The following is a 54,835-nucleotide window of genomic DNA, read 5'->3' on the forward strand; positions in this document are numbered from 1 at the left end:
GCTGGTGCGCTCCGGGGTCGACGCCGAGCCGGGCGTCGACGGGGCCGAGGTGCGGGCCACCGGCGAGCTGGTGCTGCGCGGAGCCGGCCGACCGGTCGGCGCCGTCCGTGCTGTCATCTGACAGCGACAGGGCTCTTCTGCTAGCCCTGCTAGCAGTCAAGATCGCGCTGCTGGCGGGAGATATCGCCGACTGTGGGCCAGTTCACGTGCTGTCTCCTTGCAAGCGCTAGCCGTTGCTAGCACACTGGAGGCATGGCGAAGGGAAAGGTAGGCAAGACCGTCGAGAACCTCGGCGACTACCTCAAGGAGCAGCGGGTCTCGGCCGAGCTGTCCCTGCGTCAGCTGGCTGACCAGGCCGGGGTGTCCAACCCCTACCTGAGCCAGATCGAGCGGGGCCTGCGCCGTCCGTCGGCGGAGGTCCTGCAGCAGCTGGCGAAGGCCTTGAGGATCAGCGCCGAGCAGCTCTACGTCCGGGCCGGGATCGTCAGGCCCGCCGACGGCGTGGGCGGCTCCGTGGAGCTCGCCATCCTCGGCGACACGGCCCTCACCGAGCGGCAGAAGCAGTCGCTGCTGGACGTGTACGCCTCGTTCGTGGCGACCAACCAGCCGACCCACGTCGGCCACGGCGACTCCCACACGACCGCGTCCTGACCCTCCCCTCGCGACCATCGACCACCTGAATGAAGGAGTGAGCAGCATGGCCACCAAGACCAAGCTCGAGAACACCCACCGCATCGTCCTCACCCGTCCGCTCTACGTGGGCGTCGGCGTGACCGACTTCGCCGTCGAGGCCGTGCGCGGGCTCGTCAGCGACGCGCAGGCCCGAGCCAACCGCGCGCAGAAGCGTCTCGAGGACCTCGACGCCGCCGAGCTGCGCGAGCAGGCGACCCGTCGCGTCAACGAGCGCGTCGAGGCCTTCGGCAAGGCCGCCGAGGAGACCCAGGAGGCCGCGGAGAAGCGGATCTCCGAGCTGCAGGACGAGGTCCGCTCGATCCCCACCCGCATCAGCGACTTCGTGGTCGGCAACGTCGAGGCCGCCACCGACGTGTACGTCGACCTCGCCAAGCGCGGCGAGTCCCTCGTCACCCGCGTGCGCCGCCAGGAGTCCACGCAGGACACGGTCCGCAACGCCAGGACGACCAAGGCCAAGGCCAAGACCACCCGCACGCAGGCCAAGAAGACCGCGGACAAGGTCGAGAAGGTCGCCGAGCAGGGGGCTGAGGAGACCGCGAAGACCGCCAAGACCGCGGCCAAGTCGACCCGGACCACCGCCAAGAGGGCGGCCACCTCCACCAAGTCGACCGCCAAGGGCGGCGCCACGAAGACCGCCAACACCGCGAAGACCGCGGCCAAGAAGACGGCCGACACGGCGACCAAGTCGCCTGCCACCAGCAGCGCCAAGGCCACGCAGACCTCGGCCCGCAAGACGGTCGAGAGCGCGACCAAGGCCGCCTCCGAGGCTGCCGCCAAGGTCGGCGACTGACCCTCGCCATCCTGCGGCCCCGGTCGTAGACGCACCACGACACCGGCCCGTCGTCCACCCGGACGGCGGGCCGGCGTCGTGCGTACGGCCCCCTACGCTGGGGGGCGTGGACCTCAACGTGTTCGTCGTGCAGGGCGGCATCATGCTCGCCGTCACCGTCGTGCTGCTGGCCGTCAAGGCGTTCGCCTTCGTGACCGCGCTGACGTTCCCCGCCGACGCCTTCACGGCGGCCGACAAGCTCACGAAGCCGGCCTGGCTCGCGATCCTCGGCATCGGGCTGGTCTTCCAGCTGCTCGGCCTGCTCGGCGGGGGCGTGATCGGCATCTTCAACCTGATCTTCACCGTTGCGGCGTTCGTCTACCTCGTCGACGTGCGTCCGGCCCTGCGGAGCGTCACGCGCCGCTGACGAGGCTCCTCAGGCGCGTGTGTCGGTGTACGTCGCCGGGGCCTCGGCCCGTTCGGGCTCCCCGGGTGCGTTCCCCGCGCCCTTGCCGCGGGTGTGCTTGGCGGCGCCGCCCTTGGCGCGCCTCGCCTTGGAGCGCTTCGACCGCGTGGACCGCGGCGGAGGTGCCTGCTCCTTCGGCGCGTAGCCGTACCCGTAGCCGTACCCGTAGCCGTACCCCTTGGCGGCGCGTCGGGCGGGCATCAGGTTGACGACCACCCCGGCCACGGACGCCTCCACCGCCTCGAGGCGGTCGATGGCGTGGTCGAGCTGGTCACGCGAGGTCTTGCCGTGACGGACGACCACGACCGCGCCGTCGGTCTGGGGCGCGAGCAGTGCGGCGTCGGTCACGGGGAGCAGCGGCGGGGCGTCGATGATGACGACGTCGAAGCGCGCCCGCAGGTCGGTGAGCAGGTCCGACATCGCCTGGGACTGCAGCAGCTCGGACGGGTTCGGTGGGATCGGGCCGCTGGTCAGCACCTGGAGGCCGGAGGAGCCGTAGCGCTGGAGCGCGTCCCCGAGCGGCACGCGGCCGATCAGGACCGTGGTCGTCCCCACGGCGTCGTCGAGCCCGAGGCGCGTGGCGACCTGCGGCCGGCGCAGGTCGCAGTCGACCAGCACGACCCGCTGGCCGGCGAGGGCCAGGGTGACCGCCTGGTTGACCGCGATCGTCGACTTGCCCTCGGCCGGCACCGAGCTGGTGACCACGAAGGTCTTGGTGTCGCTGTCGACCTGGACGTACTGCATGTTGGTGCGCAGCACCCGGAAGGCCTCGGCCCAGGGGGTGATGTCGTCCAGCACCTCGGCCGCGTCCCGATCGGCGGCGGAGGTGTCCACCTGGATCGAGGCCAGCAGCGGGGCGTCGGTGACCGCGGCGACGTCGGCCGGGGTCTTCACCGAGGTGTCCAGCAGCTCCCGCGCCACCGCCAGGGCGACGCCGATCAGCAGACCCAGCACCACGGCCAGACCGAGGTTGCGCACAGGCTGGGGGGAGACCGGGGTGTCGGAGACCTGGGCGTCGTCGGACACGCTGGCGCTGATCAGTGGGTCGGCGGTCCCGACCGTCTCGACGTCCTCGACGTAGTCGCTGAGGCCCTCGGCGTACGCCTGCGCGATGTCGCGGGCCAGGAGCGGGTCGGGGTCGGTGGCCGTGATCTCGAGGATCACCGTCTCGGGCACCACGGTCGCCTGCACCTTGCCGATGAGGTCGTCGGCCGTGAGGCCCTCGCCCATGGCGTCGGCGACCCGCTCGGCCAGGGTGCGGCCGGTGACCACCTCGGCGTACGACGTCACCCGCTGGGACGCGAAGAGCTCGCCCTGATAGGCCGCCGAGGTGTCGGACGGTGCCGTGGTCACGAAGAGACGCGCTGAGGACGCGTACTGGGGCGTCGCCTGCCAGGTGAGCGCGCCGGCCACGGCCACGGCCACGACCAGCACGGCCACGATCGTCTTCCAACGTCGGCGGATCGTGAGCCAGTAGTCCTTGAGTTCCACGCCTGTCGTCCGTCCCATGAGCGTCGAATGCCGCGGTCACCCTAACCCGCTCAAGCGGAGGACGGCCCTTCTCGCCGTACGGCGCTCACGGAGTCGACGGTTGAAACCACAAGGTTCGGACAACGTCTGTTCTCCCGACTGGCAAGGGAGAGGGGATGTTGATCTAATCGAGCGTCGTGGGCGCTGGATAGGGCCCGCAGCCGACGATCATGGGGGTCATCAGCATGCAGCAACGACAGGCGGCACTCGTCCGGACACTCCGGACGCACCGCACCGTACTGATGGCGTTGGTCGACGTCGCCGCGTGGCTCCTGGCCTTCGCGTTCGTCGCTCTGCTCCGCTACGCCGACACCCAGTCCGTCCCCTGGGCGAACGTCGCGGTGGCTGCGCTGGCCGCGGGCGGCCTCCACCTCGCCCTGGGGTCCGGCCTCCGGATGCACCAGGGCCGCACCCGCAACGCGAGCGTCGAGGACATGCTCCTGCTGTCGGGGGTGACTCTCGGCGTGGGCTTCGTGCTCTTCGTGGTCAACCTGGTGCCGATCTACGTCCCGCGCTCGCTGCCTGCGCTGGGCGCCGTGAGCGCGCTCCTCGTCATGGCCGGCGCTCGGGTCGCCTGGCGGCAGGCCTCGCAGGCCTCCGAGCGGCCCCGACCCGACGACGTCGTGACGACGGTCGTGGTCGGCGCCGGTGAGGCCGCCACCGAGCTCCTGCGCTCCATGCAGCGCGACCCCGACTCCACGTGGGCACCGGTGGCGCTCCTCGACGACGACCCCCGCAAGCGCTACCTGCGACTGCGGGGCGTGCCGGTCCGCGGCACGACGGACGACCTCGGCCGGGTCCTGCGCGAGACGGGGGCCTCGGCCGTGGTCATCGCGATCCCGAGCGCGCCCTCGGAGCTGATCGACCGGCTGCGGCTCGAGGCGCGTCGCGTCGACGCCGGGCTCGAGATCAAGGTCGTCCCGTCGACCTCGCAGCTGCTGAGCGAGAAGGTCGACATCCGCGACATCCGCGACATCGACCTCACCGACTATTTGGGCCGCAGCCAGCTCGACACCGACCTCGGCGCCATCGCCGGCTACCTGACGGGTCGCCGGGTGCTGGTCACCGGGGCCGGCGGCTCCATCGGCTCCGAGCTCTGCCGCCGGATCCAGCAGTACGACCCGGCCGAGCTGATGATGCTCGACCGCGACGAGTCCGCGCTGCACGCCGTGCAGCTCAGCCTGCACGACCGGGCGCTGCTCGACTCGGGCGACGTGATCCTCTGCGACATCCGCGACACCGTCGCGCTGCACCGCATCATGAACGAGCGCCGACCCGAGGTCGTCTTCCACGCGGCCGCGCTCAAGCACCTGCCGATGCTCGAGCAGTACCCGGCCGAGGCGGTCAAGACCAACGTCTGGGGCACCCGCAACGTGCTGGACGCGTGCGAGGCCGTCGGCGTCGACAAGTTCGTCAACATCTCCACCGACAAGGCCGCCGACCCGTGCAGCGTGCTCGGCTGGTCGAAGCGGCTCGGCGAGCGGCTCACGGCCGAGCGCGGTCGGACGGCGTCCGGCACCTACCTGTCGGTGCGGTTCGGCAACGTGCTCGGCAGCCGTGGCTCCGTGCTCACCGCCTTCGCCCGCCAGATCGCCGTCGGCGGGCCGGTGACGGTGACCGACCCCGACGTGACCCGCTTCTTCATGACGGTGGAGGAGGCCTGCGAGCTGGTCGTGCAGGCCGCGGCGATCGGGTCGCCGGGCGAGGCGCTGGTGCTCGACATGGGCGAGCCGATCAAGATCGTCGACGTGGCCCGCCAGATGATCGCGTCGTCGGGGAGCAAGGTCATCGAGATCGAGTTCACCGGGCTGCGCCCGGGCGAGAAGATGCACGAGGACCTGTTCGGCTCCGACGAGCCGATCGACCACCGCCCGGCCCACCCGCTGGTGTCGCACGTGCCGGTCCCGCCGATCACGGTGCGCGAGGCCGAGGGACTTCCCTCCTCCGGACCTGCACCGCTCGTGCGCGAGGCGATCGCCGCGCTCAGCGAGCGCGGGGTGACCACGCACCTCTGAGTCCACGATGCGCGGACCGGTGACGGCTGAGGCCGTCACCGGTCCGTCGCACGTCGGGGTCCCGTACGCTCCAAGCCGAAACCGCTGAGAAGGAGCCTGGATGCCGAACGACTCCGCCGAGCGCCCCTGGGGCTCCTGGCACGTGATCGACGACGGTCACGGCTACAAGGTCAAGCGCATCCACGTGCACCCCGGCTCCCGGCTGTCGTACCAGACCCACAAGCACCGCTCGGAGCACTGGGTCGTCATCTTCGGGATGGCCACGTGCACGATCGACGGCGAGACCGTCGTCGCCGGGCCGGGGGAGTCCGTCGACGTCGAGTGCGGCGCCGCCCACCGCATCGCCAACCTCCACAGCCAGGAGCTCGTGATCATCGAGGTCCAGCACGGCGGTTACACCGGGGAGGACGACATCGTCCGGCTCGACGACGACTTCGGTCGTCACGAGGAGCAGCCCGCCTCGTCCTGAGCGTCGCGGGGTCTCGTGGCTCCTCGCTGGCGCTCGTCGCGCCTCGACCTCCGGCGGTCGCGGGGTCTCGTGGCTCCTCGCTGGCGCTCGTCGCGCCTCGACCTCCGGTGTCGCAGCTCGACCCCCGGTGGTCGAGCAGCTCGCGAGCCCTGGCGAGCGCGCGGCGTCGAGACCGCCGTCGGGGCTGGGTTGGCGGACTGAGCGCCGCGGGCCGGTCGTGCATCGACCCACGTGTCCCGGGTACGGCGGCGTCACCGTGACATCAGCCGAGGAGACCCCATGACCACCCGCCCCACCCCGTCGGGCGACCCCGCCGACGCCACCACGGGCGAGCTGCTCTCGCGCCTGGCGCAGCAGACCTCCGACCTCGTGCGCAGCGAGATGCAGCTCGCCAAGGTCGAGATGACCGCCAAGGCCAAGCACGCCGGGATCGGCGCGGGCCTGTTCGGAGCCGCCGGCGTCCTGGCCCTGTACGGCGGGGGCGCGCTCGTCGCGACCGCCATCGCCGCCCTGGCGCTCGTGCTCGACCTGTGGCTGGCCGCGCTGATCGTGACCGTCGTGCTGTTCGCGGTCGCCGGTGCGGTCGCGCTCGTCGGAAGGAAGCAGGTCACCGAGGCCACCCCGGCCGCGCCCCAGACCACGATCGACAACGTGAAGGCCGACGTCGCGGCCGTCCAGGAGGCACGCAGCCATGAGCGGTGACCAGAACCAGCCCCAGCCCACCCCCGAGCAGCTCGAGGCCGAGCTGGCCGAGCAGCGCCGGCGGCTGGGGGAGACCGTCGACGCCCTGAGCCACAAGCTCGACGTCAAGGGGCAGGCCCGCGAGCGGGTCACCGACGCCCGCAGCCAGGTCGTCGACCTCGCCACCGACGACGACGGCCGCCCCTCGGTCGCGGTCGCGGCCGCCGCCGGTCTCGCCGCTGCGGCCCTGGTCGGCTGGGTCCTGCTCGCCTGGAGCCGGCGGTCGGCGTGAGCCCCCGCGCGCGCCGCAGCCACGCCGAGCTCGAGGCGGCGTACCACCGGCGCCGCGCGGAGGCAGACCCCTCGACCGCCACCCGCGGACGCGACACCGGCCGGGCCGGCGGCACGCGCACCGAGGCCGGCAGCGGGACCCGCGGCGGGACCCGCACCGCCGGTGACGCACCGCCGGCGGCCGAGGACGACGCCAAGCCCGACTCGCCCACCGACCTGACGAGGCCCGGCTGGACCAACGTCGTCCGCCGGGTGGCGCGGGAGTTCTCGAAGGACCAGTGCACCGACCTCGCCGCGGCGCTCACCTACTACGCGGTGCTGGCGCTGTTCCCCGCGATGATCGCGCTGCTGAGCCTGGTCAGCCTCGCCGGGCAGGGCCAGCAGACGGTGGACACGATCACCCAGATCCTGCGCCAGGTCGGCGCGGGATCGGTCGCCGACACCCTCGAGCCCACCCTGCTCGAGCTGAGCAGCAGCCAGGGCGGCGGCATCGCGCTCGTCGTCGGCCTCGCGACCGCGCTGTTCTCGGCGTCCGGCTACGTCGGCTCCTTCGGGCGCGCCATGAACCGCGTCTACGAGGTCCGCGAGGGCCGGCCGGTCTGGAAGCTGCGGCCCGCGATGATCCTGGTGACCCTGGTCGCCGTCGTGCTCGCCGCGCTGGTGCTGCTCGCGCTCGTCCTCACCGGACCGGCCGCCGAGGCCGTCGGCGACGCCGTCGGGCTGGGCTCGACCGCGGTGACGGTGTGGAGCATCGCGAAGTGGCCGGTGCTGCTGGTCGTGGTGATGGTGATCGTCGCGATCCTCTACTGGGCCACGCCCAACGTGCAGCAGCCGGCGTTCCGCTGGATCAGCGTCGGCGCCGGATTCGCGATCGTCGTGTGGGTCCTCGCGTCCGCGGCGTTCGGCTTCTACGTCGCCAACTTCGGCTCCTACAACGCCACGTACGGTGCCCTGGCCGGCGTCATCGTGTTCCTGCTCTGGCTGTGGATCACCAACCTCGCGCTGCTCTTCGGCGCCGAGCTGGACGCCGAGCTCGAGCGGGGCCGCGAGCTGCAGGCCGGGATCGCGGCGGAGCGGACGCTGCAGCTGCCCGCCCGCGACACCCGCGCCTCCGACAAGGCGGACGCCAAGGAGGAGAAGGACGTCGAGCGGGGCCGCGCGCTGCGGCGCAGCCGCGGGGCGCACGACGCGTCTTCGCCCCAGTGAGAGGATCGCCACCATGCCAGTCGAGGAGACCGCCAGCACGTCCGCCAAGGTGCTGTACCGCCCCTGGGGGACCATCACGTCCATGGCCGGCGGCCTGCTCGCCGGCAAGATCTTCCAGCTCGTGTGGGGCCGGATCCGCGCCGGCTCCGAGGGCGACCCGCCGGGACCGCTGGAGTCGGAGTACTCGACCAAGGAGGTCCTCGCCGCCGCCGTCGTGCAGGGGGCGATCTACTTCCTCGTGAAGGCCGCCATCCAGCGCGGGGGCGCCCGCCTCTTCCAGCGGTGGACCGGCGAGTGGCCCGGCGACTGAGGTCGTCCCTCTCCTAGGGTGGCGGCCATGAAGGTCCTCGTCACCGGCGGCGCCGGCTACATCGGTTCGACCACCTGCAAGGCGCTCGAGGAGGCCGGGCACGTCCCGGTCGTCCTCGACTCCCTGCTCACCGGCCCGCGTGTCTTCGTGAAGGACCGTGCCTTCTACGAGGGCGACGTCGCCGACCGTGCGCTGCTGCGCCGGATCGCCGAGGAGCACCCCGACCTCGAGGCCACGATCCACATGGCCGCGCGGATCGTGGTCCCGGAGTCGGTGCAGCAGCCCTACGAGTACTACCGCGACAACGTCGCGAAGTCGCTCGAGCTGTTCGACGAGCTGACCGCGCTCGGGCTGCCCCGGGTGCTGTTCAGCTCCTCGGCGTCGCTGTACGCCCTCAAGGACGCCTTCGAGGTCACCGAGGCGGACCCGCTGGCGCCCGGCTCGCCGTACGCGAGGACCAAGCTGATGATGGAGATGGCGCTGCAGGACATGGCCGCGGCCACCGACCTGCGCGCGGTCATCCTGCGCTACTTCAACCCCATCGGCTCCGACCCCGACCTGGAGTCCGGGATCTACGCCAGGGAGCCCTCCCACGTGCTCGGGCAGCTCGTCATGGCCGCGCGCGGGCAGAAGGACTCCTTCACGATCACCGGGACCGAGCACCCGACCCGGGACGGCACCGGCATCCGCGACTACGTCCACGTCTGGGACCTCGCCCGCGCGCACGTGCGGGCCGTCGAGCGCTTCGACGACGTGCTCGCCGCCGTTGACGCCCCGAGCACCGTGATCAACGTCGGCACCGGCGACGGTGTCACCGTCCGCGAGCTCGTCGCGGCGTTCGAGCGGGTCTTCGGCGCGACCGTGCCCGTCACCGAGGCGCCCCCGCGGCCCGGCGACGCGGTCGGCGCCTTCGCCAACGTCGACGCGTCCGCGCGCCTGCTCGACTGGCGCACCGAGCTCAGCCTCGACGACGCGATCGCCTCCGCCCTGGCGTGGGGCGAGAGGCGCGAGGAGGTCCTCGGCTACCCGTGAGCCCCCGGCCGGGGGACCGGGTCGCGCGTCAGCGCTCTGGACCCCAGCCGAGCAGGCCGCGCACGTTGCCGGCCAGCTGCATCGGGTCGTACGGCTTGCCCAGGACGCCCGAGATGTCGGCGCCCTCCCAGGGGGCGTCGTCGCCGACGGAGGCCTTCGCGGTGAACAGGATGACCGGCACGTCGACCAGGGTCGGCTCGGCGCGCATCCGCTCCACGGTCGCGAGCCCGTCCATCTCCGGCATCATTAGGTCGAGCAGCACCACGTCGGGGGTGCGGGCCAGCGCCTCGCTGAGGGCCTCCGCGCCCGACGCGGCCGTGACGACCTCCCAGCCGGCGGTCGCCTCGAGGCTGACCCCGGTCAGGTAGCGGATGTCGTCGTCGTCGTCGACGACCAGCGCGAAGACCGTCATGGTGTGCCTCCCGGCGTGGTCCTGTCGAAGTCTGCGGCGAAGTAGTGCTGGGTGTCCACCACCGTAGGGGCCACGACGGCCCGGTCGCCCACGAAGCGGGAGATGGCGTCGGCGAAACCGGCCTCCACGTTGGCCGCGCACATGTCCCACACGCAGACCGCGTCCTCCGCGATCAGCCGCGCCTTGACGGCCTCCTGCACGGCCTCGAAGGCCCCCGTACGACGGTGCGCGGGGTCGGTGAGGGTGATGCCGAGGTAGTAGACCGCGCCGCGGGCGGCGGGGCCGGGGTAGCGGTGGGCGTAGTACTCGGGGCTGATCCACGGCACGGTCGAGAGGTCGTTGGTGAAGGTGCTCAGCCCGGCGACCGTGCCGTCCGCGGTCAGCGCGACGTACTTGTCGACCGTCGGGGCGGTCATCTCCTCGTCGAACTCGGCGCGGGTGAGCACGTGACGGGCCGCGGCCAGCGTGCGCAGCGGGCCGAACGCACGCTCGTAGAGCGCGTGCAGCTCGTCGCGCACGTCGGCGTCGAGGCTGCGGCGGATCTCCACGCGCCAGCCGCGGTAGGTGCCGGCGAGCTCGCCCTCGACGGGTCCGGTGACGGGGACGTCGGTGCGGGGGTCGGTGCTCATGCGCGCTCCCAGGGCTGGACGGCGTACGTCGCGACGACGAGCGCGCAGGCGGGCAGGTCGTCGCAGTGCACGCCGACGACGGCCTGCTGGACCGCACCGAAGTCGCGGCCGCGGCGGCGGCACATGTCGTCGAGGGTGAGGTCGATCAGCTCGCGGACGGACTCCTCGGCGCCGCTGTGGTGCTCGACGAACAGTCCGCCCACGTCGGGGTCGTTGACCCAGCCCAGGCCGGCCCAGGCGGACTGGCCGCGCAGCTCGGCGTGCGCGACCGACAGCACGGCGTACAGACGGTCGCCGTGCACGGAGCCCAGCGGAGGGGCGTCGTCGACGACCTCCACCCGGACGCCCGGGGGGACGACCGACGACAGGGTGATCAGGTTGTGGTCGGCGACGCCGGCGGCGTGCAGGGCGGCGTCGAACGCGGAGAGCGGCGTACGGCCGGTCCCGCGGGCGGCGCGCACGTGGATGAGGCCGGCGGCGACACCGGTCGCGGCGGGAGGCACGCGGTCAGCTCCTCGTGGTGCTGTCGGGGGTGGGGGAGGTCGTGCTGGGGGTCGTGCTGGGGGTGGGGCTGGTGCTGGACGTGCCGGGGGACCCGGCAGCGGACCCGGCAGTGGTGGAGGTGCGGCCGGCAGGGAGGGTGAAGAAGAAGCTGGTGCCCCGGCCGACCACGCTCTCGGCCCAGATGCGACCCCCCATCCTCTCCACCAGCTCGCGGCTGATGGCCAGGCCCAGCCCCGTGCCGCCCTTCTGGCGGCTGTCGGAGGAGTCGACCTGGTGGAACCGCTCGAAGATCCGGTCGAGCTGGGCGGTGGGGATGCCGCGCCCGGTGTCGCGGACCTCGAAGCGGATCTCGTCGCGCTCGGGCCGGTGACGCGCCGCGACGACGACGCGGTCGCCGGGGGCCGAGAACTTCATGGCGTTGCCGATCAGGTTGGTCATCACCTGCACGAACCGGTCGCCGTCGACGACCGCGACGCCCTCGGCGGCCTCGATCACGAGGCCGATGCCGTGCATCCGCGACAGCCCGGACAGCTCGGCGACGACGGTGGTGACCAGCTCGTCGCTGGCGACCTCCTCGAGCTCGAGGACGACCTGGCCGGTGCCGAGCCGCTCGAGGTCGAGCATGTCGTTGATCATCCGTGCGAGCCGCTGGGAGCTCTCCTCGGCGAGTCGGGCGATCTTGGCCGCCGCCGGCGGCAGCTCGCCGAGCGCGCCACCGGACAGCAGCCCGAGGCTGCCGCGGATCGAGGTGAGCGGGGTGCGGAGCTCGTGGCTGACCACCGAGAGGAACTCCTCCTTGATGCGCTCCATCTCGCGGCGTGCGGTGGCGTCGCGGAAGACCACGACCGCGCCACGGTCGTCGTCCCCCTGCCCGTCGGCCTCCTGCCCGTCGACCGACAGGGGACTGGCGGTGATCTCGACGGCCAGCAAGGAGCCGTCGACGCGCACGTAGGAGTCCTCCTCGCCGACCGCGAGGCCGCCGTGCTCGATGGCCTCGGTGACGTAGCAGCCCGCGCGAGGGTAGGGCACGCCGTCGGGCCGGGGGGCGTGGAAGGCGTCGTGGGCGTGACGGCCCTCGATCGAGCCGAGGTCCTCGAGACCCAGGAGGGCCTGGCCCGAGCGGTTCATGAAGGTGACCCGCCCCTGGTGGTCGACGCCGTAGATGCCGTCGCCGACGCTGTCGACGAGCACCCGGGTCTGGTGGACCAGACGGCGCAGGTCCGCGGTCTGCTCGGCCACCCGGCGCTCGAGGCCGACACGGAGGGCCTCGTTCTCCCGGCTGAGCGCGACCTGGCGGACCGCCGCGACGGCGATCAGCACCGACCACAGCACCGCCTGCGCCGTGCGGACGCTGCTGTCGACGGGCACCAGCACCTGCACCAGGCCCGCGAGGAGCAGGGTGGAGAAGATCGCGACCGAGCCGGCGGCGTCGGACCCGGGGGCGCGGGGGACCGGTCCGGGGTCCGGGGTGCGGCCCGGCTCGAGGACGGCGGCCGCGCTGATCGCGGCGTACCCGGCGATCCACCCGAGGTCGGGCCAGGTGCCGAGCGTGTAGGTGCCCTGCGACAGCGTCAGGGCGTAGTGGAGGTCGGCGAGGGCGTAGAGCGCCGAGCCGCCCGCGATCAGGGCCATGACCCAGCGGTCCGAGCCGCGCGAGCGCAGGTAGAGGACCCCCGCGACCGTCACCAGCAGCACGTCGAGGACGGGGATGACGAGCGTCGTGGTGCGGTCCAGGACGCCCTCGGCGGTGGCGAGCAGGTCGCTGAAGACCAGGGAGGTGGCGATGACGAGGACCGCGGCGACGATCAGCACGCCGTCGAGCAGGAGGGTCACGAGCTCGCGGCCCTGCCAGCGGTGCTGGGGCAGGAACACGGCGCCCAGCAGCACCATCGCCAGCGACGCGGCGACGATCAGGTCGCTGACGAAGCTGTACTCCTGCGGCACCACCGTGCCGCCGGACTGGCCGGCCAGCAGGTTGCCGAGCATCGCGAACGTGCCCGCGGTGGCGATCAGCGCCCAGCCCGTGCGCCGCAGCCCGGTGGAGCGCCGCGAGGCGAGCACCGCCCACACCGCGCCGCTCAGCGCCACCAGCAGCAGCCCCAGCGTCGACGCGGTCGCCCGCGCGTCCGGGCCCAGCGGGGAGAGCATCGCCACCGCCGACACCACGACGCAGCCGCCCAGGAACCCCCAGGCCGCGAGCTGGGGCCCCCGTCGTACCGTCCGTGGCGTCGAGCCCTGGGTCCCCGGGGCTCCTGTCATGGGTCGATCCTAGGGATGCCCGTGGTCCGACCACGCCGATTGTGGACAAACGGTGCTGTGGCGGGCCGCGATGATGCCGTTCGTGGACGATCGGCGCCCCCGGGCGCCGACCTCCGGTCCGCGGTTACCGACGAGTAGCAGACCGGATACGGTCAGGACACCTACGTCGAGGAGGACGCGCGTGAAGATCGGGATGCCGCTGAGCTATGCCGGGGGGTTCCGCGAGACCGCGGACCGGCTGACCGAGTTCGAGGACGTCGGGCTCGACCTCGTGATGCTGCCGGAGGCGTACTCGTACGACTCGGTGAGCCAGCTCGGCTACCTCGCCGCGCGCACCGAGCGGGTCGAGCTGTCGGCGAGCATCCTCAACGTCTACTCGCGCAGCCCCGCCCTGATCGCGATGACCGCCGCCGGGCTCGACCACGTCTCGGACGGGCGGTTCGTCCTCGGTCTCGGCGCGTCCGGCCCGCAGGTCGTCGAGGGCTTCCACGGCGTGCCCTACAAGCAGCCGCTCGGTCGCACCCGCGAGGTCGTCGAGATCTGCCGGCGCGTGTGGCGCCGCGAGGCGCTGGACTTCCACGGCGACCACTTCGACGTCCCCCTGCGCCCCGAGGACGGCGGCAGCGGGCTCGGCAAGCCGCTGAAGCTCATCAACCACCCGGTGCGCGACCGGATCCCGATCGTCCTGGCCGCGCTCGGCCCCAAGAACGTCGCCCTCGCCGCCGAGGTCGCCGAGGGCTGGGAGCCGATCTTCTACCACCCCGAGGGCGCCGCCGAGGCCTTCGGCGAGGCGCTCGCGGAGGGCAACGCCCGCCGCCCGGCCGACATGGACCCGCTGCAGGTCGTCGCCGACACCATGGTCTGCGTGTCCGAGGACCCCGACGAGATCGCCGCCGCCGAGGAGCGCGCCCGCAGCCACATCGCCCTGTACGTCGGGGGCATGGGCGCGCGCGGCAAGAACTTCTACCACGACCTCGCCACCCGGTTCGGCTTCGGCGAGGAGGCCGACACCGTCCAGGACCTCTTCCTCGGCGGTCGGAAGGCCGAGGCCGTCGCCGCCGTGCCCGACGCGCTGCTGCACGGCGTGATGCTGATCGGGTCCCGCAGCCACGTCGCCGAGCGCGTCGCGGCGTTCGCGGCCAGCGGCGTCCACGCCCTCAACGCCACCCCGCTGTCCCGCACCCACGAGGGCAGGGTCGCCGACGTCGCGGCCCTCAAGGAGGTCTCCGCATGAGCACCGACACCGGCTCGACCGGCTCCGGTCCCGACTCCGGGGACGCCCCGGACGTCACCGCCCACACCGTCGCCGTCCTGGGGGGCACCGGACCGCAGGGTCGTGGCCTCGCGGGCCGCTTCGCCGCCGCCGGCATCCCCGTCGTCCTCGGCAGCCGCGAGGCCGCGCGCGCCGCGTCGGTCGCCGCCGACGTGCAGGCCTCGTGGGGCGGCTCCGTCACCGGCGCGGCCAACGCCGACGCGGCGCGCGCCGCCGACGTCGTCGTCGTTGCCTGCCCGTGGGACGGCCACGCCGACCTGCTGCGCGACCTCGCCGACCAGCTCGCCGGCAAGGTCGTCGTGGACTGCGTGAACCCCCTCGGGTTCGACAAGCAGGGCCCCTACGCCCTCCGGGTCGAGGAGGGCTCCGCCGCCCAGCAGGCCGCCGAGCTGCTGCCGGGGTCCACCGTCACCGCGGCCTTCCACCACCTCTCGGCGGTGCTGCTCGAGGACACCGAGGTCGCCTCGCTCGACACCGACGTCCTCGTGCTCGGCGACGACCGCGCGGCCACCGACCTCGTCCGCGCCCTGGCCGACGCCGTACCGGGCCTGCGCGGGGTGTACGCCGGTCGCCTCCGCAACGCCGGCCAGGTCGAGGCCCTCACCGCCAACCTCATCGCGGTCAACCGGCGCTACAAGGCCCACGCCGGGGTCCGCGTCACCGACGTCTGAGCGGGCCGGGTCGGCCCGCGCGGGTCCTCGACGTGCGCATCCGGGCCGACTCGGCGACGTCCTGGTGCGCATCCGGGCCGACTCGGGGGAATGGGGCGCGGGGGCGATGAGTTGTCGGGGGCAGGTCGGTCGAGCACGTGGAGGCCGGCAGCACCCGGCACCGTCGACCCGCGAAGGACCCTGAATGTCTGCGACCACCTCCGTCGAGGACGCGCCGCGCCTGACCCGTGAGCAGGTCCTCCTGCTCGCGAGCCTCCTCGTCGGCACATTCGTGGTGATCCTCAACGAGACCACGATGAGCGTCGCGCTCCCCGTGCTCCAGAGCTCCTTCGGCGTCGGCGCCGCGACCGGGCAGTGGCTGACCACCGCGTTCCTGCTCACGATGGGCTCGGTGATCCCCCTGACGGGGTTCCTGATCCAGCGGGTCCCGACGCGGGTGCTGTTCCTCGTCGCGATGGGACTGTTCGCCGCCGGCACGCTCCTGGCCGCCCTGGCGCCCGTCTTCTCGGTGCTGCTCGTCGCCCGCATCATCCAGGCCTCCGGCACCGCGATCATGGTGCCGCTGCTGATGACCACCGTGATGGAGGTCGTCCCGGTCGCCCGCCGCGGCCAGATGATGGGCAACATCACCGTCGTCATCGCCGTCGCCCCGGCCCTCGGGCCCACGGTCTCCGGGCTGGTCCTCGACACCCTCGGCTGGCGCTGGATCTTCGGCTCCATGCTCCCGATCGCGCTGCTCGTCACCGCACTGGGCGCCCGTTACGTCGTGCCGATCGCGGAGTCCCGTCGCACCCGCATCGACCTGCTGTCCGTCCCGCTCGCCGTCGTCGGCTTCGGCGCCCTGGTCTACGGGCTGTCCAGCATCGGCGAGTCCGCCGAGGGCGGGCACGCCGTGCCGGTGTGGCTGCCGTTCGTGGTCGGCGTCGCGGCCCTGGTCGCCTTCGTGGTGCGCCAGCTCGCCCTGCAGCGCGAGGACCGAGCCCTGCTCGACCTGCGGGTGTTCGCGGCCCGCGGCTTCCCGCTCGCGCTGGGTGCGACGCTGATCGCGATGCTGACGATGCTCGGCACCTTCATCCTCGTCCCCTACTTCGCCCAGCAGGCCCTCGCCATGGACCCGCTGACCACCGGCCTGCTGACCCTGCCCGGCGGCCTGCTCATGGGCGCGCTCGGCCCCGTCGTCGGCCGCATCTACGACGCCCGCGGTCCCCGCGTGCTGCTGGTACCGGGCTCGCTGCTGGTCACCGGGGCCCTGTGGCTGCTCTCGACCGTCTCGGTCGACACCGGCTTCGGCACCCTCGCGGCGGCGTTCGTGCTGCTCAGCGTCGGGATCGCCACTCTGATGACGCCGCTGATGACCGTCGCGCTCGGCTCCGTCCCGCAGCCGCTCTACTCCCACGGCAGCGCGATCCTGAGCACCCTCCAGCAGGTGGCCGGCGCCGCCGGCACCGCGCTGTTCGTCACGGTGATGACCGTCGTGGCCACCGCGTCCCCGGGCGGCGTGGAGTCCCGGGAGGGCATCGCCGAGGGCGTGTCCACCGCGTTCATGGTGGCCGGCTGCATCGCGCTGGTCCTCGTCGCGCTCGTCCCGTTCGTCCGTCGGCCCGCCGAGACCCCCGCCGGGACCCCCGCCGGGGACCCCACCGGGACCCCCACCGGGACCGAGCGGACCGACGGCGACGCGACCCGGGCGGCGGACCGGCCCGCCGACGAGCGGGCGACGGTCGCCCCCTGAGGGCGCTCCGTAGGCTCCCCGTCATGAGCGGGCTCAGGAGCGGGACGGCCGCCGCGGCGGGCGGCGACTGGTTCTCCAGTCGTACCCACCGTCGCGGCGCCGTCGACCCCGCCGCCGTCCTGGCGGCCAAGGGTGGTCGCCGCGTCGCGGTGGTGCTGCCCGCCCGCGACGAGGCGGCCACCGTCGGCGCCGTCGTGACCGGCGTACGACGGGCCTGGCTCGAGGCCGTGCCGCTCGTCGACGAGGTCGTGGTCATGGACTCCGACTCCGTCGACGACACCGGCGCCGTCGCCCGTGCCGCCGGGGCCACGGTGCACCGGGTGCGCGACGTGCGCCCCGACCTCGGCGGGCGGCCCGGCAAGGGCGAGGCGATCTGGAAGGCGCAGCTCGCGGTCGACGCCGACGTCCTGGTGTTCGTCGACGCCGACCTCACCGAGTCGGCGCCCGACCTAGTGCCCGCCCTGCTGGCGCCGCTGCTGGCCGACGACACCGTCGCGCTGGTCAAGGGCTTCTACGACCGGCCGCTCCGCGACGGCAGCCCGACCGCCGGCGAGGCGCACGGCGGTCGCGTCACCGAGCTCGTCGCCCGTCCGCTGCTGACCCTGCTGGCCCCCGAGCTCGCCGACGTCGTGCAGCCGCTGGCGGGGGAGTGGGCCGTCCGGGCCGACCACCTCGCCTCCCTGTCCGTGCCGTCCGGGTACGGCGTCGACGTCGCCGTGCTGCTCGACACGGTGCGCGCCGCCGGGCTGGACGCCGTCGCGCAGGTCGACCTCGGCCTGCGCGCCCACACCCACCACGGCCTCGCTGACCTCGGCCCGATGGCGACCCAGGTGATGGCGGCGGTGCTCGCGCGCCGTGCCCACGGCCCGCTGCCGGCGGAGGTGTGCCTGCGCCAGTTCACGCGCGACGCCGCCGGCGACCCGCAGCCGGTCGAGCGCGCCGTGCCCCTGGACGAGCGCCCGCCCGCGGCCGCCGTGCGCGCCCCGGAGCGCGCGTCGTGACCCTCCGGCTGGGCCGCCACCGCTTCGACGACGACGCGACGCTGATGATGGCCATCGTCAACCGCACGCCCGACTCCTTCTACGACCGCGGCGCGACCTGGGCCGAGGACCGTGCCTTCGACCGCGTCGTGCAGGTCGTCGAGGAGGGCGCCGAGATCGTCGACATCGGCGGGGTCAAGGCCGCCCCCGGCGAGGTGATCGACGCCGAGGAGGAGTGCCGCCGGGTCGTCGGGTTCGTCGAGCGCGTCCGCTCGGCCTTCCCCGACCTGGTGATCTCCGTCGACACCTGGCGCGCCCCGGTCGCCCGGGCGGTCTGCGAGGCCGGTGCGGACGTGCTCAACGACGCCTGGGGCGGCGCCGACCCGGCGCTGGTCGACGTCGCCGCCGCCCACGGCGCGGCGATCATCTGCACCCACACCGGCGGCCAGACGCCGCGGACCCGGCCGCACCGGGTGGAGTACGACGACGTCGTCGCCGACGTGCTGCGCGACACCCTCGCCTACGCCGAGCGCGCCGTCGCCGCCGGCGTCGACCCGGCGTCGGTGGTCATCGACCCCGCCCACGACTTCGGCAAGAACACCCTGCACTCCCTCGAGGTGACCCGCCGGCTGGGGGAGATGACCGCCACCGGCTGGCCGGTGCTGGTCTCGCTGTCCCACAAGGACTTCGTCGGCGAGACCCTCGACGTGCCGCTGACCGACCGGCTCACCGGCACGCTCGCGGCGACCGCGGTGTGCGCGCTCGCGGGCGCGCGGATCTTCCGGGTCCACGACGTCGTGCCGACCCGGCAGACCGTCGACATGGTGGGCTCGATCGCCGGCCGCCGCCGCCCCGCCCGCCTGATCCGGGGGCTCGCGTGAGCGCCGACGCCGCCGCGCCGCGGATCGCCGTGGTGCCCTCGCCGCCCGCGCTGCTCCCGTCGTACGCCGGCCGGCAGGACCCCCTGCCCGAGGTGCGGGCCGCCGCCGTCGAGGCGTGCCGCTGGCTGCTGGCTCCCGGGCCGTCCGAGGTGGTGGTCCTCGCCGACGCCCTCGGCGCCCGGGTCGGCGTGTCGCTCCTCGCGGCGGCCGGGTGGACCGGCGCCGTGCGTGCCGTCGGGGTGCCGGGGGAGGCCGGGGTGCCTCCCGACCCCGGAGCGCCCGCGGCTCCGCCCGACGCGCTGCTGGTGGTCGCCGACGGGTCGGCTCGACGTACGGAGAAGGCCCCGGGGCACCTGGACGGGCGTGCCCACCCCTACGACGAGCGCACCGGCCGGGCGCTCGCGGCCGGGGACGCGGCGACGCTGGCCGACCTGGACACAGACCTGGGCGTCGAGCTGCTCGCCGCGGGGACCCCGGCGCTGCGGGCGCTCGGCGCGCTGGTCGGGACTCGGTCGGTGAGCGCCGAGGTGGACTACGAGGGCGACCCGTTCGGGGTGGCCTACTGGGTGGTGAGGTGGACGTGCAGGTCCTGATCGGTCCCGAGGGGCTCGACCCCGCGAGGCGGGCGGACGTCGACGACGACACGCTGGCCGCGCTCTACGCGCCCCCGGTGCGGCCCTGGTGGCGCGCGTCGATGGTCGCCACCACCGACGGTGCCGCCAGCGGCCCCGACGGGCTGAGCGGCTCCATCAACGACGACGCCGACGGTCGCGTCTTCGCCGCCATGCGTGCGGCCGCCGACGCCGTCGTGGTCGGGGCCGGCACGGCGCGCGCCGAGGGCTACGGGCCCGCCGACGTGCCCCTCGTCGTGGTCTCCCGGCGCGGCGAGGTGCCCGACGGCCTGCGCGACGCCGAGCCCGGCCGGGTGGTCCTCGCGACCGGTGACGACGCCGAGCCCACCCGCCTGCGCGCGATGCTCACCGACCGCGGCTGGACCTCGGTCATGGTCGAGGGCGGGCCCTCGCTGCTCGGCAGCCTCCTCGCCGCCGGGGTCGTCGACGAGCTGTGCCTGACCACCGTGCCCCGGCTGCTCGGCGGCGACGCGGGGCGCGTCGTCGGCGGCGAGGACCTCGACGAGCACCTCGAGCTCACCCAGCTGCTCGAGGAGGACGGCACCCTGCTCGCCCGCTACGCCGTCCGTCGCGACCGCGAGCGGCGGCCGTGAGCGTCCGCGTGGACCGCGACGGCGCCGTCGTCCGGGTCCTCTTCGACCGTCCCGAGCGCCACAACGCGTTCACGACGCAGATGTACGCGGACCTCGCCGACCTGGTCGGCGAGCTCCGCGACGACACGACGGCGCGGGTCGTGGTCCTGCGCGGCGCGGGCGGGCGGGCGTTCGCGGCGGGCAACGAGATCCGGGACTTCGCCGGGCCCGACGCCGACCCGACCGCCCACGAGGCCGGCATCCGGGCGCTGCTGCGGGGGCTGCTGGAGCTGCCGCAGGTCACCGTCGCCGCGATCGAGGGCGTCTGCGTCGGCGGCGGGCTCGCCGTCGCCACCCACTGCGACCTCCGGGTCGCCACCACCGGCTCCCGCTTCGGCTACCCCATCGCCCGCACCCTCGGCAACGTGCTCCCGGCCGCCGTGCTCTACCGCTGCGCCGCGGTCTTCGGGGAGTCCGTGACCCGCCAGATGCTGCTCGCGTCACGTCTCGTCGACGCCGAGCGCGCCCACGCGGTCGGGGCCCTGCTCGACGTGGTCGACCCGGCCGGGCTGGACGCCGCCGTCGACGACCTCGTGGCCGGGGTCCTGGCCGCCTCGCCGGCCACGCTGCGCGCGACCAAGGAGCAGCTCCTGGCCCGCGTCGACACCCTCGAGGGCCCGCCCGCCGACGACGAGCGACGGCTCGCCGAGGTCTACGGCGGCGACGACTTCGCCGAGGGGGTCCGCGCCTTCCTGGCCAACGAGAAGCCTCGCTTCGGGACCGCTGGCTACCGTTGAGGCCATGAGCAACCGCCTCCCGACCCACGGCCCGGGACGCGACACCTGGGTGACTGCCCTGGTCTGGTCCGCCGGGTTCGTCGGCGTGCTGTGGGTGCTCGAGGTCCTCGACCAGGTCCTCTTCCGCGGCGGGCTCGACGGCTACGGCATCCGCCCCCTCGACACCGGCGCCGGCCTGGCCGGCATCGTCTTCGCCCCGCTGCTGCACGGCGGCATCGGCCACCTCGTGGCCAACACGGTCCCGCTGCTCGTCCTCGGCTTCCTGATCCTGCTGTCGGGGGTCGCGCGCTGGCTCGCGGTGACCGCGATCGTCTGGATCGTCGGCGGGCTCGGCACCTGGCTCACCGGCGGCTTCAACACCCTCCACCTCGGGGCGTCCGTGCTGGTCTTCGGCTGGCTGGTCTACCTGCTGCTGCGCGGCGTGTTCTCCCGCCGGGTCGGTCAGATCGCGGTCGGCGTCCTCGTGCTGCTGCTGTACGGCGGGGCGCTGTGGGGCGTCTTCCCGGGCCAGCCCGGGATCTCCTGGCAGGCCCACCTGTTCGGCGCCATCGGCGGCGGCCTCGCGGCGTACCTGCTGGCCCGCGACGACGCCCGCCCCGTCCCCACCCAGGTCCAGCCCCGCTGGTGAGACGGCGCCGCCGGCGGTCGGTGGCCCCCAGCGGCCCCCAGCGGCCCTGAGCGGCCCTCAGCGGTCCAGCGAGCGGTGGGCCTCGACCAGCGACGGGCCGTACCAGGTCAGCAGCCGTCCCGACACCAGCTCGGTCGGGGTGCGCGTGAAGGCCTCCGGGCCGTCCTCGGCGGTGAAGAGGTAGGGCTCGTCCGGCAGCAGCACCGCGTCGGCGCCGAGGTCGTCGACCGCGGCGAGGTCCAGCGTCGGGTAGCGGTCGGGACCGTCGGCGACCGCGTTGGCCGCCCCGAGCCGGCGCAGCAGGTCGGAGGTGAAGGTGCGGGGCCCCACGACCATCCACGGGTCGCGCCACACCGGCACCACGACGCGGCGGTCCGCGGGCGGCGTCTCGCCGCACCAGAGCGTGCGCGCCTCGCCCAGCCAGTCCGGCTCGTCGAGGCCGAGCGCCTCGCCGAAGAGTCGCGCCATCGCGTCGACGGCCTGCGGGACGGTCTCGATGTCGGTGACCCACACGGCCACGCCGGCGTCGCGCAGCCGGCGCACGTCGAGCTCGCGGTTCTCCTCCTTGTTGGCCACGACGAGGTCCGGCTCGAGCGCCCGGACCGCCGCCAGGTCGGGGTTCTTGGTGCCGCGGACCCGGCGGACGCCGCGGGCCTCGAGATCGCCCGGGTGGGTGCACCAGTCCGTCGCCCCCACGAGGAGCCCCGTCGGTGCGAGCGCCTCGGTCAGCGACGGCACGAGCGACACGACGCGACGGCGCGGGCCGGCGGGCACGTCGGCGCCGAGGTCGTCGAGCATCACCCCACCCTGTCACGCCGGTAGGTCGCCACGACGACCCCCGAGTCGTGGGTCGTGGTGGTCTCGTGCACGAACCGACGGGTCGTCGCGGGGCCGGCGAGCAGCGGCACCCCGTCGCTCAGCAGCACCGGGTTGATCTTGAGGACCAGCCGGTCGACCTCGTCGGCCAGCGCCCCCGCGAGCCGCCCGCCGCCGCACAGCCAGATCCCGGTCCCCGGCTCCTGCTTCAGCCGGCGGACGACCGCCACCGGGTCCTCGGCGGTGACCTCGACGCCCGGTGCGGCGTCGTCCGGCGCACGGCGTCGGGAGAACACGACCTGGCGGGCGTGCGGGTAGGGGTCGCGGGTGACGGCGAACCCCGCGGCGTACGTCGACCAGCCCATCAGGACGGTGTCGAACTCCGCCCCGGTGGCCTGGGCCCCCAGCGCGGCGTGGGCGAACGCCGGGATGGTGTCGGGGTGCTCGCGCACCAGCGCGTCGACGTGGTCCCCGTCGGTGGGGAACGCCGTGACGTCGCCGTCGGGAGCGGCGATGCGCCCGTCGAGCGAGGTGGCCACGAGGTAGGTCAGCTGTCGCACAGGTCCTCCGATGTACTACGTCCGTAGTGGTCGGCGGCAACGTACTACAGACGTCGTGGTTGCCGGTATCGTGCGCCCGTGGCCCGCAACGACGACCGGCGATCCGCGCTGGGTGACGCGGCCGTGACCGTGCTCGCCCGGCAGGGCGCGCGCGGGCTGACCCACCGCGCGGTCGACCGCGCGGCCGGCGTCGCGCCGGGCACGACCTCGAACTACTTCCGCACGCGCCAGGCGCTCCTCGAGGGCGTGGTGCGGCGCATCGCCGCCCGCCTCGCGCCGGACCCCCGCGTCGTGGCGCGGCTCGCGGAGGCCGTGCCCGACCGGGCGTCGTACGCCGCGCACCTGCGCGACGTCGTGCGGCGGCTGCTGGCGGATCCCGACGTCACCCTCGCCTGGTGGGAGGTGCGCCTCGAGAGCGCCCGCCAGCCGTGGGTCGCCGAGCTGGTCGCGGACACCGTCGGGACGTGGTTCGCCCAGGACCTGGCCCACCAGCGGGCCTCGGGGCTCCCCGGCGGCCCGGCGGAGGTGGCCCTGCTGCACTACGCGGTCGACGGGCTCGTGCTCGACCGTCTCACCGTCCCGATCGACCCCGGGACGTCGGTCGAGGCCGTCGTGGACCGCTTCGTGGCGGGGCTGCTGCCCGACTGACCGGACGCGGCCCCGACCGCGTCAGTCGATCGTGTCGCCGGTGGGGTCCGGGGCGTCGTGGTCGGCCAGCAGGTGGCCGCCCAGCGGCTCCAGGTGGGCGTCGGCCACCTCCCAGGTGGGGGAGGCGGGGTCGGCGCCGGCAGGCAGGTCGAGCGTGATCAGCCCGGTGTTCTCGATGTGCTGGTGCAGGGGCGGCAGCCGGTGGCGGTCGGCGGCGCGCAGCGTCGCCCACACCCGGATCGCGCCGCCGTGGCTGACCGCGAGGGTCGCCGAGCCGGGCTCGGCGTCGGCGAGCGCCGCGGCCACGCCCGCGTCGTACCGGGCCATGAACTCGTGACCGCTCTCCCCGCCGGGCATCCGCACGTCGAGGTCGCCGTCGAGCCAGGACCCGACCGTGGTGATCCACGCGTGCACCGAGTCGTGGTCGCTGGCCATCTCCAGCTCGCCCGCCGAGATCTCCTCGATCCCCGCCGCGACCCGCGGCTCGAGCCCGCGCCGCCGCGCCAGCGGCGCCACCGTCTGGTGGGTGCGCACCAGCCGCGACACCGCCACACCGTGGATCTCCGTGCCCTCCAGGGCGACCGCCGCCGCCTCGGCCTGGCGCACGCCGAGGGGCGTCAGGTCGGCCCCCGGCTCCCCGGTGTCGAGCGCCCCGGCCACGTTGCTGTGGGTCTGGCCGTGGCGCATGAGGAGCAGTCGGGTCGTCACGCCCCGACGGTAGCCGTGCGCGCCGACGGTGGTCACGCCGGCGCAGGTCGACGCCGCGACCGGCGGGGAGGCCCGTCGGGTCACCGGGTCTCGACCCGCGGTCGCGACCCGCGGTCGGTGGTCGGGTCACCGGGTCTCGACCCGCGGTCGCGACCTCCTCCGTCGGTCGCGCGCTCGCTCGACCTCTGACCCGTCGCGACCTCCTCCGTCGGTCGCGGGGTCAGACGTTCCGGCGGTACTGCCCACCCACCTCGAAGAACGCCTCGGTGGTCTGCTGCAGCGTGCAGACGCGGGCGGCGTCCATGAGGGCGGCGAAGACGTTGTCGCCGTCGCGGGCGGCCGCCTTGAGCCGCTCGAGGGCCTGCTCGGCCTCGGCGGCGTGGGCGGCGCGGAAGTCGGTGACCCGCCGCAGCTGGCCCTCCTTCTCCTCCTCCGTGGCGCGCGCGAGCTCGACGTGCTGCGGGGTCGCGTCGTCCGGGCCGTCGGGGGCCAGGAAGGTGTTGACGCCCACGATCGGCAGCGACCCGTCGTGCTTGCGGTGCTCGTAGAGCATCGACTCGTCCTGGATGCGCCCGCGCTGGTAGCCGGTCTCCATCGCGCCCAGCACGCCGCCGCGCTCGTGGATCGCCTCGAACTCCCGCAGCACCGCCTCCTCGACCAGGTCGGTCAGCTCGTCGATGACGAAGGAGCCCTGGAGCGGGTTCTCGTTCAGCGCGAGGCCCCACTCCTTGGTGATGATCATCTGGATCGCCAGCGCGCGGCGCACCGACTCGGTCGACGGGGTGGTGACGGCCTCGTCGTAGGCGTTGGTGTGGAGGCTGTTGGCGTTGTCGTAGATCGCGATCAGCGCCTGCAGCGTGGTCCGGATGTCGTTGAAGTCCATCTCCTGCGCGTGCAGGGAGCGGCCCGAGGTCTGCACGTGGTACTTCAGCTTCTGGCTGCGCTCGTTGCCGCCGTAGACGTCGCGCATCGCGACCGCCCAGATCCGGCGCGCGACGCGCCCGATCACGGAGTACTCCGGGTCCATGCCGTTGGAGAAGAAGAACGACAGGTTGGGCGCGAAGTCGTCGATCGCCAGGCCCCGGGCCAGGTACGACTCGACGTAGGTGAAGCCGTTGGCGAGGGTGAAGGCGAGCTGGCTGATGGGGTTCGCCCCGGCCTCGGCGATGTGGTAGCCGGAGATCGACACCGAGTAGAAGTTGCGCACGGAGTTGGCGATGAACCACTCCTGGATGTCGCCCATCATCCGCAGCGAGAACTCGGTGGAGAACAGGCAGGTGTTCTGGCCCTGGTCCTCCTTGAGGATGTCGGCCTGCACCGTGCCGCGCACCTGGGCCAGGGCGGCCGCGGGCTCGATCCCGCGCTCGGCCGCCTGGTCGACGACGGTGTTGAGGAAGAACGCCAGCACGCAGGGCGCCGGGCCGTTGATCGTCATCGACACCGACGTGGTCGGCGCGATCAGGTCGAACCCGTCGTAGAGCGCCTTCATGTCGTCGAGCGTGGCCACCGAGACGCCCGACGTGCCGACCTTGCCGTAGACGTCCGGGCGGGGGTCGGGGTCGCGGCCGTAGAGGGTCACGGAGTCGAACGCCGTCGACAGCCGGGTGGCCTCGTTGCCCTCGCTGAGCAGCTTGAAGCGGCGGTTGGTGCGGAACGGGTCGCCCTCCCCGGCGAACATCCGCGCCGGGTCCTCGCCGTCGCGCTTGAACGCGAACACCCCGGCGGTGAAGGGGAACATCCCGGGCAGGTTCTCGCGACGCCAGAAGCGGACCAGCTCGCCGTGGTCGGCGTAGCGGGGCAGGCTGACGCGGCGCACCTTCGTGCCGGACAGCGACTCGCGGACCAGCGCGTAGCGGATCTCCTTGTCGCGCACGGTGACGACCTGCTCGTCGCCGGAGTACGCCGCGACGACGTCGCCCCAGCCGTCCAGCGCGTCGGCGACCTCGCGGGGCAGGTCGCGCCGGGCGTCGTGGGCGCGCGACGACACCTCGTCGTGCGCGGGCGAGCCGGTCTCCAGCTCGCCGGCCACCTCGGCCAGCCGCTGCGCGCGCCGCGCCATCCCGGCCAGGCGGTCGGTCTCCGCGTGGTAGCCGCGCACCGAGCCGACGACCTCGGCGAGGTAGCCCGCGCGGTCGGCGGGCAGCACCTGACGGATCCCGGAGGAGTGCCTGACGTCGACGCGGGGGAGCACCCCGTCGGTGACGGGGAGCCCGTGCTCGGCCAGGCCGGTGAGCAGGTGCTGGTAGAGCGCGGTGACGCCGTCGTCGTCGAAGCTCGCGGCCGAGGTGCCGAAGACCGGCATGTCCTCGGGACGCTGTCCGAAGGCCTCCCGGTTGCGCACGAGCTGGCGCCCGACGTCGCGCATCGCGTCGGCCGCGCCCCGGCGCTCGAACTTGTTGATCACCACGACGTCGGCGAAGTCGAGCATGTCGATCTTCTCGAGCTGGCTGGCCGCACCGAACTCGGGCGTCATCACGTAGGCGGAGAGGTCGACGAAGGGCACGATCGCCCCGTCCCCCTGGCCGATGCCGGGGGTCTCGACGACGACCAGGTCGAAGCCGGCCGCCTTGAGCAGCGTGATCACGTCGGGCAGGCACTCGGGCAGCTCGTGGGCGCCTCGGGTGGCCAGCGAGCGGAAGTAGGCGCGGTCGCCGTCGAGCGAGTTCATCCGGATCCGGTCGCCCAGCAGCGCGCCGCCGCCCCTGCGCCGGGTGGGGTCGACGGCGACGACCGCGACCCGCAGCTTGTCCTGCTGGTCCACGCGGAAGCGCCGGACCAGCTCGTCGGTCAGCGAGCTCTTGCCCGACCCACCGGTGCCGGTGAGGCCGAGCGCCGGGACCGTGCGGCGCTCGGCGGCCTCGCGGGCGCGGGCCAGGAGGTCGTCGTCGAGGCGTCCGAGCTCGGCCGCGGTGATCGCCCGCGCGACGGCCCGCCGGTCACCGGCGAGCAGCGCCTCGACGTCGGGTCCGGCGACGGCCAGCAGGTCGGTGTCGCAGGCGCGCACCACCTGGTCGATCATCCCCACCAGCCCGAGCCGCTGGCCGTCCTCGGGGCTGAAGATGGTCACGCCCGCCTCGCGCAGTCGGGCGATCTCGTCGGCCACGATCACGCCCCCGCCCCCGCCCACGACCTGGACGTGGTCGAGGCCCTGCTCGCGCAGCGACTCCGCGAGGTACTCGAAGTACTCGACGTGCCCGCCCTGGTAGGAGCTGACCGCCACGCCCTGCACGTCCTCCTCGAGCGCCGCGTCGACGATCTCCTTGACCGAGCGGTTGTGGCCGAGGTGCACGACCTCGCAGCCGCGGCTCTGGAAGATGCGCCGCATGATGTTGATCGAGGCGTCGTGGCCGTCGAACAGCGCGGAGGCCGTGACGAGGCGGACGGGGTTCGCCGGGGTGTGGAGCTCCGGCGCGGGCGGGGTCTGCAGGTCGGTCATCGGGTCCCTCGGCGTAGATACTTGGACGTCCAACTATCTCATGGTACGCCGACCCGGGCCTCGCTGTCGCCGTGGCGGCGGGAGCGCCCTCAGCGGGGGTCGACCGTGTCGCCCGCGTCCGCGCGGAGCCGGCCGAGCAGCGCGGTCAGCTGCGCCACCTCCGCGGGCGGCAGACCCGGGTCGGTGAACAGCGCGTTGAGCCCGGCCGTGGCCTCCGCGGCCACCTGGCGCCCCGCGTCGGTGAGCACCGCGAGCTTGACCCGGCGGTCGTCCGCCCCGGCCTCCCGTCGGACGAAGCCCTGGCGCTCGAGCCGGTCGACGGCACTGGTCACCGACGCCGGGTGCACCTGCAGCAGCGAGCCCAGGCGGGTCATGGGCATCCGGCCGGCCGAGGAGAACGCGAGCAGCTGCACCACCTCGTAGCGCGCGAAGGTCAGGCCGACCGGGCGCAGCACGGCCTCGACCCGCTCGGTGACGAGCTGGAGGGCGCGCACCAGCGAGGTCACCATGGCCATCCCGTCGGCGGCGTCGGCCCACCCGTGGGCCACCCACTGGCGGTGCGCCTCGGCGATGGGGTCCCGACCGCGCCCGCCGCCGGCGGAGCGGCCCGGTCGCCCCGAAAGGTCCGGCCGGTCCGGCCGGTCCGGACGGTCCGGCCGGTCCGGACGGTCCGGCCGGGGGGCGTCGGGGGTGCTCACGACCGGCCAAGGTACGCCGTCCGCCGGTGGTGCCTGTGGAGAGACGTTTGCGGCGCGGCGGCGGGGCGAGCACCGTCGGGTCATGGAGATCTCCCCCGACGGCGCGGCCGTCCCGCGGATCCGACTGGCGGACGACACGGCGAGCGCGGTGTGGCGGGCCCACGACAACGCCGCCCGACTGCTCGGGGTGGCCGCTGCCCTCGACCCCGGTGCGCCCGAGGCCGGGTCGGCGGGTCCCGCGCTGCGCAGGGTGCTGGTGGCTCTCGGCGCCACCGCGGGCGACCTCGCCGAGGTCAACCGGCTGCTGGGGGCCGGCGTGCGCGGCGCCGTCGCCGACCTCGGTGTGGTCGACGACGACGTCCGGGCCCGGTTCCTCGCGGCCGCCGGGCGGGTGTCGTGACCGGCGCGACCGCCGCCGCGGGCGGGTCGGGCGGTGCGATCGAGACCCTGGTCCAGGGCGAGCCCGCCGCCGTGCGCGAGCTCGCGCGCTGGCTGCGGGGCACCCTGGCCGCGGACGTCGCCGACGCCGCCGACCGGCAGGTCCACGCGCGGCGCCGTGCGGCGGTGGGCTGGGAGGGCGCCGGGGCGAGCGCCTACTACGACGCGGCCGGCGCGGCGGTCCTGGCCGTCGACGACCACGCCGAGAGGGTGCGCCGGGCCGCGGTGGTGGCCGACGACGTGGCCGACCGTCTCGCCGCGCTGCGGCGGGTGATGGCCGACGTCCGGGACCGCGCCGTCGTCGGGGGCCTCACGGTGGCCGGCACGCGCGTGCTGCGCCCGGTCGACCTCGCCGTCGGGCCCGTGCCGCCCGGGGCCGGGGTCCGCCCCGGTGCCGGGGAGCAGGCCCTCTTCGACGTGCTCGCCCGCGAGGTGGCCGAGGCGCGCGCCGCGCACGCGGACTGGGTCGAGCGGCGGATGGCGCGCGCGGTCGCCGACGCCGAGGAGCGCGCCGACGTCGACCGCGTGCTCGCCGGTCTCGCGGGGTCCGGTCGTCCGGGTGCCCCCGGACTGCCGCAGCCCGTCGCTGGCGGGCCGGCCGGTCTCGCGGGGTCGCTCCCACCGGCCCCGGGCCCCGCCGCGTCGTCGGCCGGCAGCGGTGACGGTGGTGACGGTGGTGGCGGTGGCGCCCACCTCGCCGGTCCGGGCGCCCCGGGGGGCCCGACGGGGGCGGCCGGGGTCCGGAGGACCGGCGCGGGAGCGGCGGCGACGACGACGGCGATGACGGCGGTGCCGGCGGCGACGACGGCGGTGCCGGTGATGGTGGCGGTCGACGGGTCGCACCGGGACACGCCTGGGACCGGCGAGGTCCGGAGGGTCGTCGTGCGCACGCCGTGGGCGGCGGACCCGGACGCCGGCCCGGACCGGTGCCCCGGCCGGGGACGCGGGGACGGGGTGCTCCGGACGGACCTCGGAGCGGGCGCGCCCCGCCGGGAGCGCGCCGGCTGAGGTCACGGCACGCTCACGATCGGGCGTCCGGGGGCGAGAGGCTGGTCCGGACCGGTGCCGTCAGCGCTCCCGCGGGCCTAGGCTGCCGAGCACGCGCACGTGCCATCGGGGACCGTGCGGTGTCCCCGGGAGTGTGCATGCCGCGGTTCGCCCAGCGTCTGGGTCTGCTGACCATCGCCGTCGTCGTCGTCGCGGGACTCGACCCCGCCGGGCTGGGGGGAGGGGCGGCGCAGGCCGAGGAGTCGCCGTTCACCGCCCTGGAGGGCTTCGACCTGGCCGAGGTCGCCGACCCCCGGGTGGCGCCCGAGCAGTTCGCGGCCGTCGACGTCGACCTCCCCGGCCTGCGCGCGGACCTGGCCGACGCGCCCCGGACGCAGGGCCGACGCGTCACCGACGGCGGCCTCACGGTGGCGGTCCCGCGACCCGAGGGCGGCACGGAGCGCTTCGCGGTCCAGCGCACCCGCCTGATGGAGCCCGCGCTCGCCGCGGCCCACCCCGAGATCACGACGTACGCCGGCCGCGGCGTCGACGACCCGACCCTCACGGTCGCCCTCGACGTCACGCCGATGGGCTTCCACGCCTCGGTCCGCTCGCCCGCGGCGCAGCGCGCCTGGTTCGTGGACCCCGCCGTCAACGAGCGCGGCACCAGCGAGCACCTGGTCTACTACGGCTCCGCGGTCGACGAGCCGGTCGGCGGCCTCGTCGAGCCCGAGGAGGTCCGGCCGGCGGGCTCCGGCTTCGACGCCGATCGGGCCGCGCGCGCCTCGCGGGGCGACGCCGTGCCCGGTGGCCCGGTGACGCAGAAGGTCTACCGCGTCGCGCTGGTCAGCGACCCGTCGTACGCCGCCTACTTCGGCACGGCCAACGTGCTGGCCGAGAAGGTGACGCTGATGAACCGCGTCAACCAGGTCTACAACGACGACCTCGCCATCTCGATGGTGCTCGTCGACGAGTCCGAGGCGCTGAACCTCGACACCGAGGCGAAGGCGACCGGCGCGAACGGCCCGTGCGGCACCGCCCCCTGCTACGACCCCGGCACCGCCGAGGCCCCCGGCGACCTCGACGGCTGCAGCGGCACCCTGCTCGGCAAGAACCGCACGGTCCTCGGCCAGCTGGTCGGCGCCGACGACTACGACATCGGCCACATCGTGCTGGGCAAGAACGGCGGCGGCATCGCCTACCTCGGCGTCGTCGGCGCCGACTACAAGGGCGGGGGCTGCACCGGCCTGCCCTTCCCCGAGGGCGACTTCTTCGCCATCGACTACGTCGCCCACGAGATGGGCCACCAGTTCGCCGGCCCCCACACCTTCGACGGCACCGAGGGTGCCTGCTCGGGCCGCAACCGCACCGCCGAGACCTCGGTCGAGCCCGGGTCCGGCTCCTCGGTGATGGCCTACGCCGGCATCTGCGACACCGACGACCTGCAGCCGCACACCGACCCCTACTTCTCGCAGCGCACCATCGACAACGTCACCGACTACACGACCCCCGGCGTGGTCGACGACGTGGTCGAGGTCCAGACCGTGTCGCTGCGGGGCTTCGACACCGACGGCGACACGGTCACGCTGGCCTTCGGCGACGCGACCACGACGCTGACGCGTGGTGCCGCGACGTACAACGCGGTGACCGTGCGCGCCGCGATCGCCGAGCTCACCGACCGGCCCCTCGCACAGGTCACGATCGCCGAGTGGGGCTACGACCCCTTCGACTCGGCCGGGCCCGACCTGGCCCCGGTGCTGGCCCCCGACGACCGCGGCTTCCAGGTGATCTTCAGCGCGAGCACCGACCCCGAGGACCCGACGGCCGTCCGCGAGGACGTCGCGCCGCTGAGCATCCCCGACGCGGCCGAGGGCTTCGTGGGCACGACCGCCCAGGGCGGTCCGGCGGCCAACGCCGGCGACGACCGCGTCGCCACGGCCAACACCGCCCCCGTGGTCACCGCGCCCGCCGACCGGACCCTGCCGGTGCGGACCCCGTTCGCGCTCACCGCCAGCGGGACGGACAGCGACGGGGACCGGCTGACCTACCTGTGGGAGCAGAACGACGAGGGCTCCCCGCTGGGCGGCACCGCCCTGGTCGACAACCTCAAGACCACGGGTCCGCTGTTCCGGGTCTTCGGCCGCGCCGCCGAGGTGTCGCTCGAGGACTCCCTCGAGTCCCCCTCGCCCGGCCAGAACGTCGCCGACGGCACGCCGACCCGGGTGTTCCCCGACCTCGCGCAGGTCCTCGACGGCACCACGAACGCCGACAGCGGCCGCTGCCCGGAGCCGCCGGCGGCCGACCCCGCGAACCCCGAGCCGCTCGCACCGGACGTGCGGGAGTGCTTCTCGGAGTTCCTGCCGACCGGCTCCTACACGGGCGCCGGCGCCGGCGACCCGACCGACCCGGCGATGACGTTCCGCGTCACCGCCCGCGACGGCTACGCGCTGGGTGGCGGCACGGCGCACGACGACGTGCGGCTGAGCATCGACCCCAGCGCCGGCCCCTTCCGGGTCACCTCCCAGGCCGAGGGCACGACGCTCGCGGCCGGCTCGACGCAGCAGGTCACCTGGGCCGTCAACGGCACCGAGGACCTCGCCTCGGACGTGCGGATCACGATGTCCACCGACGGCGGCGCGACGTGGGGCGAGGTCCTGGCCGACTCCACGCCCAACGACGGGTCCGCGCGGGTCGAGGTGCCGGCCGTGAGCACCGACGACGCCCGGATCCGGGTCGAGGCGCGCGACAACTACTTCTTCGACGTCAACGACGCCGCGTTCGCCGTCGCCCCGGTGCCGGAGACCACGATCACCGACGGCCCGCCCGCCGGCGGCTTCTCGATCGCGTCGCCGGTCGAGGTGGCCTACTCCTCCTCCGACGGGGACGCGCAGTTCGAGTGCACCCTGGACGGCGAGCCGCTCGACTGCCCGCCCGGCGGCGTGGACCTGGCGGACCTCGAGCCCGGCACGCACCGGCTCACCGTCGCGGCCCGCGACGCGGACGGCGTCGTCGACCCCACGCCGGCCGTCCGCCGTTGGGCCACGCCGCTGGGCGTCGACGACGTGCAGCGCTCCGCGGGCTGGACGCGCTACGAGGCCGCGGGCGCCTACCGGGGCGCGTACCTCCGGACGACCCGGGCGGGCGCGGAGGTCACGGTCCGCGACCAGGGCATGGCCCGGCTCGCGGTCGTGGTGCTCGGCCAGCAGCGCTCGGGCCGGGTGGCGGTCTTCCTCAACGGCGACCGGCTGCGCACGATCAACCTGGCGGCCGAGCGCTTCCGCGGTCGCACGGTGGTCGCGCTGCCGCCCCTGGACCGGCCCCGCAGCGGCCTGGTCCGGGTCCGCGCGCTCGACGGTGGCGCGCCGGTGCGCCTCGAGGGGATCGGCGTCCTGGACCGCTGAGGCTCACTCCCAGCGGAGGCCGCGGGGCAGCTGGCGGAACGTCGTGCCCGTGGGGCCCTCCGCGGGCTCCACGGGCACGGCCGGCCCGCGTCGACCGGCGAGCACGGCGGCGACCAGCAGGAGCACGCCGACGACGGCCAGCAGCTGCATGACCACGTGGGCGGGCGAGGACAGCCAGAACGAGACCGAGGCGAAGGAGCCCTCGGCGTACCGGACCGCCAGCTCGGCGGCGACGTACCACCCGGTCGAGACCAGCTCCGCGAGCGCGCCGAGGAGGCCGAGCACGGCCCACGGCCGGGCGATCCGCAGCAGGCAGCCCACGGCCAGGGAGAGGAACGCGAGCAGCTGCGCCGCTCCACCGACGAGGGACGCGTGCTGGGCCAGGGTGTCCATGGCGAGCAGCCTGCCCACCCACCCCGCGCGCAATCCCCCTCGCGCGTCGCGGGACGCCACGACGACGGCGTGGCCCGGCCCGCCACCGGGACCGCGTCCCGGGGGAGGGTGGGGTGGGGGACCGGACCTCAGGCCCGCTCGGCCAGGTCGGCGTGCGCGTCGCGCAGCTGACGCTTCAGGATCTTGCCCGAGGGGTTCTTGGGCAGGGCGTCGGCGAGGACGACGTACTTCGGGGCCTTGAAGCCGGCGAGGACGGCGCGGGCGTGGGCCGTGACCGCCTCGGCGGTGACCTCGGCGCCCGCCTTCGGCACCACCACCGCCGTGACCGCCTCCACCCAGTGGGGGTGCGCGACCCCGAACACGGCGACCTCGGCGACGCCGTCCAGCGCGTAGATCGCCTCCTCGACCTCCCGGGAGGCGACGTTCTCGCCGCCGGTCTTGATCATGTCCTTCTTGCGGTCCACGACGTAGAGCCGGCCGCCGTCGTCGAGGTAGCCGAGGTCGCCGGAGTGGAACCACCCGCCGGCGAACGCCTCCGCGGTCCTGGCGTTGTCGCGGTAGTAGCCGAGCGTCGCGTGGGGCGAGCGGTGCACGATCTCGCCGACCTCGCCCCGGGCCACGTCGGCGCCCTCGTCGTCGACGATGCGGGTCTCCACGTTGAGCGCCGGACGACCGGCGGACCCGGCGTGGGAGAGCTGCTCGTCGGGGCCGAGGAACGTCGCCAGCGGGGACATCTCGGTCTGGCCGTAGAGGTTGTACAGCGCCACGTCGGGCAGGCGGGCCGCCATCTCCGTGAGGATCGCGACCGGCATCGGGGACGCCCCGTAGTAGCCCTTCCGCAGCGACGACAGGTCCGTGGTGTCGAACGCCGGGCAGCGCAGCAGCGAGATCCACACCGTCGGCGGTGCGAAGAACTTGGTGACGCGGTGCTCGGCGATCGCGGCGAGCACCGCCTCCGGCTCGGGCGCGGGCAGGAGGACGCTGGTGGCCCCGAGCCACACGTCCGGGCCGAGGAACACGTCGAGCTGGGCGCAGTGGTACAGCGGCAGGGTGTGGAGCTCGACGTCGTCGGCGGAGTAGTCCGCCTCGATCGCGCAGGACACGTACTGCCACATCAGGGCGCGGCTGGTCATCACCGCGCCCTTGGGTCGCGACTCGGTGCCCGAGGTGTACATCAGCCGCACCGGGTCGTCGTCGGCCATCGGCACCGGCGCCGGGCCGCCTCCCGGGCCCGGGTCGTGGTCGAACCACGCCTGGGCGTCGCCCCAGTCGCCCCGGGCGCCGCCCAGCGCGGCCAGCACGGTCGGGGGAGCGGACTCCTGACGAGCGGTCGCCGCCTCCGCGACGTCCAGGTGCTCGGCGTCGGCGACCAGTGCGCGGGCCTCGGAGTGGTCGAGGATGAACGCGACCTCGTCGGCGCCGAGCATGAAGTTCAGCGGCACCAGCACGACGCCGGCCCGGGCGCACGCGAAGTCCAGCACCACGTAGGCCCAGGAGTTGCGGGCGAGCAGCGCCAGCCGGTCGCCCTTCGCCAGGCCGGCCGCCTGCAGCGCGGCTGCGGTGCGGTCGACGCAGGCGTCGAGCTCGGCGTAGGTCATCCTCACGCCGTGGGTGGGGTCCACGACCGCCGCCTTGCCCGGCGTACGACGGGCGGAGCGGCGCGGCAGGTCGCCGAGCGCGTGCTGACGGGCCTGGGCGACGGTCGGGGGCGGGCTGTGGTCCATGTCACGCACGGTAGTTCGTCCACCCCGCCCCGCCCACCCGTCGTGGTGGCCGGGAGCAGTGCTGGTCCGGACCGGTCGGTCGAGCGGGGCCCGGACGGTGCCCCGGTCGCGAACCGGGTCCCGGCCGGGGTGCGGGGGGCGGGTCAGCGGGCGCGCTCGGCGAGCCGGACGGCGGCGTGCCGCACGAGCGGTGCCTCGTCGGGGTCGCGCAGCGCGGCCTCCGGGACGGCGCCGCCCAGCAGTGCGGCCGGCTGGGTCAGCCAGGCCCAGACCGACCAGGGGTCGGTGCCGGAGCGCAGCAGCGGCTCCAGCACGGGGCCGAGCTCGGCGCGGACCTCGCCGGCGGTGGTGAGCTGGAAGGCCGGCACGACCGAGCGCTCGTCGAGCGGCACGACGAGCAGCTGGTGGCGGTTCTGGGCCTGGTGGACGGCGAAGCGGGTGCTCTCGAGCGAGGCGCCCCGCAGGTCGGCGAGGGCGGCGTAGTCGTGCCAGCCGCTGGCCAGCAGCCGCGCGCGGACCTGCGCGCGGCGGCGCAGCTGCACCAACGTCACCGGGACGGCGTGGCCGGGCTCCTCGCCGTCCTGGTGCAGCAGCGCGTCGAGGTCGGCGAGCTGCGCCTCGCTGAGCGCGCCCCCGGTGCGGGGGTCGGTCCAGTGCACCTCACCGGCCGGGCCCCGCGTGAACGTGGGGAGCCCGGCCTCGGCGAGGTGGTCGGTCAGCCCGAGGTCGCCGAGCCACGCCGCGAGGCGCTCGGCCCGGTCGTCGTGCTCCGCCATCCGACCCCCTCGCCGCGCGGTCCTACTTGGCGGCCTTGCGGGCGCGCGAGGCGGTCTTGGCGCGCGCGTTGGCGTCGAGCTCGACCTTGCGGATGCGCACCGTCTCCGGCGTGACCTCGACGCACTCGTCCTCGCGGCAGAACTCCAGGCACTGCTCGAGGGAGAGCTTCTTCGGCGGGATCAGCTTCTCGAAGTTGTCGGAGGTGGCGGACCGGATGTTGGTCTGCTGCTTCTCCTTCGTGATGTTGACGTCCATGTCGTCGGCGCGCGAGTTCTCGCCCACGATCATGCCCTCGTAGACCTCGGTCGCCGGGTCGACGAACAGCACGCCACGCTCCTGCAGCGAGGTCATCGCGTACGCCGTGGCCGCACCCTTGCGGTCGGCCACCAGGGAGCCGTTGTTGCGGGAGCGGATCTCGCCCGCCCAGGGCTCGTAGCCCTCGGAGATGTGGTGGGCGATGCCGGTGCCGCGGGTCTCGGTGAGGAACTCGGTGCGGAAGCCGATCAGGCCGCGCGCCGGCACCACGAACTCCATGCGGACCCAGCCGGTGCCGTGGTTGGTCATCTGCTCCATGCGGCCCTTCCGGGCGGCGAGCAGCTCGGTGACGGTGCCGAGGTGCTCCTCGGGCGCGTCGACGGTGAGGCGCTCGAACGGCTCGTGGACCTTGCCGTCGACCTCCTTGGTGACCACCTGGGGCTTGCCGACGGTGAGCTCGAAGCCCTCGCGGCGCATCTGCTCGACGAGGATCGCCAGCGCCAGCTCGCCGCGGCCCTGGACCTCCCACGCGTCGGGGCGGTCGGTGGGCAGCACGCGCAGCGACACGTTGCCGACGAGCTCGGAGTCGAGGCGGTCCTTGACCAGGCGGGCGGTGACCTTCGCGCCCTTGACCCGACCGACCAGCGGGGAGGTGTTGGTGCCGATGGTCATCGAGATCGCGGGCTCGTCGACGTGGATCAGCGGCAGCGCGACCGGGTTCTCCGGGTCCGCGAGGGTCTCGCCGATGGTGATGTCCGGGATGCCGGCGACCGCGACGATGTCGCCGGGCCCGGCCTTCTCGCCGGGCTTGCGCTCGAGCCCCTCGGTGATGAGCAGCTCGGTGATCTTCAGGTTCTTCGCGGTGCCGTCGCGCTGGATCCACGCGACCTGCTGGCCCTTGCGCAGCTCGCCCTGCTTGATGCGGAGCAGCGCGAGCCGACCGAGGAACGGCGAGGCGTCGAGGTTGGTGACGTGCGCCTGCAGCGGCGCGCCCTCGTCGTACGTCGGGGCGGGGATGGTCTCGAGGATCGTGCGGAACAGCGGCTCGAGGTCGCCGTTCTCGGGCAGGCCGCCGTCCTCGGGACGCTCCAGGGAGGCGCGGCCGGCGCGGGCGGAGGCGTAGACGACCGGGAAGTCGAGCGCGTCCTGGGAGTGCGAGTCGTCGAGCAGGTCGAGGAACAGCTCGTAGGTCTCGTCGACGACCTCGGCGATCCGGGCGTCGGAGCGGTCGACCTTGTTGACGACGAGCACGACGGGCATGTCGGCGTTGAGTGCCTTGCGGAGCACGAACCGGGTCTGCGGCAGCGGACCCTCGCTCGCGTCCACCAGCAGCACGATGCCGTCGACCATCGACAGGCCGCGCTCGACCTCGCCTCCGAAGTCGGCGTGGCCGGGGGTGTCGATGATGTTGATGGTCATGTCGCCGTCGGCCATCTCGTGGGCGGACGGGCCCACGTAGTGGACCGCGGTGTTCTTCGCGAGGATCGTGATGCCCTTCTCGCGCTCCAGGTCGCCGGAGTCCATCACGCGGTCGGCGACGCTCTCGGCCTGGTGGGCGGTGAAGGCGCCGGCCTGCTTGAGCATGGCGTCGACCAGCGTGGTCTTGCCGTGGTCGACGTGGGCCACGATCGCCACGTTGCGCAGGTCGTTGCGGGAGGTGCTGCCAGACATGCAGGCCGGTCCGTTCGTGATCGGGGGTCGGCCCGGAAATGAGCCTTGACAACCCTAGTCGGCGTCCGACGCAGGACCCATTCGGCGAGGATGGGCCCATGATCCGCAACGTGGTGGTCGGGGTGGTCCGCGAGGGCGTGGAGCCGGCGGAGGTGGAGACGGCGCTGCAGGCCCTGCGCGAGCTCGCGCTGGACGGTGAGCCGCTGGGCATCGTCGCCGGGCAGGACCTCGGCCTGCGGGAGGGCAACGCGTCGTACTCGCTGACGGTGGACTTCGCGGACGAGGACGCCTACCGCCGCTACGACGCCGACGAGGAGCACAACCGGATCCGGCGCGAGCTGTTCGCGCCCATCTCGGCCGAGATCCGGCGCATCCAGTTCCGGCTGCCGTGACCCGGCTGCCGTGACCCGCTGCCGGGGAGGGTGCCGGCTCAGCGGCCGGCGATGACCTCGGCGGCCTCCTCGGCGACGCGGCGACCGGAGACCGCGGCCCGCTCGCGCAGCCGGGTGAAGGCGGCGCCGACGTCGATGCCCTCGCGCTCCGCGAGCGCTCCCCGGGCCTGCTCGACGGTGACCCGGTCGTTCAGCGCGCCCTGCAGCTGCTCGGTGAGCAGCTCGGAGCGGGCGACGCGACGGTCGTGGAGGATCGCCAGCGTCGCGACGTCGGCGAGGGCCTGCACGATGCGGACCTCGTCGGGGTCGAAGCGGGTGTCGGTGGTGCCGAAGAGGTTGAGGGCACCCAGGGCGTCGTCGCCCAGACGCAGGGGGAAGGCGTGGACGGAGGCGAACCCCAGCGCCTGCGCCCGCGGGGCGAACCGCGGCCACTGCCGGTCCGCGGTCGCCAGGTCGGCGTTCACCACCGGGCGGCGGGTGCGGTAGCAGTCCAGGCAGGGGCCCTCCTCCGCCTGGAGCTGGTAGAGCTCCAGCGCCCGGCCGGAGTCGTTGGAGGCCGCCATGAAGCGCAGCAGGCCCCGGCGGTCGGCGAGGACCAGCCCCACGGCGCCGGCACCGCTCACCTCGGCGGCGGCGTCGGTCAGGTCCTGCAGGAAGGCGACGAGGTCGAGCTCGGCGACGAGGGCGTCGGCGGCCTCGACGAAGAGGTCGGCCAACCGTGCGGTCTGGATCATGGCGACACATCCTTCGGTGGGAGGCCCGGGCCGGTCACGGCCGCTCCTCGTCGGACAAGCGGATCTCCCCGGCGACGATGCCCCGGGCGAGGTCGGTCAGGGAGGAGCCGGTGGCGAACGCGTGGGCGCGCATCCGGGCCAGCGCCTCGGCGAGGCCCACGTCGAGCTGGACCATCACCATCCCCTGGGCCTGGTACACCTCGGTGTGCACGTCCATCGCGTCGAGGAGCCTCGGGGCCACCGAGTCCACGGTGCCCTCCTCGACGGTGTCGAGCAACACCACGGTGGCGATGTCGGCGAGCTCGAGCAGGCAGGCCTGGTCGTCGGCGCCGAGCGGCGCCGGTCGCCGGCCGTAGGTGGTGAGGACGCCGTAGCGGATGCCGCCCAGCTGGACCGGGAAGGCGTGGACGGCAGCGAGCCCCGCGTCGAGCGCCTCCGAGGCGAACCCCGGCCATCGCTGGACGACCTCGTCGAGGTCGGGGACGAGCACGGGGCGCCCGCTCGCGAACGCGTCCGCGGAGGGTCCCTCGCCGAGGGTCACCTGCAGCTCCTCCCAGGCGCGGCTCGTGGCGTCGTACGCCCCGGCGATCGCCTGGCCGAGGCGGGCCGCGGAGGGCGTCATCATCGTGAGCACCGCGCCGTCGGCGCCCATGTCCTCCACGGGCACGCAGCAGATCTCGTGGAGCGTCGCGGCGACGTCGACGCCGCCGGCGTCGAACCGCAGCACCCGCGCGAGCAGCGCAGCACGCCGGGAGGGCACGCGCGCGTCGTCGCTCATCGATGCTCCGTACCCTGTCCCAGGTCGACGAGGAGGCTCCACGGCAACGTCAGGGGACCACCGTAGCGGGTCGGACCGGAGGTGGGGACCCTGCGGACCGCCCCCGGTGGGCCCTCGACGCGGGCCGGGGCGGGGGTGAGGATGGCGCATGGCCACTCCGTCGACCTGCTCCTTCCTCCCGCCCCAGCTGCTGCGCGAGCTCGCCGCCCGGCGCCCCGAGGCCTCGGCCCGGCTGGAGGCCACGCTCGTCGTCGACGAGGTGATCCGGCGCCGTCGGCGCGACACGCCGGCGGGCGCGGCGGCCGCGGCCGTGGCGTCGTTCACGGCGGCCCGGTCGCGGGCGTGGACGGTCCACGACGCCGGGCGCGGCACCGACCTGCCCGGGCGCGTCGTCCGCAGCGCCGGTGACCCGCCGAGCGGCGACGTCGCCGTCGACGAGGCCGCCGAGGGGGTCGAGGCCAGCCTGGCGCTGTTCGCCGAGGCCTTCGGGCGCGACTCCTACGACGGTCGCGGCGGACCGGTGAGCGCCACCGTCCACTACGGGCAGGATTACGTGAACGCCTTCTGGGACGGCACCCAGCTAGTGTTCGGCGACGGTGACGGCGAGGTGTTCGACCGGTTCACGGTCGCGATCGACGTGGTCGCCCACGAGTTCTCCCACGCCGTCGTGCAGCACACCGCGGACCTGGTCTACGAGGGCCAGTCCGGCGCGCTCAACGAGTCCGTGTGCGACGTCTTCGCCTCCTGCCTGGTGCAGCGCCGCCGCGGCGAGACCGCCGCCGAGGCGGACTGGCTGATCGGCCGCGGGCTCTTCCTGCCCGGGGTCGAGGCCCGCGCGCTGCGCGACATGGCCCGGCCCGGCACGGCGTACGACGACCCGGCGGTGGGTCGGGACCCGCAGGTGGGCCACCTCGACGACTACGTCGTGACCGCCGAGGACAACGGCGGGGTGCACCTGAACTCCGGCATCCCCAACCGCGCCTTCCACCTCGCGGCGACCGCGATCGGCGGCCGCTCCTGGGAGACCGCCGGGCCGATCTGGTACGCCGCGCTGACCTCGGTGGGGCCCCGGGCGGACTTCGCGGGCTTCGCGGCGGCGACGGTCGCGGCCGCCGGCGACCGGGTCGACGCCGTCCGCGGCGCCTGGGAGCAGGTCGGCGTGACCCCGGCCGCCAGGACCGGCGGAGCCCGTGGCGGCGGCCGGGACGCGGTCGCCCCGGCGCCCCGGCGGGTGCGGGTGGTCCGCTCCGGTGGCTTCGCGGGCATGGTCGAGACCGGCGAGGTCGACCTCGGCTCCGACGACCCCCGCTGCGCCGAGGTCGGCACCCTGCTCGACCGCGTCGACCTGCCCGCCGCGGCCTCGGGGCTGGGCGCCGGGCCCGGTCGGTCCGCGGTGCCCGACGGCTTCGTCTACGCCTTCGAGACCCCGCAGGTGGGGCGCGTCGAGCTGCCCGAGCACGCCCTCACCGCCGACCTGCGCCGGCTCGCGGGGCTCGTGCTGCCGGAGCACCGCCGCGACGCCTGAGGTCAGTCCTGCTCGCGGTGCACCTTGTGCTGGGCGGCCTGGGCGCGCGGGCGGATGACCAGCTCGTCGACGTTGACGTGGGAGGGCCGGGTCACCATCCAGGTGATGGCGTCGGCGACGTCGTCGGCGACCAGCGGCTCCTTCACCCCGGCGTACACGGCGTCGGCCTTGTCCTGGTCGCCGCCGAAGCGCACCAGCGAGAACTCGTCGGTGTGGACCATGCCGGGCGCGATCTCGGTGACCCGCACGGGCTGGTCCCACAGCTCGAGGCGCAGGGTCTCGGTCACGACCTGGGTGCCGTGCTTGGCGGCGGTGTAGCCGGCCCCGCCCTCGTAGGCGACGCGCCCGGCGGTGGAGCCGACGTTGCAGATGATCCCGGCGCCGGAGGCCGTCAGCGCGGGCAGCAGCGCGCGGGTCACCTGCATCAGGCCGATCACGTTGACCTCGTACATCGCCCGCCACTGCTCGGCGTCCGCCTGCGCCACGGGAGCGCTGCCGAAGGCGCCGCCGGCGTTGTTGACGAGCACGTCGAGGCGGTCGCCGACGGCGGCGGCGAGGTCGGCGACCTGGGCGGCGTCGGTGACGTCGCAGGTCACCGCCGTGCCGCCGATCTCCTCGGCCAGCTCGGCGACGCGGTCGGCACGGCGGGCGGCGCAGTAGACGTGGAAGCCCTCGGCGGCCAGGTGACGGGCGGTGGCCGCGCCGATGCCGCTGGAGGCGCCGGTCACGACCGCCGTGCGGGTCGCGGGGGAGGTCTCGGTCGGGGTGGTGGTCATGGCTGCGATTGTGCCTGCCGGGGCACCGGGGTCCGAGCCCGGGAATCGGTGGGCGCCCGCCGGGGTTGTGCCGGGTCGGGCCGCATCAGGGCCCGCAGGACGACGAGGAGGCGGACCGAGCCGATGCAGCCGCGACGCGTGGCCATGATCAGCCTGCACACCTCACCGCTGGACCAGCCCGGGACCGGGGACGCGGGCGGCATGAACGTCTACGTCATCGAGCTCGCCCGACGCCTGGCGCAGCGCGGCACCGAGGTCGACGTCTTCACCCGCGCCACCTCCTCCCGGCTCGCGCCGGTCGTCGACTGCGGCGACGGCGTCAAGGTCCGCCACGTGACCGCGGGCCCATTCGAGGGCCTGACGAAGTCCGAGCTGCCCGCCCAGCTGTGCACGTTCGCCCGCGAGGTGCTGCGCGCCGAGGCGGTGGAGGCCGTCGGCCACTACGACGTGGTGCACTCCCACTACTGGCTCTCGGGCCAGGTCGGCGCGCTCGCCCGCGACCGCTGGCGGGTGCCGCTGGTGCACTCGATGCACACCATGGCGAAGGTCAAGAACGCCGCGCTGGCCGAGGGCGACGTCCCCGAGCCGCCGGCGCGGGTGCTGGGGGAGCAGCAGGTCGTCGCCGCCGCCGACATGCTGGTCGCCAACACGGACCAGGAGGCCAAGCAGCTCATCAACCTGTACGACGCGGACCCGGGTCGCGTGGAGGTCGTGCACCCCGGCGTCGACCTCACCGTCTTCCGGCCCCGCGACCGAGCCGTCGCCCGCGCCGGTCTCGGGCTGCCGCAGGACGCGCACGTCGTGCTGTTCGCCGGACGGATCCAGGCGCTGAAGGGCCCCGAGGTGCTGCTCCGCGCGATCGCCCACCTGCTCGCCGGGGCGCCGGACCTGCGGTCCCGTCTGGTGGTCCCCGTCGTCGGCGGGCCCTCCGGCTCCGGCCTCGACAAGCCCGAGGCGCTCGCGTCGCTCACCGACGAGCTCGGCCTGGGCGACGTCGTCCGCTTCGTGCCGCCGGTCGCGCAGGCCGAGCTGGCGCGCTGGTACGCCGCGGCCAGCGTCGTCGCGGTCCCGTCCTACAACGAGTCGTTCGGGCTGGTCGCGGCCGAGGCCCAGGCCAGCGGCACGCCGGTCGTGGCGGCCGCCGTCGGGGGCCTCACCACGGTCGTCGACCACGGTCGCAGCGGTCTGCTCGTCGAGGGCCACGCCGTCGACGCCTGGGCGGCCGCACTGCGTCGGGTGCTCACCGAGGACGGCCTGCACGCCCGGCTCGCCGCGGGCGCGGTCGCCTGGGCGCGGGGGTTCGGCTGGGAGCGCACCGCGGCGCAGACCCTCGAGGTCTACCGCCGGGCCCACGACGCCCTGCGCGACCCGCTCGGGCGCCGCGCGGGTCTCGACGGGATGCTCCGGTGACGCCCACGGCCGGGGGGGCTCCCGACCTCCGCCCGGTGGCCGGCGCGGACCCCGACCCGGCCGTCGTCGCCGTGGTGCGCGACTGGCTGGTCGACAACGGGATCGAGCACACCGAGCCGCGCCCCGGGACGTTCTCCGCGACGCTGCCGGGCGAGAAGAAGCTCCAGACCCCGGTGCGCCTCGACGTCGGCACCCACGCGCTGGGCGTGCACGCCTTCGTGTGCCGCGCCCCCGACGAGAACCACGCCCGGGTCCACCGCTGGCTCCTCGAGCGCAACCTCAAGACGTACGGCGTGGCCTTCGCCGTCGACCGGCTCGGCGACATCTACCTCGAGGGCCGGCTGCCCCTCGCGGTCTGCGCGCCCGACGAGCTCGACCGGCTCGTCGGCTCGGTGCTGGCGTGGGCCGACGACTCGTTCAACGCCATCCTCGAGCTGGGGTTCGCCTCCTCCATCCGCAAGGAGTGGGAGTGGCGGCGCCTGCGCGGCGAGCCCACCCACAACCTCGAGGCCTTCCGTGGGTGGCTCGAGTCCGGCGAGGACCCCGGCGACCCCGCCCCCGACACGTCGTCGTGAGCCCCGCCCGCACCCTCGCGGCGACGTACGACGGGATCGGGCGCGTCGTCGACGGACTCGCCGACGCCGACCTCGCCCGCCCGACGCGGGCCGCCGGCTGGACGGTCCGCGACCTGCTGCTGCACCTGCTCCTCGACGCCCAGCGGGCGCTGGTGACGGTCGGCTCGCCCGCGGACTCGGCACCCGACCGCGACCGCTTCGACTACTGGCGCGGGTTCCACCCCCGGCGCGGCGACGGCGGTCGCGCCCACGCCGAGCTCGTGCGGCGGGTGGCCGCGGCGTACGGCGACACCGCCCTGCGGGCGCTGTGGCGCGACACCGCGCCGGCGGCGGCCCACGCCGTCGCCGTGGCCCACCCCGACGACCTCGTGACGACGCAGGGCCACGTGCTGAGCGTCGCCGACCTCGCCTCGACGCTCGTGGTCGAGGCCTGCGTGCACCACCTCGACCTGGTCGTGGAGCTCCCGGACGCCCCCGGGCCGCCCGACGACGCGCTGGCCGAGACCCGCACGGTGCTCGACGGGCTGCTGGGCCGGGCGTTCCCGGCGGCGTGGGACGCGCGGCGGGTGGTGCTGGTCGGCACCGGCCGCGTCGAGCCCACCGCGGCCGAGGCCGCCGGGCTCGCCGACCTCGGCGTGCCCGTCGACGCCCTACCCCTCCTGGGCTGAGCCCGGCTCCGGGGCGGGCTCGGGTGCCCGCGGGCGACGGCGGGTGAGCAGCACGCCGGCGATGCACAGCGCGCCGCCGACGAAGGCCATCGCGGGCGGCACCTCGCCGAGGGTCAGCCACGCCAGGAGCGCGGTCACGAACGGCACCAGGAACGTCGTCATCGCGAACGACCCGGCGTCCGACGACGACAGCGCGTAGGCCCAGGTCAGGAACGCGAGCGCCGAGGGGACCACCCCGAGGTACAGCCACCAGCCGAGGTCGGCCGCCGAGGTGCGGCCCACGACGTCGACCAGCTCGAGCGTCCACGGCAGGCACGTCACCGTGCCCACGACGTAGAACCAGAACGTGACCTCGAGGGCGGACAGGTCGCCCAGCAGTTTCTTCTGGGTCAGCACCCCCACGGCGAAGCCCACGGCGGCGACGAGCACCAGCAGCACCCCGACGAGGTCACCGGTCGGACCCTGCGAGGAGGCGCGCCCGATGAGCACGACGCCGGCGAAGCCGACCGCCAGCCCGGCGTACAGCCAGCGGGTGGTGCGCTCGCCGAGCACCAGGGTGGCGAGCGCCGCGACGACGACCGGACCCACCTGCACCACCAGGGCCGCCGTGCCGGCGTCGATGCGCTGCTCGCCGGCGTTGAGCGCGACGTTGTAGACGCCGATCCATCCGACGCCCCCCGCCACCAGCAGGGGCCAGGCGCCCCGCGGCGGCAGGCGCACCCGCCGCGACGCGACCAGCAGCACCCCCAGCGCGAGGGTCGCGACCACGAGCCGTCCCAGCGCCAGCGACCCCGGCGGGACGCTCTCCCCGAGGTGGCGGATCCCCACGAACGCCGAGGCCCACGCCAGCAGGGTGAACGCCACGGCGGCCAGCGGGAGCCACCGCGAGGCGGGCCGCGGGGTCGTCCGGGCAGGGGACCGGGGGTCGGGGCCGGCCTGCGGGGTCGTCGTCACGGCTCGACGCTAGGGGCCCGGCGGCCGGGCTGTCGCGCGGGTTCCGGACGGCGTACGTCGAGATCCGGACGGGCCCGGCCCGCGGCCGGGTCCCGCCGCTCAGACGTCGAGCTTGTAGCCCAGGCCCCGGACCGTGACGAGGTACTTCGGCTCGCCCGGGTCCGGCTCGAGCTTGGCGCGCAGACGCTTGACGTGGACGTCGAGGGTCTTGGTGTCGCCGACGTAGTCGGAGCCCCAGACGCGGTCGATCAGCTGGCCGCGGGTGAGCACGCGACCGGGGTTGCGGAGGAACATCTCGAGGAGCTCGAACTCCTTCAGCGGCAGCCGCTGCTCGGTGCCGTCGACGGTGACGACGTGCCGCTCGACGTCCATCCGCACCGGCCCGGCCTCGAGGGTGGGGCTCACCGCGTCGCCGACGTCGGCGCCGCGGCGCAGCACGGCGCGGATCCGGGCGACCAGCTCGCGCGGGGAGTAGGGCTTGGTGACGTAGTCGTCGGCGCCGAGCTCGAGGCCGACCACCTTGTCGACCTCGTCGTCCTTCGCGCTGACCATGATCACCGGCACGCCGGAGGTCTGGCGGATCCGGCGGCAGACCTCGGTGCCGGGGATGCCGGGGAGCATCAGGTCGAGCAGCACGATGTCAGCGCCGTTGCGGTCGAACTCGGCCAGGGCGTCGTCACCGGTCGCGGCGATCGCGACCTCGTAGCCCTCCTTGCGCAGCATGTAGCCCAGCGCGTCGCTGTAGCTCTCTTCGTCCTCGACGACGAGTACCCGGGTCACGGACGTCTCCTCCTGCGCTGGTCCACGCGGTCGTACGGGGCGAGCGCGCCGATCGGCTCGCTGCTGGTCACACGGTAGAGCCCCCGATGTCGCCGTGCGGTCATCCGTCCGGGGTCGCGGACACGGAGGCTCACAGGGCGCGGGGGAGGGTCAGGGTGAAGGTCGAGCCCTGGCCCTCGACGGACCAGACCCGGACGTCGCCGCCGTGGGTGGCGGCGACGTGCTTGACGATGGAGAGGCCGAGCCCGGTGCCCCCGGTGGAGCGGTGGCGCGCCGGGTCGACGCGGTAGAAGCGCTCGAAGATCCGGTCGATCTCGCCGGCCGGGATGCCGATGCCCTGGTCGGTGATCGAGACGTCGACGGCGTCCTCCTCGCCGCGGGCGCTGACGAGCACCGAGGAGCCCTCCCGGGAGTAGGCGACGGCGTTGGCGACGAGGTTGCCGACCGCGACGCCGATCTGCTCGGCGTTGCCCAGGACCTCGAGGCCCTCCTCGCCGCCCGCGACGACGGTGATCCGGCGCGCCTGGGCGTCGATCGCGCTGGCGTCGATCGACGACGCGACGACCTCGTCGACGCTCACCCGCACCGGCTGGTCGAGCGGCTCGTCGCCCTGCAGGCGCGACAGCTCGATGATCTGCTGGACCAGGGTGGACAGCCGTACGCTCTCCTTGCCCATCCGCCCGGCGAACCGCTTGACCGCCTCGGGGTCGTCCGCGGCGTCGGCGACGGCCTCCGCCAGCAGCGCGATGGCGCCGACCGGGGTCTTGAGCTCGTGGCTGACGTTGGCGACGAAGTCCCGGCGTACGGCCTCGACGCGGCGCTCGCGCGTGCGGTCCTCCACCAGCGCCAGCACCAGGCGCGAGCCGAGCGGCGCCACCCGGGCGGTCACGTGGCGCGACGGCACGCCCGTGTCGCGGGTCATCACCATCTCGATCTCGCGGATCTGCCCGTCGCGGCGCACCGCCCGCACGAGCTCGGCGAGCTCCTCGGCGACCAGCTCGTTGCCGCGCACCAGGCCCAGGGCGTACGCCGGGGCCGAGGCCTTGAGCACGTTCTCGCCCTCGTCGACGACCACCGCGCTGCTGCGCAGCACGGACAGGACCGTGGCGACGCCGCTCGGCAGGACCGGCTCGGTCACCGGCGGGACCCGGGACTGCTGGCGGTCGCTGATGTGCCAGGCGAGGACCGTGCCGCCGGCGACGACGGCGCCGACGAGCGCGGCAAGGAACGCCTGCACCGTCGGATCCACAGCCCGGACTGTACGGCGGCGCGCCGACCCCGCGGCGCCGGGCGGCGCCGCGGGACGTCGGGCCGCGCAGTGTTCACTGCTCGTTCACGCCGCCGATCCGGCTCGTCGGCCCGCCGGTCGGTCACCGGCCTAGGGTGGGACGCATGCGTGAGGCCTACTACGACGAGCTCGAGGGCGTCTTCGACGACCTCGCCGAGATCACCAAGATGGTCGAGGAGGCCGTGCAGTCCGCCACCCAGGCGCTGCTCACCGGGGACGCCGAGCTCGCGGAGCGCGTCATCTCCGCCGACGCCGCCATCGACTCGCGCCGCGAGAAGGTGGAGAACGACGCCTTCAACCTGCTCTCGCTGCAGCAGCCGGTGGCCCGCGACCTGCGCACCATCGTCGCCGCGCTGCGGATGGTCTCCGAGCTGGAGCGGATGGGCGACCTCGCCGAGCACGTCGCCAAGGTCGCCCGCCTCCGGGTGCCCGGTCTCGCCGTGCCCGAGACGCTGCGCCCGACCATGACCCGCATGTCCACGATCGCCCTGGAGATGGTCGGCCGCCTGCGCGTCGTCATCACCGACCGCGACGTCTCCGCCGCCGCCCGCCTCGCCGAGATCGACGAGGAGATGGACAAGCTGCGGCGGCTCAACTTCACCGAGCTCCTCCGCGCCGACTGGAGCCACGGCGTCGAGGCCGCCGTCGACGTCGCCCTGCTGGGCCGCTACTACGAGCGCCTCGCCGACCACGCCGTCGCCGTCGCCAACCGCGTCGTCTACGTCGTCACCGGCGACTTCCCCGTCGCCGGGGTCTGAGACCCGCTCCCGGCCCGTCCCGCCCGGGCCTCGCGGGGTAGTCCCTGACGTTCGGGCCGTGCTACGGGGTAGTCCCTGACGTCCGGGCCGTGCTGCGGGATGGTCCCTGACGTTCGGACCGTCGTACGGCGGTGATCCGGGTCGGGACGTCAGGGACCATCCCGGCGGGGGCCCGGGGCGAGGGTCACCCGGCTCGAGGTCCGGCCCCGACGGCCGGGCGTGCGGGTCGTGGGTGTCTCGACCCCGCTGAGCTGACGGAGGGCGCTCGTGCTCGCGCCCTCCGGCTCAGCGGCCCTGGTTGGCGACGGCCGCGGCGGCGGCCGCGGCGGCCTCGGGGTCGAGGTACTCGCCGGGACCCAGCGGGCGGAGGTCGTCGCCGAGGCGGTAGACCAGCGGCTGGCCGGTGGGGATGTTGAGGCCGGCGATCTCGTCGTCGCCGATGCCGTCGAGGTGCTTGACGATCGCGCGCAGGCTGTTGCCGTGCGCGGCCACGAGGACCACCCGGCCGGACTGCAGGTCGGCGGCGGCGTCGCCCTCCCACCACGGCATCAGCCGGGCGATGACGTCGGCCAGGCACTCGGTGCGGGGCATCTCGTCGCCGAGGTCGGCGTAGCGCGGGTCGTGGGCCTGGGAGAACTCGTCGTCGAGGTCGATCTCCGGCGGCGGCGTGTCGAAGCTGCGGCGCCACAGCATGAACTGCTCCTCGCCGTACTCCGCGAGGGTCTGCTTCTTGTCCTTGCCCTGCAGGGCGCCGTAGTGGCGCTCGTTGAGGCGCCACGTACGACGCACCGGGATCCAGTGGCGGTCGGCGGCGTCGAGCGACAGCGCGGCGGTCGTGATCGCGCGGCGCAGGAGCGAGGTGTGCACGACGTCGGGCAGCAGGCCCGACTCGCGCAGCAGGCGACCGCCCGCGGCGGCCTCGGCGCGGCCCTTGTCGGTGAGGTCGACGTCGACCCAGCCCGTGAAGAGGTTCTTGGCGTTCCAGTCGCTCTCGCCGTGGCGGAGCAGGACGAGGGTGCGGTCCTCGGACGGGGTCGCGGCCATCACTCGACCTCCGAGCCCTCGGGCAGGACCTCGTCGGCCGGGGTGTAGAGGTCCTCGGTCGGGAACTCGTCCTCCTCGGTGAGGACGGACCCGTCGAGCCCGGCGTAGTAGCCGTTGTTGGCGACCACCGGGACCGCGAAGGTCACCTGCTGACCGCCGCTGTAGGAGATCTCCACGTCGACGAAGCTGCCGAGGCCGAAGTCCCCCTCGACCGGCACGCCCTGGTCGTCGTCCGCGAGGTTGACCGCCCCGCCCGGGGGCAGCTCGATGGGCTCGAACTCCGGGGCCTCGACGTCACCGCCGATGGACTCCACGGTGCCGGGGTCGGTCGGGTACTTGTTGGCGAAGGTCGCGATGAACGTGCCCTCCCCGTCGCCCTCGGTGGAGACGATCACGGCGCCCGCCACGTCGACCGACGCGTCGCGGTCGAACGTCCCGGCGGCGGGGACGTAGACGAGGTTGGTGTTCTCGTTGAACCCGCACGAGGCGAGGACCGGGACCGCCAGCGCGAGGGCGCCGGTCGCTGCCGCCCGCCGGACGAGGGAACGATGCTTCGTGGCCACGACGCGGAGCCTACCGGCGCACCGGTGCGATCACCGGACCAGGCCCTGCTGCGCGGCGACGGTCACCAGCGCGATCACCAGACCGACGCCGAGCACGCCCGCGAGACCCAGGAGCCGCGGGGCGCCGGTGCGCAGCGCGACCCGCAGCGGGAGGTGCCGGCGGCCCTCCCGGTGGTCGTCGACGAGCCCGGGCAGCGCGCGCAGCACGTGCACCACGACGCCCAGGCCGGCGGCGATCGCGACCAGGGCCGGCTGCGGGGGACCGCCCTGCTCGGTGCCGGGCGGCGCGGCGTACGCCAGCACGGCCGGGTAGAGCGCGAACGACGCGGCCCACGGCACCCACGAGAACCACCCGCCGCGCAGCGAGATGTTGCCGAGCAGGCCCACCGCCCAGGCCACGAGGTACGACGCGCCCGCCAGCACGCCGTTCGAGATCGACAGCGGCACCAGGAGGAGCAGCCCGAGGACGAAGGCGTACCAGACGGTGCCCGGCTCGAGGCGCCCCTCGGCGATCGGCTTGCGGCGGCGACGGGTCTCGTCGCCCCGGTCGCGGGCGGCGGCGATCGCGGCGGCGTCGCGGTCGCGGTCGACGAGGTCGTTGTGCCAGCCGAGCAGGCCCTGGCCGACCAGGGCGGTCGCGCCCAGCAGGCCGATCTCCTCCGCGGGGCGGCCCGCGAGCGCGGCGGCCCCGGCCAGGGCCGCCCCGGTGACGACCGCCTGGCGGGGGTGGGCGGTGAGCACCAGCTGCCACAGGGCCGCGGGCCCGCGGGCGGGCACCACCGGCGCGCTCGTGGCGGGCGCGACGTCGTCCGGACCACCGGGGCGCGGGGTGCCGGACCCCACGGTGTCCGTGTCGCCGTCCCCGGCGGCGCGGGGACGCGTCAGCACGGCCGTGCCGCCCCCGCCGGCCGCGACGGCTGCGGGCTCGGCCTCCACGGCCCCGGGCTCCGTGGCCCCGGGCTCCGCGGCCCCGGGCTCCGTCGTCGCGGGGGTGGCGCCGCGCGCCCACCGGCGTCGCCGCTCCTCCTGGCGCCGCTGCCGCTGCGCCCGCTTCTCGGCCCGGGCCGTGGCGCGGGCGTCGGGCTCGGCCCCGGTCGCCGGGGTGCCGCTCGCGGAGCGTCCCGGCGTGGTCTCGTCGGCCCCACCCGACTGCTGCTGTCCTCCCATGGAGGGGAGTATCCGCTGCCGGGGCCCGCGGCGGCACCCGAAGCGCGGATCGCCTGTCCCCGATCCCGTCGTCCGGGCGCTGCCGGGGGCCCGGACGGAGGTGCGCGGAGGGGGTCGGGAGCGCCCCGGAGGGTCCGCGACGGGGCCTCGTGGCGAGGCTCCCGGGGCTCCGCGGATACACACCGATTATGCTCTGTCAAGACCCGCGCAGGCCTCTGACCTGCACAAACGTCGCCGGAGCACCCCGCCGGCCGTGATATGATGGGGGTCCTTCGGAAGGGGAAACGTACATATGACATTCACCGTCGGCGAAACGGTCGTCTACCCGAACCACGGCGCTGCGATCATCGAGGACATCGAGATGCGCACCATCAAGGGTGAGGACCGCCAGTACCTCGTCCTGCGGATCGTGGCCCAGCAGGACCTGGTCGTCCGGGTCCCCGCGTGCAACCTCGACCTCGTCGGAGTCCGCGACGTCGTCGACAAGGAGGGCCTCGACCGCGTGTTCGACGTGCTCCGTGCGCGGGAGGTCGAGGAGCCGACCAACTGGTCGCGCCGCTACAAGGCCAACCTGGAGAAGCTGCACAGCGGCGACGTCATGAAGGTCGCCGAGGTCGTGCGCGACCTGTGGCGTCGCGAGCGTGACCGCGGCCTGTCGGCCGGCGAGAAGCGGATGCTGGCCAAGGCCCGCCAGATCCTGGTCTCCGAGCTCGCGCTCGCGGAGAGCACCAACGAGGACAAGGCCGAGACCATCCTCGACGAGGTGCTCGCGTCCTGAACGACGTGGACCACGCGTACGACGCCCCCGCGACCCCGGTCGCGGGGGCGTCGCTCGTCTGCGTGCTCGCGCTGCACGACCGCGGACGGCTCCCCTACGCCTCGCTGCACGGCGAGCCGATGCACGTCCACGCCTGGCGGGCACTGGTCACGGCGAGCGAGCGGCTCGCCGTCGCCCCGCCGGTGCTGCTCGTCGATCCCCACGACCGCGTCGCGGCGCTGGCCGACCTGGCCCTCGCCACCGGTCGGGCGCCCGACGAGGTCGTCGTGGGCGACCCCGCGAGGTGGCGGCCGCCGGTCGCGGCGGACGTCCTGGTCCACGACCCGCTCTGCCCGCTCACCCCGGCGGACTTCCTGGTCGAGCTGGGCGCGACCGCGCCCCGCGTGGCGGCCGTCGGCTGCCGCCCCGTCACCGACACGGTCAAGACCGTCGAGGACGACCGGATCGACGCCACCGTCGACCGTGACGGCCTGGTCGCCGTCGCGGCGCCCGCGCTGGTGCCCGCCGCCCGTCACCGTGGTGGTGCGCTGCCGACCGCCGACATGCCCACGCTGCTGCGCTGGCTCCGCGAGGACGGCGACGTGGCCCTGCCCAAGGCGCCGTCGATGGCGCGACGGGTCGAGGACGGCTCCGCCCTGGTCGTGCTCGAGAGCATCGACGAGCTCGCCGGCCGCGTCCGCACCGCCCCGCGCTGACGCGCCCACGCCCGCCGTCGCGCGGCGGGCTCAGCGCTTGAGGACCGCCCAGAACTCCCGGGCGAACTTCACCGGCTGACGGGCCAGCGCCGCCGGCAGCGACATCGCGTAGCCCACCGGGTCGTCGGCGGCGCGGCGCAGCATGCGGCGGGGCTTGCTGGCGACGCGCTGCTCGAGGTCCGCCACGTACGCCGGGAGGAGCGCGCGGCCCGAGACCTCCGTGCGACGTCCGCAGCGGGTGCACTCGACGTGCTCGAGCAGCCGGCCGGCGTAGCGGAGCTCGTGGTCGGTGACGTCGTCGCAGTGCTCGCACAGCAGCTCGGCGATCGCGTCGCTCATCGCGTCCCCTCTCCTCGTGCGCGGCGCAGCGTCGGCAGGTGGGGGAGTCGACGCCCGTGCGGCGGCGTGCGACCGCCCGACAGGTCGTAGTCCACCTTCTCGAGCAGGCGCTCGGCAAGGAAGAGGTCCTCGGGGAACGTGATCTTCACGTTGGTGGCGTCCCCGGGCACGCAGCGCACCGGCAGGTCGGTGTAGCGCTCCATGCAGCTGGCGGTGTCGGTGCCCACGAAGCCGTCGGCGTGGGCCGCGGCGTACGCCCCCAGCAGCGGTCCGGCGCGGAAGGCCTGCGGGGTCTGCACCGCGACGAGCCGGTCGGCCAGCACCTCGGTGGGCTCGCGGGGCGCCAGGGAGCGCTGGTCGGCCACCGGGATCGCCCCGCCGTGGGTCAGGGCCTGCTCGGTCACGGTCGCGAAGACGTCGGAGGACGCCAGCGGCCGGGCGGCGTCGTGGATCGCGACGACGTCGAGGTCGCCGGCGGCGATGGCCGGGGCCAGGGCCTGCAGGGCCGCCCACTCCGACTCGTGGCGGCTGGCACCGCCCACGACGAGGCGGACGGGGCCCTCGACCTCGCGGCGGCAGATCGCCTCGACCTGCTCCTGGTCGCCCTCCCGCACCACCACGACGGTCTCGACGAACATCGGCAGCAGGCGCGCCCACCGGATGGACCAGGTGAAGACCCGACGCCCCGCGAGGGGCAGCAGCACCTTGTTGGTCGCGTGCCCGGACCGGCGACCCTCGCCGGCGGCGAGGAGGACGAGGGCGGCGCGCGGGGTCGGGGCCGCCGGGGTGGAGGCGGCCGGCACGACGGCGAGCGTAGCCAGACGCCCCCACCCCGGCCGAGCCGGGATGGGGGCGTCGTGGTGGCGGTGACGCGGACGCTCAGACGGCGGCCGCGGCCCGACCGGACAGCTCGACCAGCGACGGCACCTCGGCGCCGGGGGTGTCCATCGACTCCTGGATGCGGCGCATCCGCGTGATCAGCATCGTCTCGTCGAGCTCGACGTCGTCGTAGGTCAGCGTGTGGTCGACCGGGACGTCGTGCTTCAACGTCGCCCCGGCGAGCACGCCGAGCGGCGCCAGGCCGCGCGAGGCGAAGTCGGCGGCGTCGACGATGTGGCCGCGGACGGTCTCGCCGCCGATCCCGTCGATCCGGCTGCCGGCCTTCAGGACCGCCTTGGTCTGGGCGCCGACCTCGGCGGTCCAGTGCTCCGAGACCAGGCTCGGCCGGCCGTCGAGGACCATCTCGTAGACGGTGAGGGGCGCCTCGATGCTCGCCAGGTGGTAGGGCCGGTAGATCGCGAAGTACGGCCCGTCGCCCATCTGGAGGTAGGTCATCTCGTGGTGGACGTAGGGGTCCTCGGTGCGGACCACCACGAACACGCCGGGGGCCACGTCGCCGGTGCAGTAGTCGACGACGCCGGGACGGTCGATGACGCCGCCGTCCTCGACGAGCGCGAACGTCTCGTGGAGGGTCGCGACCGAGGACGGCGGGCCGTGCATGCCCTCGGTGCTGACCTCGAGGCCCGTCGTGTTGGCTAGCGAGGCCATCTCGATCATGGCCTTCGAGCCGTCGACGAAGCTGCAGAGCATCTTCGGGTTCATCTGCTTGGTCGCGGCGCGCTCGGCCAGGGTCACCGGGGTCGCGTAGCGGTCCAGCGGGTTGTTCT

Annotated in this window: 57 protein-coding genes (1 of these 57 cut by a window edge); 31 read left to right on the forward strand and 26 right to left on the reverse strand. The window is 74.5% G+C overall.

What is annotated here, in order from left to right:
* Nucleotides 1-252 precede the first annotated feature (252 nt).
* From ABD158_RS08545 to ABD158_RS08555, 3 genes are all read left to right on the forward strand, one after another.
* The gene (locus tag ABD158_RS08545; RefSeq protein ID WP_344006110.1) at nt 253-651 is read left to right on the forward strand and encodes a helix-turn-helix domain-containing protein; all 399 of its coding nucleotides are present in this window, start codon (nt 253-255) and stop codon (nt 649-651) included.
* Nucleotides 652-697: 46 nt separating this feature from the next.
* Entirely contained in the window at nt 698-1,483 is a 786-nt protein-coding gene (locus tag ABD158_RS08550) for a hypothetical protein (protein ID WP_344006112.1), read from the forward strand.
* Nucleotides 1,484-1,589: 106 nt separating this feature from the next.
* Complete coding sequence (locus tag ABD158_RS08555) at nt 1,590-1,889, forward strand: DUF2516 family protein (protein ID WP_344006114.1); 300 nt, start codon at nt 1,590-1,592, stop codon at nt 1,887-1,889.
* A 9-nt stretch (nt 1,890-1,898) separates the two neighbouring features.
* Here the strand turns inward: ABD158_RS08555 and ABD158_RS08560 are convergent, their stop codons facing one another.
* Nucleotides 1,899-3,419 (reverse strand): tyrosine-protein kinase domain-containing protein, encoded by a 1,521-nt coding sequence (locus ABD158_RS08560; protein ID WP_344006116.1) that lies wholly within the window; start codon nt 3,417-3,419, stop codon nt 1,899-1,901.
* Between the two features lie 281 nt (nt 3,420-3,700).
* Between ABD158_RS08560 and ABD158_RS08565 the strand changes: the two genes are divergently transcribed.
* The 7 genes from ABD158_RS08565 (at nt 3,701) to galE (ending at nt 9,462) form a co-directional block, all read left to right on the forward strand.
* Nucleotides 3,701-5,473, forward strand: coding sequence for a polysaccharide biosynthesis protein (locus ABD158_RS08565; protein ID WP_344006118.1), 1,773 nt, complete (start codon nt 3,701-3,703; stop codon nt 5,471-5,473).
* Nucleotides 5,474-5,573: 100 nt separating this feature from the next.
* A complete protein-coding gene (locus ABD158_RS08570) occupies nt 5,574-5,942 on the forward strand; it encodes a phosphomannose isomerase type II C-terminal cupin domain (protein ID WP_344006120.1) in 369 nt (122 codons plus the stop codon).
* A 279-nt stretch (nt 5,943-6,221) separates the two neighbouring features.
* Complete coding sequence (locus ABD158_RS08575; RefSeq protein ID WP_344006122.1) at nt 6,222-6,644, forward strand: phage holin family protein; 423 nt, start codon at nt 6,222-6,224, stop codon at nt 6,642-6,644.
* Nucleotides 6,634-6,915, forward strand: coding sequence for a DUF3618 domain-containing protein (locus ABD158_RS08580; RefSeq protein ID WP_344006124.1), 282 nt, complete (start codon nt 6,634-6,636; stop codon nt 6,913-6,915). The genes ABD158_RS08575 and ABD158_RS08580 overlap by 11 nt, the downstream gene beginning before the upstream one ends.
* On the forward strand, nt 6,912-8,120 hold the full coding sequence (locus ABD158_RS08585) for a YihY/virulence factor BrkB family protein (protein WP_344006126.1): 1,209 nt from the start codon (nt 6,912-6,914) through the stop codon (nt 8,118-8,120). The genes ABD158_RS08580 and ABD158_RS08585 overlap by 4 nt, the downstream gene beginning before the upstream one ends.
* Nucleotides 8,121-8,133: 13 nt before the next feature.
* The gene (locus tag ABD158_RS08590; protein ID WP_344006128.1) at nt 8,134-8,430 is read left to right on the forward strand and encodes a DUF4235 domain-containing protein; all 297 of its coding nucleotides are present in this window, start codon (nt 8,134-8,136) and stop codon (nt 8,428-8,430) included.
* Between the two features lie 27 nt (nt 8,431-8,457).
* Entirely contained in the window at nt 8,458-9,462 is a 1,005-nt protein-coding gene (gene galE, locus ABD158_RS08595; RefSeq protein ID WP_344006130.1) for a UDP-glucose 4-epimerase GalE, read from the forward strand.
* Between the two features lie 28 nt (nt 9,463-9,490).
* Here galE and ABD158_RS08600 read toward each other — a convergent pair whose 3' ends face one another.
* From ABD158_RS08600 to ABD158_RS08615, 4 genes are read right to left on the reverse strand one after another with little or no spacing between them, the layout of a single operon-like run.
* A complete protein-coding gene (locus ABD158_RS08600; RefSeq protein ID WP_344006133.1) occupies nt 9,491-9,874 on the reverse strand; it encodes a response regulator in 384 nt (127 codons plus the stop codon).
* Entirely contained in the window at nt 9,871-10,503 is a 633-nt protein-coding gene (locus ABD158_RS08605; RefSeq protein WP_344006135.1) for a hypothetical protein, read from the reverse strand. The genes ABD158_RS08600 and ABD158_RS08605 overlap by 4 nt, the downstream gene beginning before the upstream one ends.
* Nucleotides 10,500-11,006: a pyruvoyl-dependent arginine decarboxylase gene (locus tag ABD158_RS08610; protein WP_344006138.1), complete on the reverse strand. Its 507-nt coding sequence runs from the start codon at nt 11,004-11,006 to the stop codon at nt 10,500-10,502. Before ABD158_RS08610 ends, ABD158_RS08605 begins: the two co-directional genes overlap by 4 nt.
* A 4-nt stretch (nt 11,007-11,010) precedes the next feature.
* Nucleotides 11,011-13,266, reverse strand: coding sequence for a PAS domain-containing sensor histidine kinase (locus tag ABD158_RS08615; protein ID WP_344006140.1), 2,256 nt, complete (start codon nt 13,264-13,266; stop codon nt 11,011-11,013).
* A gap of 181 nt (nt 13,267-13,447) precedes the next feature.
* On the opposite strand from ABD158_RS08615, the gene ABD158_RS08620 reads away from it, so the two are divergent.
* The 9 genes from ABD158_RS08620 (at nt 13,448) to ABD158_RS08660 (ending at nt 21,432) form a co-directional block, all read left to right on the forward strand.
* Nucleotides 13,448-14,500 carry an LLM class F420-dependent oxidoreductase gene (locus ABD158_RS08620; protein ID WP_344006142.1) on the forward strand — a complete coding sequence of 351 codons (1,053 nt, stop codon included), beginning with the start codon at nt 13,448-13,450 and terminating at the stop codon, nt 14,498-14,500.
* A complete protein-coding gene (gene npdG, locus ABD158_RS08625) occupies nt 14,497-15,210 on the forward strand; it encodes an NADPH-dependent F420 reductase (protein ID WP_344006144.1) in 714 nt (237 codons plus the stop codon). Before ABD158_RS08620 ends, npdG begins: the two co-directional genes overlap by 4 nt.
* A gap of 184 nt (nt 15,211-15,394) precedes the next feature.
* Nucleotides 15,395-16,942: a DHA2 family efflux MFS transporter permease subunit gene (locus ABD158_RS08630; protein WP_344006146.1), complete on the forward strand. Its 1,548-nt coding sequence runs from the start codon at nt 15,395-15,397 to the stop codon at nt 16,940-16,942.
* Between the two features lie 23 nt (nt 16,943-16,965).
* On the forward strand, nt 16,966-17,943 hold the full coding sequence (locus ABD158_RS08635) for a glucosyl-3-phosphoglycerate synthase (protein ID WP_344006147.1): 978 nt from the start codon (nt 16,966-16,968) through the stop codon (nt 17,941-17,943).
* A complete protein-coding gene (folP, locus tag ABD158_RS08640; protein WP_344006149.1) occupies nt 17,940-18,803 on the forward strand; it encodes a dihydropteroate synthase in 864 nt (287 codons plus the stop codon). Before ABD158_RS08635 ends, folP begins: the two co-directional genes overlap by 4 nt.
* Nucleotides 18,800-19,396 (forward strand): class III extradiol ring-cleavage dioxygenase family protein, encoded by a 597-nt coding sequence (locus ABD158_RS08645; RefSeq protein WP_344006151.1) that lies wholly within the window; start codon nt 18,800-18,802, stop codon nt 19,394-19,396. The genes folP and ABD158_RS08645 overlap by 4 nt, the downstream gene beginning before the upstream one ends.
* Nucleotides 19,378-20,028, forward strand: a complete 651-nt coding sequence (locus tag ABD158_RS08650; RefSeq protein ID WP_344006153.1) for a dihydrofolate reductase family protein — start codon at nt 19,378-19,380, stop codon at nt 20,026-20,028. Before ABD158_RS08645 ends, ABD158_RS08650 begins: the two co-directional genes overlap by 19 nt.
* On the forward strand, nt 20,025-20,804 hold the full coding sequence (locus tag ABD158_RS08655) for an enoyl-CoA hydratase-related protein (RefSeq protein WP_344006155.1): 780 nt from the start codon (nt 20,025-20,027) through the stop codon (nt 20,802-20,804). The genes ABD158_RS08650 and ABD158_RS08655 overlap by 4 nt, the downstream gene beginning before the upstream one ends.
* Nucleotides 20,805-20,808: 4 nt before the next feature.
* Nucleotides 20,809-21,432, forward strand: coding sequence for a rhomboid family intramembrane serine protease (locus ABD158_RS08660; protein WP_344006157.1), 624 nt, complete (start codon nt 20,809-20,811; stop codon nt 21,430-21,432).
* 57 nt (nt 21,433-21,489) lie between these two features.
* Here ABD158_RS08660 and ABD158_RS08665 read toward each other — a convergent pair whose 3' ends face one another.
* Both ABD158_RS08665 and ABD158_RS08670 read right to left on the reverse strand, forming a co-directional pair.
* Nucleotides 21,490-22,230: a helical backbone metal receptor gene (locus ABD158_RS08665; RefSeq protein ID WP_344006160.1), complete on the reverse strand. Its 741-nt coding sequence runs from the start codon at nt 22,228-22,230 to the stop codon at nt 21,490-21,492.
* On the reverse strand, nt 22,230-22,808 hold the full coding sequence (locus ABD158_RS08670) for a dihydrofolate reductase family protein (protein WP_344006162.1): 579 nt from the start codon (nt 22,806-22,808) through the stop codon (nt 22,230-22,232). The genes ABD158_RS08665 and ABD158_RS08670 overlap by 1 nt, the downstream gene beginning before the upstream one ends.
* A 78-nt stretch (nt 22,809-22,886) precedes the next feature.
* Between ABD158_RS08670 and ABD158_RS08675 the strand changes: the two genes are divergently transcribed.
* Nucleotides 22,887-23,456 carry a TetR/AcrR family transcriptional regulator gene (locus ABD158_RS08675; protein WP_344006163.1) on the forward strand — a complete coding sequence of 190 codons (570 nt, stop codon included), beginning with the start codon at nt 22,887-22,889 and terminating at the stop codon, nt 23,454-23,456.
* Between the two features lie 21 nt (nt 23,457-23,477).
* On the opposite strand, the gene ABD158_RS08680 is transcribed toward ABD158_RS08675, so the two are convergent.
* From ABD158_RS08680 to ABD158_RS08690, 3 genes are all read right to left on the reverse strand, one after another.
* The gene (locus tag ABD158_RS08680; RefSeq protein ID WP_344006165.1) at nt 23,478-24,164 is read right to left on the reverse strand and encodes a histidine phosphatase family protein; all 687 of its coding nucleotides are present in this window, start codon (nt 24,162-24,164) and stop codon (nt 23,478-23,480) included.
* Between the two features lie 220 nt (nt 24,165-24,384).
* A complete protein-coding gene (icmF, locus tag ABD158_RS08685) occupies nt 24,385-27,600 on the reverse strand; it encodes a fused isobutyryl-CoA mutase/GTPase IcmF (RefSeq protein ID WP_344006167.1) in 3,216 nt (1,071 codons plus the stop codon).
* Nucleotides 27,601-27,689: 89 nt separating this feature from the next.
* Nucleotides 27,690-28,298: a MarR family winged helix-turn-helix transcriptional regulator gene (locus tag ABD158_RS08690; protein ID WP_344006169.1), complete on the reverse strand. Its 609-nt coding sequence runs from the start codon at nt 28,296-28,298 to the stop codon at nt 27,690-27,692.
* 82 nt (nt 28,299-28,380) lie between these two features.
* On the opposite strand from ABD158_RS08690, the gene ABD158_RS08695 reads away from it, so the two are divergent.
* The 3 genes from ABD158_RS08695 to ABD158_RS08705 all read left to right on the forward strand — a co-directional run bounded on the left by ABD158_RS08695 (nt 28,381) and on the right by ABD158_RS08705 (nt 33,124).
* Nucleotides 28,381-28,698 carry a hypothetical protein gene (locus ABD158_RS08695; protein WP_344006172.1) on the forward strand — a complete coding sequence of 106 codons (318 nt, stop codon included), beginning with the start codon at nt 28,381-28,383 and terminating at the stop codon, nt 28,696-28,698.
* Complete coding sequence (locus ABD158_RS08700) at nt 28,695-29,744, forward strand: hypothetical protein (protein ID WP_344006174.1); 1,050 nt, start codon at nt 28,695-28,697, stop codon at nt 29,742-29,744. Before ABD158_RS08695 ends, ABD158_RS08700 begins: the two co-directional genes overlap by 4 nt.
* A 137-nt stretch (nt 29,745-29,881) precedes the next feature.
* Nucleotides 29,882-33,124: a reprolysin-like metallopeptidase gene (locus ABD158_RS08705; protein WP_344006176.1), complete on the forward strand. Its 3,243-nt coding sequence runs from the start codon at nt 29,882-29,884 to the stop codon at nt 33,122-33,124.
* A gap of 3 nt (nt 33,125-33,127) precedes the next feature.
* Here ABD158_RS08705 and ABD158_RS08710 read toward each other — a convergent pair whose 3' ends face one another.
* The 4 genes from ABD158_RS08710 to typA all read right to left on the reverse strand — a co-directional run bounded on the left by ABD158_RS08710 (nt 33,128) and on the right by typA (nt 37,944).
* Nucleotides 33,128-33,517: a hypothetical protein gene (locus tag ABD158_RS08710; RefSeq protein WP_344006177.1), complete on the reverse strand. Its 390-nt coding sequence runs from the start codon at nt 33,515-33,517 to the stop codon at nt 33,128-33,130.
* A 128-nt stretch (nt 33,518-33,645) separates the two neighbouring features.
* A complete protein-coding gene (locus ABD158_RS08715; RefSeq protein WP_344006179.1) occupies nt 33,646-35,241 on the reverse strand; it encodes a fatty acyl-CoA synthetase in 1,596 nt (531 codons plus the stop codon).
* Between the two features lie 143 nt (nt 35,242-35,384).
* Nucleotides 35,385-36,017, reverse strand: coding sequence for a hypothetical protein (locus ABD158_RS08720; RefSeq protein ID WP_344006181.1), 633 nt, complete (start codon nt 36,015-36,017; stop codon nt 35,385-35,387).
* A gap of 22 nt (nt 36,018-36,039) precedes the next feature.
* A complete protein-coding gene (typA, locus tag ABD158_RS08725) occupies nt 36,040-37,944 on the reverse strand; it encodes a translational GTPase TypA (protein WP_344006183.1) in 1,905 nt (634 codons plus the stop codon).
* 98 nt (nt 37,945-38,042) lie between these two features.
* On the opposite strand from typA, the gene ABD158_RS08730 reads away from it, so the two are divergent.
* Nucleotides 38,043-38,336: a Dabb family protein gene (locus ABD158_RS08730; RefSeq protein ID WP_344006185.1), complete on the forward strand. Its 294-nt coding sequence runs from the start codon at nt 38,043-38,045 to the stop codon at nt 38,334-38,336.
* Between the two features lie 38 nt (nt 38,337-38,374).
* On the opposite strand, the gene ABD158_RS08735 is transcribed toward ABD158_RS08730, so the two are convergent.
* Together ABD158_RS08735 and ABD158_RS08740 are read right to left on the reverse strand one after the other, a co-directional pair.
* Nucleotides 38,375-39,070: a GAF and ANTAR domain-containing protein gene (locus ABD158_RS08735; RefSeq protein ID WP_344006187.1), complete on the reverse strand. Its 696-nt coding sequence runs from the start codon at nt 39,068-39,070 to the stop codon at nt 38,375-38,377.
* Nucleotides 39,071-39,104: 34 nt separating this feature from the next.
* Nucleotides 39,105-39,848, reverse strand: a complete 744-nt coding sequence (locus ABD158_RS08740) for a GAF and ANTAR domain-containing protein (protein ID WP_344006189.1) — start codon at nt 39,846-39,848, stop codon at nt 39,105-39,107.
* 148 nt (nt 39,849-39,996) lie between these two features.
* Here ABD158_RS08740 and ABD158_RS08745 point away from each other — a divergent pair, with 148 nt between their 5' ends.
* Nucleotides 39,997-41,373 (forward strand): M4 family metallopeptidase, encoded by a 1,377-nt coding sequence (locus ABD158_RS08745; RefSeq protein ID WP_344006191.1) that lies wholly within the window; start codon nt 39,997-39,999, stop codon nt 41,371-41,373.
* 2 nt (nt 41,374-41,375) lie between these two features.
* On the opposite strand, the gene ABD158_RS08750 is transcribed toward ABD158_RS08745, so the two are convergent.
* On the reverse strand, nt 41,376-42,149 hold the full coding sequence (locus tag ABD158_RS08750; protein ID WP_344006193.1) for an SDR family NAD(P)-dependent oxidoreductase: 774 nt from the start codon (nt 42,147-42,149) through the stop codon (nt 41,376-41,378).
* 144 nt (nt 42,150-42,293) lie between these two features.
* Here ABD158_RS08750 and mshA point away from each other — a divergent pair, with 144 nt between their 5' ends.
* The 3 genes from mshA to ABD158_RS08765 are packed head-to-tail and all read left to right on the forward strand — an operon-like array spanning nt 42,294 to nt 44,802.
* Nucleotides 42,294-43,559, forward strand: coding sequence for a D-inositol-3-phosphate glycosyltransferase (gene mshA / locus ABD158_RS08755; RefSeq protein WP_344006196.1), 1,266 nt, complete (start codon nt 42,294-42,296; stop codon nt 43,557-43,559).
* Nucleotides 43,556-44,134 carry a type III secretion system chaperone family protein gene (locus tag ABD158_RS08760; RefSeq protein WP_425573168.1) on the forward strand — a complete coding sequence of 193 codons (579 nt, stop codon included), beginning with the start codon at nt 43,556-43,558 and terminating at the stop codon, nt 44,132-44,134. Before mshA ends, ABD158_RS08760 begins: the two co-directional genes overlap by 4 nt.
* Entirely contained in the window at nt 44,131-44,802 is a 672-nt protein-coding gene (locus ABD158_RS08765; protein ID WP_344006197.1) for a maleylpyruvate isomerase N-terminal domain-containing protein, read from the forward strand. The genes ABD158_RS08760 and ABD158_RS08765 overlap by 4 nt, the downstream gene beginning before the upstream one ends.
* Here ABD158_RS08765 and ABD158_RS08770 read toward each other — a convergent pair.
* The 3 genes from ABD158_RS08770 to ABD158_RS08780 form a co-directional block, all read right to left on the reverse strand.
* Nucleotides 44,785-45,756 carry a DMT family transporter gene (locus ABD158_RS08770; protein WP_344006199.1) on the reverse strand — a complete coding sequence of 324 codons (972 nt, stop codon included), beginning with the start codon at nt 45,754-45,756 and terminating at the stop codon, nt 44,785-44,787. The genes ABD158_RS08765 and ABD158_RS08770 overlap by 18 nt on opposite strands.
* A gap of 99 nt (nt 45,757-45,855) precedes the next feature.
* On the reverse strand, nt 45,856-46,536 hold the full coding sequence (locus ABD158_RS08775; protein WP_344006201.1) for a response regulator: 681 nt from the start codon (nt 46,534-46,536) through the stop codon (nt 45,856-45,858).
* 130 nt (nt 46,537-46,666) lie between these two features.
* Nucleotides 46,667-47,785, reverse strand: coding sequence for a sensor histidine kinase (locus ABD158_RS08780; RefSeq protein WP_344006203.1), 1,119 nt, complete (start codon nt 47,783-47,785; stop codon nt 46,667-46,669).
* Nucleotides 47,786-47,928: 143 nt separating this feature from the next.
* Between ABD158_RS08780 and phoU the strand changes: the two genes are divergently transcribed.
* Complete coding sequence (gene phoU, locus ABD158_RS08785; protein WP_344006204.1) at nt 47,929-48,582, forward strand: phosphate signaling complex protein PhoU; 654 nt, start codon at nt 47,929-47,931, stop codon at nt 48,580-48,582.
* A 285-nt stretch (nt 48,583-48,867) separates the two neighbouring features.
* Here phoU and ABD158_RS08790 read toward each other — a convergent pair whose 3' ends face one another.
* Genes ABD158_RS08790 through ABD158_RS08800 form a run of 3 tightly spaced genes read right to left on the reverse strand, consistent with a single transcriptional unit; the run spans nt 48,868 to nt 51,356 of the window.
* Nucleotides 48,868-49,626 (reverse strand): phosphoglyceromutase, encoded by a 759-nt coding sequence (locus ABD158_RS08790; protein ID WP_344006205.1) that lies wholly within the window; start codon nt 49,624-49,626, stop codon nt 48,868-48,870.
* Entirely contained in the window at nt 49,626-50,189 is a 564-nt protein-coding gene (locus ABD158_RS08795) for a hypothetical protein (RefSeq protein ID WP_344006207.1), read from the reverse strand. The genes ABD158_RS08790 and ABD158_RS08795 overlap by 1 nt, the downstream gene beginning before the upstream one ends.
* A 30-nt stretch (nt 50,190-50,219) precedes the next feature.
* Nucleotides 50,220-51,356, reverse strand: coding sequence for a UbiA family prenyltransferase (locus ABD158_RS08800; RefSeq protein WP_344006208.1), 1,137 nt, complete (start codon nt 51,354-51,356; stop codon nt 50,220-50,222).
* 292 nt (nt 51,357-51,648) lie between these two features.
* Here ABD158_RS08800 and ABD158_RS08805 point away from each other — a divergent pair, with 292 nt between their 5' ends.
* Nucleotides 51,649-52,134, forward strand: coding sequence for a CarD family transcriptional regulator (locus tag ABD158_RS08805; RefSeq protein ID WP_344006210.1), 486 nt, complete (start codon nt 51,649-51,651; stop codon nt 52,132-52,134).
* A 5-nt stretch (nt 52,135-52,139) separates the two neighbouring features.
* Nucleotides 52,140-52,829: a 2-C-methyl-D-erythritol 4-phosphate cytidylyltransferase gene (locus tag ABD158_RS08810; RefSeq protein WP_344006212.1), complete on the forward strand. Its 690-nt coding sequence runs from the start codon at nt 52,140-52,142 to the stop codon at nt 52,827-52,829.
* A 30-nt stretch (nt 52,830-52,859) separates the two neighbouring features.
* Here ABD158_RS08810 and ABD158_RS08815 read toward each other — a convergent pair whose 3' ends face one another.
* The 3 genes from ABD158_RS08815 to ABD158_RS08825 form a co-directional block, all read right to left on the reverse strand.
* Nucleotides 52,860-53,168, reverse strand: a complete 309-nt coding sequence (locus ABD158_RS08815) for a hypothetical protein (protein ID WP_344006215.1) — start codon at nt 53,166-53,168, stop codon at nt 52,860-52,862.
* The gene (locus tag ABD158_RS08820; RefSeq protein WP_344006216.1) at nt 53,165-53,971 is read right to left on the reverse strand and encodes an IspD/TarI family cytidylyltransferase; all 807 of its coding nucleotides are present in this window, start codon (nt 53,969-53,971) and stop codon (nt 53,165-53,167) included. Before ABD158_RS08820 ends, ABD158_RS08815 begins: the two co-directional genes overlap by 4 nt.
* Nucleotides 53,972-54,047: 76 nt before the next feature.
* Nucleotides 54,048-54,835, reverse strand: the 3' portion of a protein-coding gene (locus ABD158_RS08825) for an NAD(P)H-dependent oxidoreductase (protein WP_344006218.1). Its footprint extends 547 nt past the window's final position; the window shows 788 of its 1,335 coding nt (coding positions 548-1,335); its start codon lies off the right edge, out of view; it ends in the stop codon at nt 54,048-54,050.

This window comes from Nocardioides lentus (genome assembly GCF_039529515.1).
Lineage (GTDB): Bacteria > Actinomycetota > Actinomycetes > Propionibacteriales > Nocardioidaceae > Nocardioides > Nocardioides lentus.

Bases quoted from the DNA above. Each gene is read 5' to 3' on its own strand.
- ABD158_RS08735 (WP_344006187.1), bottom strand. From the start codon at position 39,070: ATGATCCAGACCGCACGGTTGGCCGACCTCTTCGTCGAGGCCGCCGAC.
- ABD158_RS08615 (WP_344006140.1), bottom strand. From the start codon at position 13,266: ATGACAGGAGCCCCGGGGACCCAGGGCTCGACGCCACGGACGGTACGA.
- ABD158_RS08705 (WP_344006176.1), top strand. From the start codon at position 29,882: ATGCCGCGGTTCGCCCAGCGTCTGGGTCTGCTGACCATCGCCGTCGTC.
- ABD158_RS08635 (WP_344006147.1), top strand. From the start codon at position 16,966: ATGAGCGGGCTCAGGAGCGGGACGGCCGCCGCGGCGGGCGGCGACTGG.
- ABD158_RS08745 (WP_344006191.1), top strand. From the start codon at position 39,997: ATGGCCACTCCGTCGACCTGCTCCTTCCTCCCGCCCCAGCTGCTGCGC.
- ABD158_RS08580 (WP_344006124.1), top strand. From the start codon at position 6,634: ATGAGCGGTGACCAGAACCAGCCCCAGCCCACCCCCGAGCAGCTCGAG.
- galE (WP_344006130.1), top strand. From the start codon at position 8,458: ATGAAGGTCCTCGTCACCGGCGGCGCCGGCTACATCGGTTCGACCACC.
- ABD158_RS08750 (WP_344006193.1), bottom strand. From the start codon at position 42,149: ATGACCACCACCCCGACCGAGACCTCCCCCGCGACCCGCACGGCGGTC.
- npdG (WP_344006144.1), top strand. From the start codon at position 14,497: ATGAGCACCGACACCGGCTCGACCGGCTCCGGTCCCGACTCCGGGGAC.
- ABD158_RS08710 (WP_344006177.1), bottom strand. From the start codon at position 33,517: ATGGACACCCTGGCCCAGCACGCGTCCCTCGTCGGTGGAGCGGCGCAG.
- ABD158_RS08575 (WP_344006122.1), top strand. From the start codon at position 6,222: ATGACCACCCGCCCCACCCCGTCGGGCGACCCCGCCGACGCCACCACG.
- ABD158_RS08740 (WP_344006189.1), bottom strand. From the start codon at position 39,848: ATGAGCGACGACGCGCGCGTGCCCTCCCGGCGTGCTGCGCTGCTCGCG.
- ABD158_RS08565 (WP_344006118.1), top strand. From the start codon at position 3,701: ATGGCGTTGGTCGACGTCGCCGCGTGGCTCCTGGCCTTCGCGTTCGTC.
- ABD158_RS08805 (WP_344006210.1), top strand. From the start codon at position 51,649: ATGACATTCACCGTCGGCGAAACGGTCGTCTACCCGAACCACGGCGCT.
- icmF (WP_344006167.1), bottom strand. From the start codon at position 27,600: ATGACCGACCTGCAGACCCCGCCCGCGCCGGAGCTCCACACCCCGGCG.
- ABD158_RS08570 (WP_344006120.1), top strand. From the start codon at position 5,574: ATGCCGAACGACTCCGCCGAGCGCCCCTGGGGCTCCTGGCACGTGATC.
- phoU (WP_344006204.1), top strand. From the start codon at position 47,929: ATGCGTGAGGCCTACTACGACGAGCTCGAGGGCGTCTTCGACGACCTC.
- ABD158_RS08660 (WP_344006157.1), top strand. From the start codon at position 20,809: ATGAGCAACCGCCTCCCGACCCACGGCCCGGGACGCGACACCTGGGTG.
- ABD158_RS08590 (WP_344006128.1), top strand. From the start codon at position 8,134: ATGCCAGTCGAGGAGACCGCCAGCACGTCCGCCAAGGTGCTGTACCGC.
- ABD158_RS08715 (WP_344006179.1), bottom strand. From the start codon at position 35,241: ATGGACCACAGCCCGCCCCCGACCGTCGCCCAGGCCCGTCAGCACGCG.
- ABD158_RS08630 (WP_344006146.1), top strand. From the start codon at position 15,395: ATGTCTGCGACCACCTCCGTCGAGGACGCGCCGCGCCTGACCCGTGAG.
- ABD158_RS08800 (WP_344006208.1), bottom strand. From the start codon at position 51,356: ATGGGAGGACAGCAGCAGTCGGGTGGGGCCGACGAGACCACGCCGGGA.
- ABD158_RS08695 (WP_344006172.1), top strand. From the start codon at position 28,381: ATGGAGATCTCCCCCGACGGCGCGGCCGTCCCGCGGATCCGACTGGCG.
- ABD158_RS08545 (WP_344006110.1), top strand. From the start codon at position 253: ATGGCGAAGGGAAAGGTAGGCAAGACCGTCGAGAACCTCGGCGACTAC.
- typA (WP_344006183.1), bottom strand. From the start codon at position 37,944: ATGTCTGGCAGCACCTCCCGCAACGACCTGCGCAACGTGGCGATCGTG.
- ABD158_RS08605 (WP_344006135.1), bottom strand. From the start codon at position 10,503: ATGAGCACCGACCCCCGCACCGACGTCCCCGTCACCGGACCCGTCGAG.
- ABD158_RS08550 (WP_344006112.1), top strand. From the start codon at position 698: ATGGCCACCAAGACCAAGCTCGAGAACACCCACCGCATCGTCCTCACC.
- ABD158_RS08815 (WP_344006215.1), bottom strand. From the start codon at position 53,168: ATGAGCGACGCGATCGCCGAGCTGCTGTGCGAGCACTGCGACGACGTC.
- ABD158_RS08790 (WP_344006205.1), bottom strand. From the start codon at position 49,626: ATGGCCGCGACCCCGTCCGAGGACCGCACCCTCGTCCTGCTCCGCCAC.
- mshA (WP_344006196.1), top strand. From the start codon at position 42,294: ATGATCAGCCTGCACACCTCACCGCTGGACCAGCCCGGGACCGGGGAC.
- ABD158_RS08730 (WP_344006185.1), top strand. From the start codon at position 38,043: ATGATCCGCAACGTGGTGGTCGGGGTGGTCCGCGAGGGCGTGGAGCCG.
- ABD158_RS08720 (WP_344006181.1), bottom strand. From the start codon at position 36,017: ATGGCGGAGCACGACGACCGGGCCGAGCGCCTCGCGGCGTGGCTCGGC.
- ABD158_RS08665 (WP_344006160.1), bottom strand. From the start codon at position 22,230: ATGCTCGACGACCTCGGCGCCGACGTGCCCGCCGGCCCGCGCCGTCGC.
- ABD158_RS08600 (WP_344006133.1), bottom strand. From the start codon at position 9,874: ATGACGGTCTTCGCGCTGGTCGTCGACGACGACGACGACATCCGCTAC.